This window comes from Streptomyces atratus, from assembly GCF_900119365.1.
Lineage (GTDB): Bacteria > Actinomycetota > Actinomycetes > Streptomycetales > Streptomycetaceae > Streptomyces > Streptomyces atratus_B.
In genome coordinates this window covers 54,992-112,662 of the sequence record NZ_FPJO01000011.1, presented here as the reverse complement: position 1 = coordinate 112,662, position 57,671 = coordinate 54,992, and the positions used below count along the sequence as shown (strand labels likewise).

Here is a 57,671-nt window from a genome sequence, read left to right as displayed (position 1 = left end):
GCCGGGTGACGAAACCGGTGTCCGCGACGGCGTGTGGGACAGGCGGTGCCCCGCCGGTCGACGCGGTGTGGACAGGCGGTACGCCGGGGGAGGGTGGTGTGGTGCGCTGCGCGGACATCGGTGTGTGGGCGAACGGCTGAGGAGCGCGGGCGGCCGGCTGCCGGGTGGCCGGTGCCAAGGGATCGGCGGAGGGGGGCTCCGCCGCGTACGGCTGTGGGATGGACGGCTGCGCGGTGGCCGCTGCCGGGCCGAAGGGCGGTGCGGCGAGCAGCTCTTCGGACGCCGGTCCGGTGGTGGCGGGTGCGGTGGCCGGCAGGGGGGCGGTTCCGGGCTGTCGGGGCAGCCGCGCAGCGACGAGTTCGGCGAGAAGCCGGGGCGTTCCTGTCTCGTCGAACAGCTCTCGCATCGTGATTTTGACGTGGTGCTCCTGTTCGATCTCCCGGAGCACATTGATCATGAGGAGCGAGTCCGCGCCGAGATCGAAGAACGGGGTGTCGGCCGGGACCGAGGTGAGGTCCTCTCCGAAGGTTCTGGAGAGCACACCGAGGATGCTGTCCAGTAGGTGCCTGGTCTCCGTCGCTTCTGCCGTCATGGTGCGTTCCTCTCTCGCCGGGGAAATGGGGCCGCGGGGCCTGGGTGGGGCCCCGATCCAGTGGTGTCGGTGCTGGAAGCGGTAGCCGGGCAGCGGGACGCGCCGCCCTCCGGTGCCGGCCAGGAACGTCTCCCAGCGGACATCCGCTCCCGCGCAGTGCAGAGCCGCCGCGGCGCCGAAGAGTGCTGTGAGTCCGGTGTCCCGGCGCAGGGAGGGAGTCGCCCGCACCGCGGGCAGGGAGCGGCGGGCCAGGCTGCTGAGTGTGGTGTGCGGCCCGATCTCCAGGAGCACGTCGGGCCGTTCACCTGCGACGGCACGCAGCGACGCGTCGTAGCGCACCGGCTCGCGGGCATGGCGGACCAGATGCTCCGGGTCCGGCATCCAGCCCGGTTCACGGGTCCGGCCGTCGAGAGAGCTGATGAAGCGGGTCCGTACCGGTGTGAAGGGGGTCTTCGCCAGTACCGCTGCGAACGCGTCGAGCATCGGCTCCGTAGCAGCGGTATGGAAGGCCCGGTCCACCGCGAGGCGTTCGTACGGGGTGCCCCGGTCATCGAGCGCGGCGCACATCCGGTCCACGTCCGCGACGGGACCGGCCAGCACCTGGGAGCGTTCCCCGTTGGTCACGGCGAGCTCCAGGCCGGGTTGCGAGGCGGCGAGCTCTGCGGCCCACTCCCGCTCCAGTGCTACCGCCACCATGGCGCCCGGCACGCAGTGATCCCGCATCAGACGGCCCCGATGCGTGCTGAGTTCCAGACCGTCCGCGAGCGACAGCGCCCCGGCGGCGAAGAGCGCCGCGTACTCACCGACGCTGTGGCCCGTCACGGCCCAGGGGCTGATGCCCGACTCGTCCCACAGCCGGACCAGAGCGCACTGCAGGGCGAACAGGGCCGGCTGCGCGGTCGCTGTCGACCAGACGGCCCCCGGTGCGCCCGCCCCCTCGGTGAGGAGTCCGGCCAGCATCGGTTCACCGGTGAGACGGCGATGCCACGCCTCGCAGGCGTCGAGGACCTCACGCACGACGGGAAACCGTTCGTACAGGGCCGCCGCCGCTCCGGGGCGGAGGGAACCCTGGCCGGTGAACTGGAACACCACCCGGGTGGGCGCGCCCCCCGGCGGCACGGGGCCCGCGGCGGTCGCGAGCGGTGCGGGGCCGGAGAGCCAGGCGTCGAGAGCATCGGCCAGCGCGGACGGTGTGCTTGCCCGGACCGCGATCCGGTGCCGGCCGTGCGAGCGCCCGAGGGCGGCGGTCGTGACGAGATCCGCCAAGGGCAGAGCAGTCCGCCTGCGGAGCACGTCGCGCAGGGACCGTACGTTGTCGGCGAGGGCTTCCCGGCTCGTCGCGGAGACCAGAAGCACGTCCGGCGGGGCCGCGGTGGCGGAACGCGGCCCGGGTTCGGGGGCTTCCTCAAGGATCAGGTGGACGTTGGTGCCGCCGATCCCGAGCGACGTGACACCCGCCCGCCGGGGGGTGCCGTTCTCGGGCCACGGCTGGAGGACACGGGGTGCGTAGAACGGGCTGTCCTCCAGCCCGAGCAGCGGATTGGAATCGCTGAAGCCCCCGATCGGCGGGATCACACCGTGCTTGAGCACCAGCAGGGCCTTGACGAGACCGGCCAGTCCGGACGCCACGTCGAGGTGCCCGATGTTGGTCTTGACGGCTCCGAGAGCGCAGTAGCCGGTCCGGTCCGTGTCCTGCCGGTACGCCGCGCCTGCCCCTTCCAGCTCGATGGGATCGCCCTTGAGGGTGCCGGTGCCGTGGGTCTCCAGATACCCGATGGTGTCCGCCCCGACGCCCGCGTGGTCCAGCGCCCGGCGTACGGCTTCCTGCTGGCCCCGCGCACTGGGCGCCGCGAACGCCTGCTTGCCGGCGCCGTCGTTGCAGATGCCCCAGCCACGGATGACGCCGTGCACGGTGTCGCCGTCCGCGAGCGCACGGGTCAGCCGTTTCAGTACGACGGCCACGACACCGGTGCCGCCGACGGTCCCGTTCGCGGCCGCGTCGAACGCCCGGAGCCGGCCGGTCCTGGAGAGGATCGAGCCCTTGACGTAGTGGTAGCCGAGGACCTGCGGGACATGGATGGCGCTGGCGCCGGCCAGCGCGATGTCGCATTCGTCCAGCAGCAGGGACTGGGCGGCCAGGTGCACACCCACCAGCGAACTGGAGCAGGCCGTCTGTACGTTGACGGCGGGGCCGGTGAGACCGAGCCGGTAGGCGACCCGGGTCGCGTTGAAGTCCGTGTAGTTGCCCACCAGGACCTGCATGCCGGCCAGCCAGTCGGCGATGTCCTCGTTCGGCAGGACGTTGTTGAGCAGATAGGACTGCATGTTGTACAGGTGGTAGCCGGTGCTGGCATAGACCCCGATCCGCTTTCCGTCCCGCTCGTCGGGGTAGCCGGCGTTCTCCAGGGCGTGCTGCGCGCACTCCAGGAACAGGCGATGCTGGGGGTCGGTCAGGCGGGCCTCGCGGGCGCTCATCCCGAAGTGCCGGGCATCGAACGCGGTGATGTCGTCCAGGACGGCCGAGGCGCCGATGAAGTCGTCGCGCCGGTACAGCTCCTCGGGGACGCCCGCGGCCTTCAGCTCGTCCTTCGTGAAGCGGGTGAAGCGGTCCTCGCCGTTGCGGATGATGCGCCACAGGTCCTCCGGCGTGTCGGCCCCTGGCAGCCGGAAGGACATCCCGACCACGGCGATGCGCGGGTCCTGCCCGCCACCGCCCATCAGCCGCGCCCTTCGTGCAGGGTGTCGCTGCCGGGCTGTCGCACCTGGTCGGGCCCGGCCGGGGAACGGCGCAGCACGAGCAGCGTCAGCAGGGCGAGGCACAGGACGATGGCGAGGCCGTGCAGGGAGGCGACCACCTGGAACGGGGACAGGGACTCCAGCAGCGATCCGCTGATCAGCATTCCCAGTCCGAACCCGGCGTTCTCGGCCGAGGCGGAGAGCCCGAAGAGGCGGCCGCGCTGCTCGTCGGGGACCATCTGGAGCCGTGACACGTAAACGACTTCGGTGACTCCGTCCGCCGCTCCGGCGACGAGTGCCGTGGCGAGCGCCGGTACGGTGGGCAGCCCGCTGAACACGACGATGAACGCTCCTGACATGACGCAGGCGCCGGCCGCGAAGGCCCGCTCGCCCAAGGTGTGCCCGGCCCGGCGGGTGTGCCGGGCCAGCACCTGCTGGGCGATGATGGTGCCGACCGCCCACGTGGCCCAGAACTGGCTGATGAAGGTGGCCGGATGATCTGGGTCCAGCAGGCTGGAGTAGACGGGCAGCGCGACGTTGTGCGAGGAGGATCCCAGCCCGTCGACGGCCCGCACGGCGATCATCGCCATCAGCACCGGCGCGCCGGCCCACAGCAACCGGACGGAACGGTGACCGGGGCTCGGGGTGCCGTTCTCGGCGCCCTTGGGCCCCTCGGACCGGGCCCTCGTGCGGATCGGCAGCACCAGCAGTACCGACGCGGAGACCAGGAACGTGACCGCGTCCAGGACGAACGCCGCCGTGTACCCGAGCTGCGCCACCACCACACCCGCCGAGGCGAAGCCCGCGATCATGGCGAGGGAACGGCCGGTGACCAGCTGACCGTTGGCGCGGGTCCGGTTCTCGGCCCCCACGATCTCCGGGATGCTGCTGCGCAGAGCGACCTGCGAGAGCGTCGAGCAGCCCCCGGTGACCACGGCCAGGCAGTACAGCAAGGAGATCCGGCCGGCCTCCGGGGCCAGGAGCAGCGCCAGGATTGCCAGCGCCTGGCCGAGGTCGGCGCCGACGATCAGACGTTTGCGGTCGTACGCCGAGACGAGGCGCCCGCTCACGAACCCCGCCCCCACGCTCGTCCCCAGCCGTACCGCCATGAAGAGCCCTGCGGCCAGGGCGCTCCCGGTGACGTCGTAGACGAAGACGTTCAGCGCGACCATGTTCAGATAGCTGCCGTACGCAGAAACGCCGTTACCGAGAACGAGCAGCCGGAAATGCTTCATTCACACCCTTTCGGAACCACGAGGGGAGTAGGCGCCGATCGCCCGCCGCCCCAGCCTCATGCGCTGGACCGGTCTCCCAACACCCCATCCCCCTTGCGGAGTTCACTGGGTCGCACATGTACCTGCCAATCCCGTCAAGCCTTGCCCGCCTGTCACGGGCTTCACACCAGGCCGCTGACATTTCCCGGCTCCGATCGATCCGTGGAGGCACGCGCGGGTGATCAGGGCACCGGGGCCGGCGACGTGCACCGCCACGGGTGTCCCGACCGGTTCCGCATCCACGACCGGCGGCACGGCGAGGTCACGAACGACTTGGAGGCGGGTGAGAACCCGGCGGAAGCGAGTGCCGACGTCCGGCATCACTCTCCGGGCCACGCGATGTCCCCAGGCGGAAAGCGTCGAGTCGAGGGGGCTCGCAAGCCGGCTTCGGGGACGGCGCAGCGCGCCGGTTCGGCGAAGCTCGGATGAACCGGCTGGCGCGTTGGTCACGCGAGTGGTCTGCTCACGTCAAAAGTGCAAGTCGGTGGGATAGAGGGAAATCGAGGACGACCGGGGCCGCCACCCCTGGCAGGACTGAGGCATTACGGCCCTCTGACCTGGGGCTTTGTGGCTCTGGTGCAGGTTCTGGACTTCCCGCTGGATCGACCTGCATCCAGGTGTTTCTGTCTTTTCCTGGGCGCTGTTGGTCACGCGTTGGTCATGGGCCGGTCCGGGAGTGGCTGTTCCGTCGGCGGGACAGCCCGTAGGGGGAGACACCTGTGAGCGGCTTCGCGGGCCCCTGCGGGAACGGGCCGACGCATCGCCGCTCGGGGCGCGATCGGCGCCCCGAGCGGTCGCAGGTGCGACGGGATCCCGCCCGGTCAGTAGGCCAGAGCCGGCTGCTCCCTGTCGTCGAGCATGGCGCAGAGCGTCGTGCGGGCTCGTGAGACCCGGGACCTGATGGTGCCCACGGGGCACGAGCTGGTCCGGGCTGCGTCGTCGTACGGCATGTCCAGTACCTGTGTCAGCACGAACGCCTCCCGACGGTCGTCCGGCAGTGATTCCACGAGGGCCATCAGAGCGATTCCCTCGTCGAAGCCGGGCAGGTCCCGCGGCTGACTGCACTCCGCGACGTACTGCCAGTCGGAAGTATCGGCGAGCCGAGGCCGGGAAGCAGCGCGCCGGATGCTGTCGACAACGGTTCGGCGAGCGATGGTCAGCATCCAGGCGCGAGCCGAGCCGCGGCCCTGGAAGAGATGGACCGTGCTCACGGCGCGCAGGAAGGTCTCCTGCACCAGGTCGTCGGCCACCTGGGAGTCGTCGGCCAGAGCGGTGACGTATCGCCGTACGTCGTTGTGGAGCGCGCGGAAGACGCGCTCGAAGGCGTCGGCGTCACCGGCTGCGGCGTCGACGGCCCATGCGGTGACATCGTCCTCCGTCGTCGCAGGATGTCCTTGGGCAGGGAGCATAGGAACTGCGGTTCCTTCCGGGTGTCCGGACAGGGCGCGGCCCACGGGTACGCCCCGTTCCGGGAAGTGGGAGATTTCGCCCGCACACCACGTGCACGAGCTGACGTCGGCGGTCCTGTGCCCGACGTGATCCAGCTGTCAGCGGACAGCGGTCTCCCACGGAGGGCCCCGGGTGACGAGCGTGTGGACGAGCAGCCGGGGGCGCGGACGCCCGCCGGAGCGGTCGACGGCCGGCGACGGGGGCGCGGACGGAAGGGGCCGGAGCGCGTCGAGAAGCGACAGGGGGAGGTGGAAGCGGTCCGCCAGGGCCCGCAGGATCTGGAAGGCCGCGCGCTCGCCGCGGGCCAGCCACAGGCCGCACAGCAACGCCGCCACCGCGTGCGCCGCCAGCATTCCCCAGGAGGCCGTGCCGGTCATCGCCCCCATGTCGTGCACGGGCTGGGCCGCGTGGGCGCCGTGGGAGGCGTGTCCGAGAGCCGCTATAGCGGAGGAGCCGCCTTCGAGGCGGGGCAGCCGCATGCTGTCGGTGAGACCGGCCTGCGCGGCGATGTCATAGGCCCGGGCCGCCGCGGCCGTGTCGCTGTGCGGGCCGCAGAGCAGGGCGTCCGCCCATCTCAGCGCGAGCGCGGAATCGCCCCCCGACGCCGGGGCCGTCTGTTGTGCGGTCTGGACGAGCGTGAAGGCACCGTGGAGCGCTGCCTGAACCGCGACGGTGAGAGCGACGACCGTGGCCTGGCTCCGTTCCCGGCCGGCGACGAGCCAGGCCAGTGCGCCGACTCCTCCTGCACACAGGCCCAGAGCCCACCAGGGGAGCGGATCGTCCGACATGAGGGCGTGGCCGCAGGCAGCGAGTGCCACGCACACGACCGCGAACAGCGCGGACCGTGTGGCGCGAAACCGCCATCCCACCGACATGGCACCCGATCCTGGCATTCTCCCCGCGACACCTCCAGGCCGGGTCCCGTGTGGTGTGTTCCGGGCTCTGTTCCTGCCGCTTCGACGGCCCCGGCCGCCCACCTGCCGGCACATGAGGGGTCGTACGGTGACGACTTCCGGTTCCCGTCGCCCCAGGAGTTTCGGAAGCATCGGGTGCGCGCGGGCGGCCCGCTGTGCTTCCACGCCGGAGGGCAACGGAGCGTGTGGCCCGGAGGCCGTGGGAATCACCTCGGTATTCGGGCCTCGGCTCCCGCCCGGGGGCCAGCGAGCGTGGAGGGCCGGGGCCGGACGGCTTCGGTCGCCCGTCACCACAGTGGTCGCGCGCCGTCTCCGCGCCGCTCCCGGGGTCACCCGGACGGGCGCTGTGACGCTGTTCACTCCCGCGCCGGGGAACTCCGGTCAGGCCGTCTTCGACTTCTGGACTGCCACGAGCCGTTCGACCACGGCTCGCGTCGAGAACGTCGAGGAGCACTCTGTGGAGCAGACGGCAGACCCTGTGCCCGAAGCGAAGACCGCCCGGTTCGTCCCACCGCCCGCGTTGTGGGGATTCCTGTTCCTCCTGGGGGCGCTGTTCGCGGGCGCCTACGCCGTGGGGGCCGCCGTGGGGCCGGTCGCGCCCGGCATGCACGGCCCTGGGATCACCGGCGACGCGCCCGCCGGTGACGGGGGCATGCCCATGGACCACGGGGGCGGGCACTGATGGCATCTGATGCGGCGTCCACGGCAGTGGTGACGGACATCGCCGTCGGTGGCATGACCTGCGCGGCCTGCGTCCGACGGGTCGAGCGCAAGCTGGGAAAGCTGGACGGTGTCACGGCGGAGGTGAACCTCGCCACCGGCCGGGCCCGGGTCAGCCATCCCGCCCGGGTGACCACGGACGAACTGACGTCGGCGGTCGAGGCCGCTGGGTACACGGCACACCTCGTGGTGCCGTCGGCGGAGGGACAACGGCCCGCGCGGACCGAGGACTCCACAGAGGCCGACGCCGAGCAGGAACGTGAGCGGCTGCTCATCACCGCGGCGCTGTCCCTGCCCGTACTCGTCCTGTCGATGGTTCCCGCTCTGCAGTTCGACAACTGGCAGTGGCTGTGCTTCGTGCTCGCCGCACCGGTTGCCGCGTGGGGGGCCTGGCCCTTTCACCAGCGGGCGCTGAGCGGCCTGCGCCACGCCGGCGCGACCATGGACACGCTGGTTTCGCTGGGTGTGGTCGCGTCCTTCTGCTGGTCGGCGTACGCGCTGTTCCTCGGGGGAGCCGGTGAGCCCGGTATGCGCATGCCGTTCAGCCTGGTGCCCTCCTCCTCCGAGGGCATGGCGCACGTCTATCTCGAAGCGGCGGTGGGTGTGCCGCTCTTCGTCCTGGCGGGCCGGTTCCTGGAGGGCCGGGCCCGGCGCGGGACCGGTGCGGCACTGCGTTCGCTCGCACAACTCGCCGCGAAGGAGGTGACTGTACGGCGCCGTGGCTCGGAGGAGCTGCTGCCGATCGAACGGCTGCGGGTCGGTGACGTGTTCGTGGTCCGTCCCGGCGAACGCGTCGCCACCGACGGAGCGGTGACCGAGGGCAGCTCCGCCGTCGACCTCTCCCTCGTCACCGGTGAGTCCGAGCCCGTCGAGGCCGGTCCGGGGACCTCCGTGACCGGCGGCTCCGTCAACGTCGGCGGTCTGCTCCTGGTCCGTGCCACAGCGGTCGGCGCGGACACGCAACTCGCCCGCATCACCAAGCTGGTCACGGATGCCCAGGCGGGCAAGGCGCGTGCCCAGCGCCTGGCCGACACCGTCGCGGGCGTCTTCGTCCCGGTCGTCCTGGCGCTCGCGGCCACGACTCTCGGCTTCTGGCTCGGCGCCGACGCCGACCGACAGGCTGCGATCACCGCCGCCGTCGCGGTCCTCGTCGTCGCCTGTCCGTGTGCGCTGGGGCTCGCGACGCCGACGGCGCTGATGGCGGCCACCGGGCGCGGCGCGCGGCTGGGCGTCCTGGTGAGCGGACCGCAGGCGCTGGAGGGGCTCCAGCACGTCGACACCGTGGTGCTCGACAAGACCGGGACCCTCACTTCAGGACACATGAGCGTCGGGCGGGTCACCGCGGTGCCCGACGGGCTGGACGCGAACGAGGTCATCCGGCTCGCGGGCGCCGTCGAGCAAGGTTCGGAACATCCGCTGGGCCGGGCGATCTCGGCCCATGCGCGCCGCGCGGCCGGGGACAACCCCCTGCCCGCCGTGTTCGGGTTCCGGGCCGCTGCGGGGCACGGTGTGAGCGGACACGTGGACGGACACGAGGTGGAGGTACTGGCGCCCGACGGCACGGAGCTGCCCGCGTCCCTGCGGGCGGCCCGGGAACGGGCGGACGAAGCGGCCCGTACGGCGGTCCTGGTGCGGGTGGACGATGCGGCTGCCGCGATCGTGGAGGTGGCCGATCTCGTACGGCCCGGCAGTTACCGTGCCGTCGACCGGCTGCGCAGGCTCGGCGTGCGCCCCGTACTGGCCACCGGCGACCGGGCCGCCGTCGCGCGGGCGGTCGCCGAGGACCTCGGCATCGCGGAGGTCCACGCCCGCTGCACACCGCAGGACAAGGCCGAGCTCGTGCGCAGGCTGAGGGCCGAGGGCCGACGGGTCGCCGTCGTCGGGGACGGTGTCAACGACGCGGCCGCACTCGCCGGCGCGGACCTGGGCATCGCCATGGGCACCGGGACCGACGTGGCGATCGGCGCCGCCGACGTCACTCTCGTACGCAGCGACATCGAGGCGCTCGCGGACGCGGTCCGGCTGGCCCGTCACACGCTGGGCACCATCCGCGTCAACCTCGTGTGGGCCTTCGGCTACAACGCCGTGACCATGCCGCTGGCCATGGTCGGTCTGCTCAACCCCATGGTCGCCGCCGTCGCGATGTCGCTCAGCTCGGTCCTCGTCGTGGCCAACAGCCTGCGCCTGCGCACCTGGCAGCCGTCGCCGGCTCGGCAGCCTCGTCCCCGTTCGGCCCCGCGGAGCATCCTGTGACACCTCCGCCCACCCCCGCCGCGATCACTGCGGTGAAGCTCATATCCTCTCCCTCTCCTCAGTGGAGCGCGCGCTCATGAAGAACCTCTACCGGGGTCCCGGCCTCCGCCGTGTACGGGAGGCGGTCGGGACCGGCGCGGTGGCGGCAGCCGCCTCCCTCGCCGCTGTCGGCGGCCTGTCCGCCTGGACCACCGCCGGATACGCAGGCAGTCCCGCGCAGATCGAGGTGCGGGAGGCCCGCGTGCTGCTTCCGGTGATTCCCGGAAGGGACACCAACGCCTACTTCCGCATCGTCAACACCGGTGGCACATCGGACCGACTCCGCTCGGTCGCCTCCCCCGTCGTCGGGCGGGGCGTCGAGCTGACCGCACACCGCATGAACGCGATGAACGGGGCCTACCGCGAACGGACGGAGACCGTGGACGTCCCGGCGTACGGCGAGGTGGAGATGTCTCCGTACGGAGCGGCCGTGACCCTTCCCGCCGACGAGATGTGGCGGCCCGGGGACCGCATCACATTCACCCTCGACTTCGTACGGTCCGGCCGTGTCACCGTCGACGCCGTCGTGAGGCCGGTCACCCTGGGGTCCGCATCGTGAGAGCGGCCCGGCGGCCCCGAGAGCCCGCCAGGCTCTCGCACTCCTGATCGGTTTTTCTCGGCCGTGACGGGAACTCAGGCGGAAAGCCGTTCGACTTTTGATACGGAGCGGCCACCGACCTCCCGGGGGCCGCGGCCACAGAGGCGCTGGACGGGACACCTGAGTCCGATCCCCGTTGCAGCAGGGCGGAAAGGAAGTCGTGATGCAGTCGACCGATGAGCAGTTCGCCGCGATACGTGATGAGTTCGGCCCCGACTCGCTCGCGCGGGTGGAGGAGATGATGGCACCGGGAGGACTCCCCAGACATCCGCTGCAGGCGGGCGCGAAGTGGATTCTGCCGGGCATATCGCAGAAGCCCTGGCACGATCCGAGGAGCGACCCGGCCATCGCGTCGCTCGTCGACGCTCTGGAAAGCGCCCACGGCGCGATCAGTGCGGAGCACGAGGGAGCCTGGCGGACGAAGCGCGCGGTCTTCTCGGACTACGAGCACTACCTGACACGCCAGGACGACTGGCAGTCCCTCCACCTCTACCGGGACGGGGAGCTCATGGCGGAGTCCGCCGAGACCGCTCCCACCGCGTTCGACATCATCAAGAACGTCGCCGTCGGCGACGGCCTCATCTGCCCTCTGCTGGAAAGCCACTTCTCGACGCTGTTGCCGGGTTCCCGCATCGCTCCGCACTGCGATCTGTGGAACTTCAGCATCAACCTGCACTTTGCCGTCGACATCCCGGACGACTGCGACATCACCGTCGCCGGTGAGACGCGCGTCTGGGAAGAAGGCCGCTGTCTGCTCTTCGACTACTCCTTCGAACACCACGCGGAGAACCGGGGGAATCGTCCGAGGACCTGCCTTCTGGTCGATCTCTGGCATCCGGAGACAACCGTTCCCGAACGGCGGGCGCTGACCGCCCTGGTGACGGAGGTGCGGAAGCTGCTGGGGGAGATGTGATCCCGCGCCGCGCGCCGGACCGGGGAGAGCCGGAACCAGGCACGCGTCGGCGCCACTGACTTTCCGGCCCCTGCACATCCGGTCGACCCAGTTGCTCGGCAACGGGGTCCCGCACCGTCCACCGTGCCGAAGCGGACACCGGCCGGCCATACCGCGACTTCCTTGCCCCGCCCCTCCGCCGGGGCCGCGTCAGGCATGCCCGGACGCACTTCCTCAAGCCTTCCCGACCCCGCCACCTCATCCATCGAGCTCTTCACTCCGAGAAGGAACGATCATGTCCGCGACCGCAGCCGAACACACGGCAGCACGTCGGCCCCTCGGCCTTCCGGTGGTCGTCCTCGCGCTGGCCCAGCTCGTCATCTCGCTCGATTACAGCATCGTCTACGTGGCACTGCCGGACATCGGCGCCGGACTGGGATTCTCCGACCACGACCTCCAGTGGGTGGTCAGCGCGTACGTCGTCACCACCGGAGGCTTCCTGCTGCTCGGCGGACGCGCGGCGGACCTGCTGGGTCGCCGCAGGATGTTCGTCCTCGCGACGGCGATATACGCGCTCTCGTCACTGATAGGCGGTCTCGCGCAGTCGCCCGGGGTCCTGCTCGCCGTACGCGCGGCCCAGGGGATCGGTGGCTCCCTGCTGTTCCCGGCCACGCTGTCGCTCATCAACACCACCTACGCCGAAGGGCCGGTGCGTAACCGGGCACTCGCGATCTGGGGCGCGGCCGGCGCGGGCGGGCTGTGCTTCGGTTCGATCCTCGGCGGCGTCCTGGTCCACGGGCGCGGCTGGCCCTCGGTGTTCCTGGTCAATGTCCCCGTGGCCCTCGCTCTGGCCGTATTCGGCCGGCTGCTCTTCGCCGCGGACCCGCCCCGGGACCGCACGCGGCGCTTCGACGCGGCGGGAGCACTCGCCGCCACCGCCGGGCTCACGCTGCTCGTCTTCCTGCTGGTGTACGCGCCCGCCGCGGGATGGACGCGCCCCGCGGCCCTGGCTGCCGGAGCCGCCGGGATCCTCTGCCTGGTCCTCTTCGCCGTCATCGAGGTGCGGGCACATGATCCCCTGATGCCCGTCCGCCTCTTCCGCCACCGAGGGCTGGTCGCGGCCACGGGGGTGGCGGCCCTGTTCAGTGCGACGTTCAGTTCGCTCCCGTACTTCCTGACCCTCTACTTCCAGGCCGTGCGCGGCTACGACGCCTTCGTCACGGGGCTCTGCTTCCTCCTCCCTGCGGTCGTCGTCGCGGTCGGCACCCAGGCGGGGGCTCGGGCCGTCGCCCTGTTCGGCATGCGGCGTCTGCTGGTCGGCGGACTGGGAGTCGGTGCCGTCGGCGCGCTCGCCCTGGTGCCGGCCGTGGCGGCGAACGGCTCTTATCCGGCGCTGCTGCCGGGGATCGTGCTCATGAGCGTGGGACAGGGGGCCGCGTGGACGGCCCTGTGGATCGCTGCCGCCTCGGGAGTGGCGCCCGGTGACCAGGGCATCGCCTCCGGGATCGCGTCCACGTTCCTTCAGGTGGGCGGCGCGGTGGGCCTCGCGTTGCTCGTCGCGGCGGCCTCCTGCATCGGCCAGGAGTCGTCCGTCCCGGCTCTGGTCGACGGCATACGGACGGCCCTGCTTCTGACTTCCGGGTCGCTGGCGCTCGGCTCGCTCGCCGCTCTCGTGATCCGCCGGCCGAACACCTCGTGAACACCTCGCCGCCCACCAGAACCCCACCGACACCGCTTCCCAGGAGAACCATGTCCGCGACATCCGCCGGGCGGCCCGAACGCGCCGCCGTCCTGTGCGGCACCGGCGGTTGGCTGCCCCGGCGCAAGGCCGGCAACGACGAGCTGGCGGATCGGCTCGACACCGACGACGCCTGGATCCGCACGCGCACCGGCATCCGCAGCAGGCACTTCGCCGCCCCGGAGGAGGCCACCTCCGACCTCGCCGTCGAAGCGGGCCGCAGGGCGCTCGCCAACGCCGGCGCGGAAACGGCCGACGCCGTCGTCGTGGCCACCACCACGCCCGACCGCACCTGCCCCGCCACCGCGCCGCTGGTGGCCGCACGGCTCGGCCTGACCGGAGCGGCCGCCTTCGACGTCGGCGCGGTGTGCACCGGGTTCGTCTACGCCTTGGCGACCGGAGCGGGACTGATCACCTCTGGGGTCGCGAGCCGCGTCCTGGTGATCGGGGCGGACGTGTACTCCCGCATCGTGGACCCGGAGGACCGCCAGAACGCCGTCGTGTTCGGCGACGGCGCGGGAGCCGTCGTCCTGCGGGGCGGGCACGCCTCGGAACCCGGAGCCATCGGGCCCTTCGACCTCGGCAGCGACGGCGCCCACGAGGACATGATCACGGTCGCGGCCGGCGGCTCCCGGCTGCCGGCCGACCCCGCCCGCACCTCGCGTGCCGAACGGCACTTCGTCATGCGTGGCAAGGAGGTCTACCGCCACGCGGTCGCCCGTATGGCGGGTTCGGCCCGCACCGTGCTGGACCACGCGGGCCTGGGCGTCGAGGACGTCGACCGGTTCGTGCCCCACCAGGCGAACCTGCGCATCCTGCGCACCGTCGCCACTGACCTGGGCCTTCCCTTCGACCGCTGCGCCACCCACGTGGAGACGGCCGGAAACACCGGCGCGGCCTCCATCCCTCTCGCCCTGGCCGACAGCCACGCGAGCCGGGTGCTGCGGCCGGGCGACCGCGTCCTGCTCACCGCTTTCGGAGGGGGCCTCACCTGGGGCTCCTGCCTCCTCACCTGGCCCTCGCTGCCACCGACCCCCGAACCCTCCCACCACGGAGAGGAACCCAACCCATGACCGCCACGTACGAGCAGCTGGTGTCCATCCTCAGCACCCTGCACGACGCACCCGCCGACCACTTCCGGCCCGAGGCGACCTACGCCGACCTCGATGTCGACTCGCTGACCATGGTCGAGATCAGCATCCACATCGAACGCCACCTCGGGGTCACCGTCGAGGACAGCGAGCTCGTCCCCGATCTCACGCTCGGCGCGACCGCCGCGCTGATCCACACCCGCCTGGGCGCCTGACGCGGCAGCAGTCGCACACCTCGTCAACCGAACAGAAGGAGCACCACCATGCGCATCACCGACCACGCCGGCACCTCCATCGGCGCCTCCGTCGCGGACTTCGACCACACCTCGGCCTCGGAGAACGACATCGCGGCCCTCAAGGAGACCGTCTACCGCCGCAAGATCGCCGTCCTGAAGGGCCAGGACCTCTCCCCGCAGGCGCTCCTGGAGCTGGGTCGCCGGCTGGGCCGCCCGGAGACGTACTACGAGCCGATGTACCAGCACCCCGAGGTGTCCGAGGTGTTCGTCTCCTCGAACGTCCCAGAGAACGGCAAGCAGATCGGCGTACCCAAGACCGGCAAGTTCTGGCACGCCGACTACCAGTTCATGCCCGACCCGTTCGGCATCACCCTCATCTACCCGCAGGTCATACCCGCGAAGAACCGCGGCACGTACTTCATCGACATGGGAGCGGCGTACGCGAAGCTGCCCGAGGAGCTCCAGCGGGAGATCGCGGACACTCGGTGCCGGCACTCGGTTCGCAAGTACTTCAAGGTGCGCCCGCACGACGTCTACCGCCCGCTGTCGGAGATCATCGACGAGGTGGAGCGGAAGACGCCCGCCGTCCTCCAGCCCACGGTCTTCACCCACCCCATGACCGGCGAGACGGTGCTTTACCTCAGCGAGGGCTTCACGGTCGGCATCGAGGACGCACAGGGCAAGCCGCTCGACGACTCCCTGCTCAAGCGGCTCTTCGAGGCGACCGGACAGCTCGACCGGACCTTCGGGCACGAGAACATCCATCTCCAGAGCTTCGAGAAGGGCGACCTGCTCGTCTGGGACAACCGCAGCCTCATCCACTGCGCCCGGCACACCACCACGCCCGAGCCCACGGTCTCCTACCGGGTCACCGTCCACGACGGGCGCAAGCTGCACGCCGGTCTGGAAGCGGCATGACCCGCGCCACCGCCGACAGCACGGACATCCGGTCCGCGCAGACCTTCGCCACGGACGAGGACCTGCTGCCCCGGGTGCTCGCACCGTACAAGGAGCACTGCCGCTACCTGCTCACCGCCGAGGTCTCCGGGCTGCCCGGCGGGCTGTCCCGGGTCCGGGCGACGTTCGCGATCCCGGAGTCCTGCTACATCGACGACACCGGCCACCTGAACGCGGTGGAGGTGAACATCGCCTACAACCAGATGATGTATTACCTCGTCGCCAAGTCGGTGAAGGAACGGCTGCTGACCGGCTTCGAAAGCTGGACGCTGGAGGACTTCTGGCGCCACCAGCTGCCGGACATCCTCATCGCCCGGTTCGCCTCGCGCTTCCGACGGCCGGTCGACCCGAGGGACTTCCTCGGCGAGATGGAGTTCCGCTCCGTCGATCTGCGCTCGCCCGGCGGCCGCCCGCTCCTCACGGCCACCACCGCCTACCGCTACTGGGACACCGAGGGCGGCCGGTGCGACGGCGACGCCACCCTCGCCTTCGTCGACATCACCTGACCCGAAGCCCGCTCAGCGCGGGCCGGCACCGGACGGACACCACGTATGCGCACCCCTGACGCCCCGCAGCCGGGCACCCGGCTGCACCACCAGCTCACCACCCTCGTCGACACCGCCCGCTTCCACGCCGAACGGCAGCCGGACACCCCGGCCGTCATCTGCAACGGCACCACGCTCACCTACGCGGAACTGCACCGGGAGAGCAGCCGCGCCGCGCAGGCCCTGCGCGCCGCCGGCCTCACCGCCGGAGACCGGGTCGCCTACCTCGGCAAGGAGTCGGAGCGGTACTACGAGATCCTCTTCGCCTGCGCCAAGACCGGCACCGTCCTCGTCCCGGTCAACTGGCGGCTGACGTCACCCGAGGTCGGCCACATACTCCAGGACTCCGGCACCCGGCTCCTCTTCGTCGAGGAAGAGTTCCGGCCCGTCGTCGACGGCATGCCGGCCCCGCCGCCCGAACACGTCGTCGTGCTCGACGCGGCAGAGGGCTACTCCGCCTGGAAAGCCCCGAACGCCGGAGCCGACGAAGCGTACACGGCGACGCGCGACACCCCGGTGGCCCAGCTCTACACCAGCGGCACCACCGGTCTGCCGAAGGGCGTCGTACTGGCCCACCGCAGCTTCTTCGCGATAGCGGACGCCATGGCCGAAGCGGGCGTCGACTGGATCGACTGGCGGGCCGGCGACGTCGCGCTGATCGGCATCCCCGGCTTCCACATCGGTGGCCTGTGGTGGGCCACGCAGAACTTCAACGCCGGGACCACGGTCGTGGCGATGCCCGCCTTCGACGCGGCCGGGGCCGTCGACCTCATCCACCGGCTCGGCATCACCACCGCCTGCGTGGTCCCCGCCATGCTGCGGATGATGCTGACCCGGCCCGGCGTCGCACCAGCCGACTTCGCGACCCTCCGCAAGATCGTCTACGGCGGATCGCCGATCTCCGAGACCCTGCTGGAACAGAGCCTGGCGGTGTTCCGCTGCGAATTCGCCCAGATCTACGGACTCACGGAGACCGGCAACACGGCCGTCTGCCTGCCGCCGGCCGTCCACGAACCGGGATCGCCCCTCATGCAGGCGGCCGGCCGCCCCTACCCCGGCGTCCGGGTCCAGGTGATCGACGATCAGGGCACCCCGCTGCCGCCCGGCGCCGTGGGCGAGGTCTGCCTGGCCACACCGGCACACATGGTGGAGTACTGGAACCTCCCCGACAAGACCGCCGAGACGCTCGTCGACGGCTGGATCCGCACCGGAGACGCCGGCTTCGTCGGCGAGGACGGCTACGTCTTCATCCGCGACCGCATCAAGGACGCGATCCTCGTGGCCGGCGAGAACGTCTACCCGGCCGAGATCGAGAACGTGCTGGAGCACCACCCCGGCGTCGCCGAAGCCGTGGTCGTCGGCGCGCCGGACGACCGCTGGGGCGAGTACGTCCACGCCTTCGTCGTCGCCGCCGACCGGGGCGGCGAGGCCCTGCGCGCCCGGGACCTGCACACCTTCCTCACCCCGCGGCTGGCCGCGTTCAAGCTGCCCGCGAAGTACGAGTTCATCGACCACGTGCCCCGTAACCCCAGCGGGAAGATCCTGCGCCGCGAACTGCGGAACCGGTTCTGGGACGGCTCGGACCGCAAGGTCAACTGACCGCCGCCGCACGCCGCGCGCAGAGAAAGGACCACCATGCCCGCTGCCCTCACCGCCCAGCAGTTCCGCGCCGATCTCGCCGAACTCCTCTACCAGGAGCCCGAGGAAGTCGACCTCGACGACAACCCCGTCGGCGCCGGACTCGACTCCCTCCGCCTCGTCACGCTGGTGGAGCGCTGGCAGGAGTACGGCATCGACGTCTCCTTCATCGATCTGGCCGAACTGCCCTCCTTCCAGCACTGGTGGCGGCTTCTGGACGAACGACAGGAAGAAGGACGCCATGACGACGCCTGACAGCGACCGTTCCCACCACCCGCTGCTCGGGGCACAGGAAGGGATCTGGACCGGCCACCAGCTCGACACCTCCAGCCCCGCCTACAACACCGCCGAGTACGTGGTGATCGAGGGCCCGGTCGACGTGGACCTCTTCGAGGCCGCTCTGCGCCGGGCGGTCGAGGAGACCGAGGCCCTGCACTGCGTGTTCGCCGCCGACGACGAGGGCCGCCCCCAGCAGGTCGACACTCCCGTCCCCGAATGGCGCCTCCACACCGCCGACGTCTCCGAGGCACCCGACCCGCACGCAGCCGCGCTCCGCTGGATCGGGGCCGACATCGCCCGCCCCGTCGACCTCGCCCGCGGCCCGCTGTTCGGGCACGCCCTGTTCCGCCTCGCCGCCGACCGCTGCCTCTGGTACCACCGCGTCCACCACATCGCGCTGGACGGCTTCGGCCTCTCCCTGGTCGCACGCCGCGTCGCCGACGTCTACACCTCGCTCGCCGCGAACACGGCGGCCGGCCCGAGCGGCTTCGGAACGCTCGCCTCGGTACGCGAGGAGGAGGCCGCCTACCGTACGTCCGAGCAGTTCGCCCGCGACCGGGACCACTGGACGCGCCGTTACGCAGACCGGCCGGAGGTGGCCACTCCGGCGGGCCGGTCCGCGCTGCCCGCCGCCTCCTTCCACCGTGACGCGGCAGACCTCGACGCCGGAACCACAGCGGCGCTGCGGGCCACGGCCCGCGCCCTGTCGGTGTCCTGGTCGGAGGTGCTGCTCGCCGTCACCGCCGCTCATCTCCACCGCGCCACCGGAGCGCCGGAGACCGTGCTGAGCGTCCCGGCGATGGGCCGCTTCGGCTCGGTGTCCCTGCGCGTGCCCGCTATGGTCCGCAACGTCCTGCCGCTGCGGCTGACCGTCGGCGCGGACGACAGCCTGCGGACGCTGGTCGCCGCGGTCTCCCGCGAGGTGCGCTCGGCACTGCCGCACCAGCGTTACCGCTACGAGCAGATCCGCCGCGACCTGCGACTGGTGGGCGGAGGACGACGGCTCTCCGGCCCGGGCGTCAACATCATGCCGTTCGCCTACGACCTGCGGTTCGCCGGACACCGCAGCACGGTGCACAATGTCTCGGCCGGTCCCGTCGACGACCTCGCGTTCAACGTGTACGACCGCTCCGAAGGCACCACTCTGCGCTTCGCCGTGGACGCCAACCCCGACCTGTACACCGCCGCCGAAGTGGCCGGCCACCGGCGTGCCCTGTTCGACCTGCTGACGGAAGCCGTCGCCGAGCCCGACCAGCCCCTCGGCTCTCTGCCCTCCGCCTCGGCGGCGGCACACGCCACGCCGGTCCGCGTGCTGGAGGGAGACCCGCTCCCCGCGCCACCTCTCCCCGTGCTCTCCCTCATCGCCGACCACGCGGCCCGGCGCGGCAGCGCGGTGGCCGTCGAGGAGGGCGACCGGAGCATCGGCTACGCCGAACTCTTCGGCGAGGCGCACCGGACCGCCCAACTGCTCGCCGGCCGCGGAGTACGCCGTGGCGACCTGGTGGCCGTCGCGCTGCCCCGCGGCATCGAGGCGGTCACCGTCCTGCTCGGCATCATGGTCGCGGGCGCGGTCTACTGCCCTCTCGACCCCACCGCCCCGGCGGACCGGAGCGCCGCGCTGCTCAGCTCCGCCGCTCCGGACCTGGTCATCACCACAAAGCCGTACGCCCACCTCTTCCCGGACCGCGCGGTGCTGTTGCTCGACGGCCGGCCGGACACCGCGCCGGAACATCCGCCGCTGTCCGCCCCCGGAGCCGGGGAGATCGCCTACGTCCTCCACACGTCCGGTTCCACCGGGCAGCCCAAGGGCGTCGAGATCGGGCACGGCGCACTGGCCCACTTCGTCGCGGGAGCCCGTCTCCGCTACGGCGTGAACCGCACCGACCGCGTCCTGCAGTTCGCCCCGCTGCACTTCGACACCAGCATCGAGGAGATCTTCCTGACTCTGTGCTCCGGCGCCACGCTGGTGATCAGGCCGCAGGACATGACGGACTCGGTTCCGCGCTTCCTGTCGGAGTGCGAGCGCCTGGGCATCAGCGTGCTCGACCTGCCGACCGCGTACTGGCACGAGTTGGCCTATGCCCTGGCCACCGGAGCCGGCGCGCTGCCGGGCACGGTGCACACCGTCGTCATCGGCGGTGAGGCGGCACTTCCCGAAAGGGCCGCCCGCTGGCGTAAGGCGGTCGGCTCGTCCGTCCGGCTCCTCAACACCTACGGGCCGACCGAGGGAACGGTTGTCGCCACCGTCGCCGATCTCCACGACGCGGCTCTCGCCGCCGACGACACCCCGGTGGGCCGGCCCCTGCCCGGTAGCCGGGTCGCCGTCGTCGACGGTGAGCTCTACCTGCTGGGCCCTGCCCTCGCCGACGGCTACCGCAACCGGCCGGAGGAGACCGCGGGGCGCTTCGTCCCGTTGGAGTGCCTGCCCGGCTCTCCGCGGGCCTACCGCACCGGTGACCTGGTGGAGCTCGGCGAGGACGGCCTCCTGCGCTATTTCGGCCGCGCGGACGACGAGTTCAAGATCAGCGGTCACCGTGTCCAGCCGGCGGAAGTGGAGAGCGCCCTGCTCTCCCACCCCGGTATCGGCGACGCCGCTGTGGTCGGCCAGGTACTGCCCGGCGGCACGCGCAGGCTCACTGCCCACCTCGTCCCCGCCGGACCCAGGCCCCAAGTGTCAGCGGTTCGCGATCATCTCCGGGCCCGGCTGCCCGCACCGATGATCCCCACCTCCCTCACCTTCCTGACCCGCCTGCCGCGCACCGCGTCGGGCAAGACGGACCGGGCCGCACTGCTCGCCCGGCTTCCCTCTCTCACGGGCGGCACCGGCAGGACCGGGAGAGGTCTCACGTCGGAGGCCGCCGTCACCGGCGTCTGGCGTCAGGTGCTCGCGTCCGGCGAACTCACGGCGCACGACGATGTCTTCGAACGCGGAGCCCAGTCCTTGCAGGCCATCCAGGCCGCCAACCGCCTGGCCTCGGAGCTGGGCAGGGAGGTGAAGGTGGCCTGGCTCTTCCAGTACGCCACCCCCGCCGCCCTCGCCGCCTTCCTCGACACCGAGGCGCCCGTGCCCGACAGCCCGGCCGGCTCCGTACTGCCGCCCTCACTGGCGGCCGACACCGAGCTCGCCCCGGAGATCCACCCCGGAGCCGGAACGGCTTCCTGGCCACCCCGACGGGTACTGCTCACCGGAGCCACGGGATTCGTGGGCACTCACCTCCTCGCGCAACTCCTTCGCTGCACGGACGCAGAGGTGGTCTGCGCCGTCAGGGCCGAGAGCCCCGAGAAGGCTCTGGCGCGCGTCCACTCCGCTCCGGAAGCGTTCGGCCTCGCGCTGCCACCGAACGAGCACCATCGTGTCACCGCTCTCCCGGCGGACCTGTCCCTGCCACGGCTGGGCATGACCGAGGACCAGCTGAGCGAACTCGAGTCCACCGTCGATGCCATCATCCACAACGGTGCGGCGGTCAGCGTCGTCCGCGACTACACCACCCTCCGCCCGGCCAACACCGACTCCACCCGCTGCCTGCTGCGTCTGGCGGCCCCGCGCGGCATCCCGGTGCACTACGTCTCCACGCTCTCGGTCGGCCCGCCACGCGCGCTGCGCGAGGAGTTCGACGAGACGTTCATCCCCGCACATGAGGGACTGCGCTACGGCTACCAGCAGACGAAGTGGGCGTCCGAACGCCTCCTCCAACAGGCCGCCGAGCGCGGACTGCCCGTCACCGTGCACCGGCTCGGCCGCGTCGTCGGCCCGATCGCGGCAGGCACGGTGAACCGCCAGGACTTCCTGTGGACCGTCCTGCGCGCCGGAGTACCGGCGGGCATCGTGCCCGACCTCTTTGCACAGGAGTCCTGGACCCCGGCCGACCGGGTCGCGGCCGAGATCGTGGCGACCGGACCCGGCACACGCCGCCCCCATGCAGTGGTCCACCACCACGCCGGAACTCCGGTGCGCCAGGAAAACCTGCACCGCTGGCTGCGAGAGTACGGCTACGAGGTCGAGACCCTTCCACTGGACGCCTGGCGAGAGCGGATCCCCCCGGACACGGAGGACGCCGCAGCGGTCCTCGCCTTCTTCGACTCCCTGCCGCAGGGCCCGGACGGGGACCTCGGGCTCGCGACCGTACGGGCGGACAACGTACGGGAGAGCCTGGCGGCGGCCGGTGGCCCGCTGCCGTCCGTCCATCCGGCCATCGACAGGGCCGCCTTCTTCCGGCAGCTGGACCACTGCGTTGCCATCGGAGCACTGCCCGCTCCGTCGGCCCGCTCGACAGCCGTGTCCACGGATTCCCCGTGACACCCGGGAACTCGCGCCGGGCACGGCCCGACTTCTGATACGAACCCCGGCCGAGGGCCGGCCTCATGCTAGGAGCACACATGTCCACCAAGCGGCTCGCCGCCCTCGGAGTGACAGCCGTCGTCGGCCTCGCGACCGCCGGATGCGGGGACTCGTCGGACGGGAGGACGACGGAGGCCGGGCAGCCCGCCGCCTCCGCCGCCGCCGGCTACCCGGTGACGCTGGCGAACTGCGGGGTGAAGCAGACGTTCACCAAGGCCCCCAGCAGAGTGGTCGTCATGAACGGCGCTTCCGTCGCCGAGGTCTCCACGCTGCTGGCCCTGGGACTTGAGGACCGTATCGTCGTCAACCAGCAGAGCTACGGCATGTCCGAAGTACCCGGCCGCGCCGACGCGATCAAGGCCCTGCCCAAGGGCGGCATCAAGCTCAACGACGCCTTCGACATCCCACGCGAAGCGATGCTCGGCCAGCGCCCCGACCTGGTCCTGTCCACCACCGCGTACGGCTTCGACGCCAAGAACGGCTTCGCCACCCGGGACCAGCTCAAGGACGTGGGCGCCAACACCTACATCTCACCGCAGGGCTGCGACCAGGACACGTCCAGGATGACGATCGCGGACAGCCGGACCCTGCTCCGCGACATGGGCAAGATCTTCGGCGTCGGCGACCGCGCCGAGAAGCTGATCGCCGAGTCGGACAAGCGCATCGCGGAGATCTCGAAGAAGGTCAAGGGCCAGGAGAAACCCAACGTCATGGTCCTCTTCTCCAACATGACGATGGGCGGCAACGACTTCAGCTCCGTCGTCGCCAAGGGCATCTACAACGACATCCTCACCAAGGCAGGCGGCACCAACGCCTTCGAGTCGGCCTCCAAGACCTCCTTCGCGGACCTGAGCAAGGAGAAGGTCGCCGCCGCCGACGTGGACGCCCTCGTCGTCATCGGCTACAACGACCCCGATCCGACGGCCTACGCCAAGAAGCTGCTCAAGGAGTTCCCCCAGTGGTCGGCGGCCAAGAACGACGCGTACGTGGTGCTGTCCGACTCGATCTACCTCGGCCCCAGCAACGACGTGGCCGTGGAGAAGATCGCCAAGACGCTCCACCCCGACGCGCTCTGACCGGGCTGCGGCTCTCCCTGGGCGTCGCCGTCCTGCTCGCCGCGCTGATCGCCGCCATGATCACGGCGATCAGCATCGGCGCGGTCACCGTGCCGGTCGCGGACGTCTGGAGCATCGTGGCCCACCACCTGACGGGCCGCGGTGCCACCGCCGATCCGGCGCTGGACCAGATCGTCTGGAGCTTCCGCACTCCCCGGGTCCTCCTCGCGGCCCTCGCGGGCGCCGGCCTCGCGGTGGCCGGCGCCGTCCTCCAGACCCTGGTCGCCAACCCCCTGGCCGATCCCACCGTGCTCGGCTTCTCCTACGGGGCCTCCTTCGGGGCGGTCCTGGTCATCACGCTGGGCGGGATCGGCATCGGCGGAGTCGGGGTGGCGGGAGCCGCGTTCCTCGGCGCTCTCGCCACCGGAGCGGTGGTCTTCGCCCTGGGCCGGCGACGCGGACGCCTGGCCCCCACCCGTCTCGTCCTCGCGGGCGTAGCGGTCGGCTACGTCCTGCTCTCCGCGACCAGCTTCGTACAGCTCTGGGCGACTCCCACCGAACTGCGCACGGTGATGTTCTGGATGCTGGGCAGCGTCGCCGGAGCCCAGTGGGACCAACTGCCCGTGGTCGCGACGATCGTCCTGACCTGCACCACCCTGCTCGGACTGTTCGGGCGGCAGCTCAACGCCGTCCTGGCAGGCGACGAATCCGCCACCGCACTCGGCGTGGACGTCAACCGCCTGCGGGCCGTCCTGCTGGTCATCACCGCGCTGCTCACCGGTTCGGTCATCGCGGTGGCCGGCGGCATCGGCTTCGTCGGACTGATGATCCCGCACCTCGTACGCCTCACCGTCGGGGCCGACCACCGGCGGCTCCTCCCGCTCACCGCACTGCTCGGAGCCGTCTACCTCGTCCTCGTCGACCTCCTCTCCCGCACCCTCATCCGCCCGAACGAACTGCCGCTCGGCATCCTCACCGCCCTGCTCGGCGCCCCGTTCTTCGTCTGGCTGCTGCGCCGCAACAAGGGCTTGGACACCGTATGAAGCTCACCGTCGACCAGGTACACGTCGAACTGGACGGGACGCCTGTCCTGCACGGGGTCGACCTGGAAGTCGGCCCCGGTGAGGTCGTCGGCCTCGTCGGCCCCAACGGCAGCGGCAAGTCCACCCTGCTCCGCGCGGTCTACCGGTCGCTGCGCCCCACCCGGGGGGCGGTCAGGGTGGGAGAGGACGACGTCTGGCGCCTCGCGCCGCGTACCGCCGCCCGCCGAACCGCCGCCGTCCTCCAAGACCCGGCGGGCAGCACAGGGGGCCTGTCGGTGACGGAGATCGTGGCGCTGGGCCGCACCCCTCACCACGGGCTGATCGGCCGCGAGGGGCCGGACGACCGCCGCGCCGTCGCCCACGCGATCGACCGCTGCGGGATCCGCCACTTCGCCGACCGCGAGTACGCCTCCCTCTCCGGAGGCGAACGCCAACGCGTCCTGCTCGCCCGAGCTCTTGCGCAGGAGCCGCGCCTGCTGGTCCTGGACGAACTGACCAACCACCTCGACATCCGCGCCCGCTTCGAACTCCTCGACCTGATCCGCTCGACCGGCGTGAGCACCCTGGCCGTCCTGCACGACCTCGACCTCGCCGCCCGCCTCTGCGACCTGATCGTCGTGCTCGACCACGGGAGAGCGGTGGCCGCCGGCCCGGTACTCGACGTCCTCACCCCGGACGTGATGCGCGAGGTCTTCGGCGTCGAAGCCTCCACGGCCCGGCATGACGACGGCGTCGTACGGATCGCCTACGCGGCCCGCCCCCTCGCGAACGCCGAAGGTTCCATGAGCCTTGAGGCTTCGGGCAAAGGGAACTGACGAACGCCGAGCCGGGGGGCCGGAGCGGGACGGCGCAGCGTGTCACCTTGGGTGATCTGGCGGCTGCGTTGGTCACGCGTTGGTCATGCAGACGCCCCGCGACCTGCATATTGCCTGGTCAGAGGGGCAAAATGGGACGACGACCGGGGCCGCCACCCCCCACAGGAGAGGCCCCGGTCGTCTTCCGCGGGGCCGTAGGACGACCCCGTACTCCACTCAGCGCCGTCGCTGCGCTTTCTGTCACACCGACAGGCGTCCGAGGAATGTTGCGGGTTGTACAAGACGTGGACGCGACCCCCGCCGAGGACGTAGCGTGCAGAGTCGCGCAGGGTGGCGCGGCAGTGATGACCAGCTGCGATTCGGGACAGCAGGGCAGGTTGAGGGAGTGCTGGGGGACGACGCGGAGCTGACCGCCGCGGTGCTTGCGGCACAGGACGGGGACGAGGACGCCTTCCGTACTGTGTACCGCGCTGTGCAGCCGCGACTGCTGGGCTACATAAGGACACTGGTGGGGGAGCCGGACGCCGAGGACGTGGCGTCCGAGTCCTGGCTGCAGATAGCGCGTGACCTCGACCGGTTCAGCGGCGACGCCGACCGCTTCCGCGGCTGGGCGGCGCGCATAGCCCGCAACCGTGCGCTGGACCATCTGCGGATGCGCGGCAGGCGCCCCGCGATCGGTGGCGACGAGTCCGAACTGTCCGAGCGGCCGGCCGAGTCCGACACCGCGGGCGAGGCGATGGAGGCCCTGGCCACCGGCCGCACGATGTCGCTCATCGCCCAGCTGCCGCAGGACCAGGCCGAGGCCGTGGTGCTGCGGGTGGTCGTGGGCCTGGACGCGAAGAGCGCCGCGCAGACCCTGGGCAAGCGCCCGGGGGCGGTACGCACCGCGGCGCACCGGGGCCTGAAACGGCTGGCCGAGCTGTTGCGTACGGACACCGGCAGCACCGACGCCGACCCTGGCGGAACGGACGCCGACGGCTCCGACGCAGCCGCCGCGGGGGATCCGGCGGATCCGTCCGCCGCGCACCGGAGCGCGGCGAACCGGACGGCGGAACTCGACGCAGTGCCCGCCCAGCGCCCCGCCCGCAACGGCCTGGCGGCGCCGGCCGGTGTGACGCATTCGCGTCCGTGGACGCAGAAGGACATGTGATGGCCGACGAGCGGTACGAATGGCTTGACAAGGACGCGGCGGAGAGATTGCTCCGCGGCGAGCCGGTCGATCCCGTCGGAGGCCAGTCGTGTACGGACGCCGAGAGGCTCGTGGCCGCGCTGGACGCCGCCGCACGGGCCGCCCGCCCGGCCGCCGGTGAACTGCCCGGCGAGGCCGCGGCGCTGGCCGCCTTCCGCACCGCCACCCACTCGGCGCGTACGAGGACCCGGGCGGACGCGCAGGTGAAGGGCGGCGCGGAGAAGGCGGGCCGGCCCGCCGGTGCCGAGCTGCTCGAACCGGTGCGCATCGGGGCCGCCTCCGTCGGCTCCGCGCCGTCCGCGGGCTCCGGCCGTATCCGCTCCTCGCGCTGGAGCCGGCCCGTCCGCTTCGGCCTGGTCGCTTCCCTCGCGGGCTGTGCGCTCGGCGGGGTGGCCGTGGCGGCGGGGACCGGAATGCTTCCCGGGCCGTTCGGCGGGCACGCCCCCCTGCCGGCGAGCTCGGTCTCGGCCGCGCCGACGCCCGAGGAGCTCGGTTCGGGGCTCACCGAGGAGGAGACCCCGGAGTCGGCGCCGCCCGCCTCCCCGAGGACGGGCACCTCCGCGCCTGCCGCGGACCCCTCCGCCCCGGCCGGTGACCCGGCCCCCGGCGGATCGGGCCGGGCGGAGAAGGACGACGGCGGCGACGAGCGCAAGCCCGGCGGTGCCGCGACCGGCTCCACGGGCAGAGCCGAGAACGGCAGGAAGCCCGAGAACTCCGGGAACACCGGCTCCGGCGACTGGTACGCGAAGGCGCTCAAGGCCTGTCGCGACTACCGCGACGGCAAGCTGAGCGACAACCAGCGACGCAGGCTCGAAGCGCTGGCGAAGGGGGCCCACAACCTGGACCTGTTCTGCGACCGCGTGATCGAGAGACCCGCCAAGGGCCAGAACGGTCACAACAACCAGGGCGAGGACAGCGGCGAGGACGAGAAGGGCGACGACGCCTCGAACGCGAACAGCGGCTCCGGCACCGGCACGTCCTCCTCGGTCCGGTTCGCCAACAGTGTGCGGCTGCCCTCGACCCCGGTCTCCCTGACGCCTTCGGCCCGGAACTCAGGCTGAGCGGAGCCGTACGCGACAGGCTTTTTTCAGCCTTCCACCGCCAGGTGTGACGTTTTTCGAGGCCGTGACGCAGTACTGAGTGAGCCGACTGGTCATCGGCAGCGCACAGAGCCGGGGTTCCCCCCGTACCTACGGCTCAGCGCACATGGCGCGGGCGGGACACGTTCCCCCGGTCCCGTCCGCGCCCCTTCTCCTTCCCCCCCCCGGGACAGCCCTCAGCCGTGGACCACGACCTTGTCCCCGGTCTTCACCTGGGCGAAGAGCGAGGCGATCTTCCCCTCGTCCCGGACATTGACGCAGCCGTGCGAGGCGCCGTTGTAGCCGCGGGCCGCGAAGTCCGCCGAGTAGTGCACCGCCTGGCCGCCGCTGAAGAACATCGCGTACGGCATGGCCGTGTGGTAGATCGTCGACACGTGGTGGCGGGACTTCCAGTAGACCGAGAAGGTGCCTTCGCGCGTCGGCGTGTACTGGGAGCCGAAGCGGACGTCCATCGACGACATGACGTGGCCGTCGATCATCCAGGACAGCGTCCGGCTGTTCTTGCTGATGCAGAGGACCCGGCCGGTCATGCAGCGCTTGTCCGGCTTGGCGACCGTCCGCGTGGTCGGCGGATTCAGCTCGGCTGCCGTCGGCTCGTGCGTCATGCCGAGCAGCTTCTGCCAGGTGAGGGTGTCCGTTCTCCCCGTACGGGAGAGGCCGCGCTTGCCCTGGAAGGACTGGACGGCCGCGACCGTGACGGTGCCGTAGTAGCCGGTGGGGGAGCGGTCGAAGTGGCCGATCTGCCGCAGCCGGGCCTGTAGCTCGCGTACCTGCTTGCCCTCCGAACCGCTCGCCATCAGGGTCGTGCCCTGCGGGTCCGGCTTCGGCGTGGGCGACGCGGTGGCTGCCGGCGACGAGGCGGCGGGCGACGACACGGCGGGCGACGGCGGCGTGGGCGCGGGCTTGCCGTCGTCGGTGGCCGTGGCCCTCGGCGGGGCCGACGGGGCCTTCGGTGCGCTGCCGGTGGCCTGCGCCTTGCAGCCGGCCGTCGCGGCGGCGAGGGTGAGGACGGCGAGCACCGCCGCGGTCCCCGCCCTGCCCCGCCCGCCGGTCCCCGCCGAGCCCCGTGTCCCGGCGCGCGATGTGCTCCTGGTGGTGCTGTCCATCATCTCGGCCCCCTGTGTGTCCGGTGTCTCTTGGACGGATTCCCGCTCTGCCCGGTCGCCAAAGCCCGCGCATGATGGGGAGGAGCGGAGACGGGGGCCGTGGGCAGGAGCTGTGAGCAAGGTCCCAGCCCCCGCCCCTCCAACGGTCTCGCGCCCGCCGCTGCAGTCCGTCGCGGGAACCGTGGTTACCAGCAAGTAGCTTTACTGAGCAGCTTCAGCGGGAGGCACAGCAGATGACGCGCGAGTCGGAGTCGGGACTGCCCATCGAACCGGTCTACGGGCCGGACGCACTCGACGGCTGGAACCCCGGCGAAAAACTGGGAGAGCCGGGCGCCTACCCCTTCACGCGCGGTGTCTACCCCACGATGTATACCGGCCGGCCGTGGACGATGCGCCAGTACGCGGGTTTCGGTACGGCGACGGAGTCCAACGCCCGCTACCAGCAGCTGATCGCCAACGGGACGACCGGCCTGTCCGTCGCCTTCGACCTGCCCACCCAGATGGGCCACGACTCCGACGCCCCGATCGCGTCCGGCGAGGTCGGCAAGGTCGGCGTCGCGATCGACTCGATCGACGACATGCGGGTCCTGTTCGACGGGATCCCGCTGGACAAGGTCTCCACGTCCATGACGATCAACGCCCCGGCGGCGCTGCTCCTGCTGCTGTACCAACTGGTCGGCGAGGAGCAGGGGGTCCCGGCGGAGAAGCTCACCGGCACCATCCAGAACGACGTGCTCAAGGAGTACATCGCGCGCGGCACGTACATCTTCCCGCCGGGGCCCTCGCTGCGGCTGATCGCCGACATCTTCAAGTACTGCCGGGCCGAGATCCCGAAGTGGAACACCATCTCGATCTCCGGCTACCACATGGCCGAGGCCGGGGCCTCGCCCGCGCAGGAGATCGCGTTCACCCTCGCCGACGGCATCGAGTACGTCCGTACCGCCGTCGCGGCCGGCATGGACGTCGACGACTTCGCACCCCGGCTCTCCTTCTTCTTCGTCGCCCGTACGACGATCCTCGAAGAGGTCGCCAAGTTCCGTGCGGCCCGCCGGATCTGGGCCCGGGTGATGAAGGAGGAGTTCGGCGCGGAGAACCCCAAGTCGCTGATGCTGCGTTTCCACACCCAGACCGCGGGCGTCCAGCTCACCGCCCAGCAGCCCGAGGTCAACCTGGTGCGCGTCGCCGTGCAGGGCCTGGCCGCGGTCCTCGGCGGTACGCAGTCGCTGCACACCAACTCCTTCGACGAGGCGATCGCCCTCCCCACCGACAAGTCCGCCCGGCTGGCCCTGCGTACCCAGCAGGTCCTGGCGTACGAGACGGACGTCACCGCGACGGTCGACCCGTTCGCCGGGTCGTACGTCGTCGAGAAGATGACCGACGATGTCGAGGCGGCCGTCCTGGAGCTGATGGCCAGGGTCGAGGAGATGGGCGGCGCGGTCAGCGCGATCGAGCGCGGCTTCCAGAAGAGCGAGATCGAGCGCTCCGCGTACCGCATCGCCCTGGAGACCGACAGCGCGGAGCGCGTCGTGGTCGGCGTGAACCGCTTCCAGCTCGACGAGGAGGAGCCGTACGAGCCGCTCCGCGTCGACCCCGCGATCGAGGCCGAGCAGGCGGCCCGCCTGGCGGAGCTCCGCGCCGGACGCGACCAGGACGCGGTGGACACCGCGCTGGCCCGGCTGCGGAAGGCGGCCGAGGGCACGGACAACGTCCTGTATCCGATGAAGGACGCGCTCAGGGCGCGGGCGACGGTGGGCGAGGTGTGCGACGCGCTGCGCGAGGTGTGGGGGAGGTATGTGCCGTCGGACGCGTTCTGAGGGGGCGGGTACCCGCACGGGTGATCTCTCGCTGAATGTCCGCGACCGTGGATAAGCTCATGAACAGTGGTCCCCGAAAGGAGGATGCCGTGGCCGTAATACAGCACGAGGAGCAGGTGCACGTGCAGGAACAGCCGGAGCTGACGCTCGGCGAGGCAGCCGACCAGCTCGCACACTCGCTGCCTGGGCATCGCGTGGAGATTCTCCAGGGGAGGCTCACTGTGACACCACCGGCGGACGTATCGCACGCTCTGGCTCTGTCCTGGCTGGGCGAGGAGTTCGGTGCGCGGGCGCGCACCGTGGGGCTCAGACTCGTCCAGGGGGTCGGGCTGTGGTTGCCCTCCGGGCCGGAGGACTACGCGATTCCCGACCTGTCGGTCGTCGAGGCCGACATCAAGGACGCCCATGTCATGAAGAACTGCTACGCCGCCCACGTCTTCCGCATGGTCGTGGAGGTGACGTCGACCAACTGGGCGGACGACCTCGGCCCCAAGGTCGAGGACTACGCCCAGGCGGGCATTCCGGTCTACGTGGTGGCCGATCGCAAGCACGACCAGGTGCTGCTCTGCACCGACCCCCGGGGCGGCGAGTACAAGAACAAGGCGCACCACAAGCGCGGGACCTCGTTCACCGTGCCGGACGTGGTCGGCGTCGAGATGGAGCTCTCCGTCGACCGCCTCCTCGACGGCGACGAGGACTGACCCCGCGCCTTCCCGAACCCCCTGGACGGAGTGTCGTACCCGCGTGCGACACTCCGTTTCATGCTGGGTGTCACCGATCTTCCGACCTATCTCGCCGGCCTGGTGCTGATCGTCCTGCTGCCGGGACCGAATTCGCTGTACGTGCTCTCCGTCGCCGCCCGGCGCGGGGTGCGGACCGGGTATGTGGCGGCGGCCGGGGTATGGACCGGGGACACCGTCCTGATGACGCTGTCCGCGCTCGGGGCCTCGTCGCTGCTGCAGACGACGCCGGTGCTCTTCGCCGTCGTCAAGTTCGCCGGTGCGGGCTATCTGACCTGGCTGGCGATCGGCATGCTGCGGGCCGCGGTGACCATGTGGCGCGAGCGGCACCGGCGGATGGCCGAGCTGACCGAGGAGGACGCCGGGCCCGCGGCCGCGGCGGCGATGGAGCGACCGTACCGGCGGGCGCTGGTGGTCAGCCTCTTCAACCCGAAGGCGATCCTGTTCCTGATCTCGTTCTTCGTTCAGTTCGTCGATCCGGGCTACGCCTATCCGGCGCTGTCGTTCCTGGTGCTGGGCACCCTGCTGCAGATCGCCAGCTTCCTCTATCTGTCGATGCTGATATTCGGCGGCACCCGGCTGTCCGCCGCGTTCCGCCGCCGCAAGCGGCTGTCGGCGGGGGCCACTTCGGCGGCCGGGCTGCTCTTCCTCGGCTTCGCGGCGAAGCTCTCGCTCAGCAGCGTGTGACGTTCCGGCTCAGGAGGCTGTGACCGGGGAGAGTCCGAACCGGGCCAGGTACCGCGCCAGGCCCGAGACGTCCTCGCCCGCCCGGCCGACATAGCCGTCCGGGCGGACCAGGAACAGGCCCTTCCCGTACGCCTCGCGGGCATCGAGGCACGGTACGGGGGGCGCTGACCAGCGCGCGTACCTGCGGGGTCGGTGCGCAGTTTCCGGTACCGAAAGGGCGAGTTCATCCGGTGGCCGCTCAGGTTTCTTAGCGTGTCGCGGAACCGATCACGCGCGCCGGGCATCCGCCCCTCGACGGAGCGGGGCTCCGTGCGCGCCCGGTGACCGCACATCCGGACACGCCCCCTCCCCTACGGGCACCAGACGCTTGGAGCGCCATGAGAGAAGCCCGCACCCGTTGGCCGCGGCAGCGTGACGCGGCTCCGCCCGGGAGTGCCGCGTCGCAGCTCGCCTCCGTCACCCCGACCGACGTGGACGTGTGCCTGCGGGCCTGCGCCGCGCACAGCACCAAACTGGTGGCGGGGCTCGACCGGCGGCGTACGGCACTTGGCGAGGCGCTGCGGCATCTGCTGGCCGTGTACGCCGCGACGCAGCCCGTCGGCCCCCCGGCCGCCGAGTCCTCGATCCCGCTGATGCGGCGCGCGGGCAAGGCGGGCGCGGCCTCCGCCGCGGCTCTCGCCGACGAAATGCTCGACCCGCTGCTCGCGGTCGGCAACAAGGCGCTGGACTGCGGCTACGAGGACGAGCTGAAGCTCGCGGTGCTCATCGGGGACACCGTGCTGACCCAGCGCAAGGGCTCGCGGGCCGGCTGGCGGCTGCGGGCCAGGACGCTGGAGGCGATGGGCGCGGAGACCGCGGCCATCGAGGCGTACGAGCGCTACCTCTCGTACACCGAGGACGACGGCTTCGGCGTCGCGGCCAAGGTCGTCGGGCTGCGGGCGGGCGCGCGGCTCCAGGACGAGCTGCTGCGCGGCCTGGAGCGCGACTGCCCCGCCGCCGCCGAGTACGCCGCCCGCCCCGTCACCGAGACCTGGGCCGAGGGCCTCGCCCTCCAGGCGCGCGGTGACTGGGGCCGGGCGGAGCCCCGGCTGATCGGCGCCCTGCTCGCCCAGGAGCGCACCGGAGTCCCGGTGACGGAGCTCCAGGAAGCCACCTCGCAGTACCTCGGACTGGCCATGGAAGCGGCCGGAACGGACCCCGGCGCCGTGGCCGGGCTCACCGGGATCGTCGGCCTCTACGCCGAACAGCGCCGGAGCCGGATGCGCGGCCCGGTCGCGGACCCCACCTTCGGCGGCGTCGAGTGGACCACGGTCGGCGAGTTCCGTAACCGGATCGCGGGCAGGTCGATCTGCCTCATCGCCAACTCCCAGCGCGTCGGCGGCAGTTCGATGGGCTCCGAGATCGACGGCTACGACCTGGTCGTGCGCTTCAACTCGTACCGGATCGACCCGGCGGCGACCGGACGGCGCACCGACATCCACGCCACCATCCACAAGCACGGGTTCAACTGGGACCAGAAGGTGCACACCCGGCTGGTCTTCGGCGGGGTCTCCGGCGACTGGAAGCACTCCCTGCGCAACCGCCTCGTCCCCGGCGCCCAGCAGTACCTGGGCGACGAGTCGCTGCGCTGGCCGCTGCGCGACATCGGGCGCGTCGGCGCCGACGTCTGGCCGGCCATCCCCACCACGGGCTTCAACATGCTGTGGCTCCTGGACCACCTGGACGTCAGCAGCCGGATCGACCTGATCGGCTTCGACTTCTACGAGAGCGGCGCCTACCGCCTGCCCGGCGCGATGCGGATGCCCATCACCTCCGTGCACGAGTACACCAGCGAAAAGGCGTGGGTCATGGAACGCGCCCAGAGCGCCACCGACATGAGGATCCGGCTGCGATGACGACGACCGTTACGACCCCTTCCGCGACGGCCCTCCCCGCCTCGCCCGCACCCGCCAACCCGCTCACCGGCAAGCGCCGGGTCGCCTTCGCGAGCTTCGTCGACGAGAACTACCTGCCCGGCTTCCTCGCCCTGCTGCGCAGCCTGGCCCTGTCCAACCCGAACGTCTGCGAGGACTTCCTCGTCCTGCACGACGGTCTGCGCCCCTCCTCCGTCGCACAGATCCGGGCCCTGCACCCGCGCGTCGACTTCCGCCGGGTCGACGCCGGGCACTACGACTCGTACGCCAAGGGCGACCAGGACAACTACCTGGTCCGCAAGGCCTACTTCATCCTCGACGTCTTCCGGGTCCGCGACTACGACACCGTGATCACCCTGGACACCGACATGGTCGTCCTCGGCGATCTCGGTGAACTGCTGACCCTGCGCGACGGACTGGCCGCCGTACCGCAGTTCTTCTACGGGCAGCACAAGCTCAACAGCGGACTGCTGGTCATCCAGCGCGAGTATCTGAGCGACGCGTTCTGCGCGCGGCTCGACGAGGTCGGCCGGGCCGGCACGTACGAGCTCGACAAGCACGACCAGGGCATCCTCAACGCCGTGCTCGACGGCGACTTCGTCCAGCTCGACGCCCGCTACAACTTCGTCAAGCGGCGGCTCTCCGGCGACCTCCCGGTCCCCGACTCCACCGCGATCCTGCACTTCACCGGGCGGCACAAGCCCTGGCAGGGAGGCGAGGCCGGGTACCGCGAGGCGGAGAACCGCTGGCACGAATTCGAGCTGTCCGACGCCGAGTTCCACTCCGCGTACCTGGAGCTGCCCGGCGCCAAGCATCACGACCTGCTGGTCCACTACGGCACCCCGCACGTGGAGCGCACCGGCTCCCCGGAGGCCGCCCGCAAGGTCGCCGCCGCCCACATCACGGCGGGCGAGTACCGGGAGGCGGCCGATCTGCTGGGCCGGGTCCGGATCCCCGTCGACGAGTCCTGGCCGCACGAGGTGCTCGGCCATGCCCTGATGAGCGTCTCCCGCTACGAGGAGGCCCGCGCCCGGCTGCTGCTCGCCACCGCCTCGCCCAACCGGGCCGCGACCGCCTTCGCCCGCCTCGCCCAGATCGCCTGGATCCACGGCGACGACGGCGCGGCGGTCGAGTACGCACTGAAGGGCCTCGCGGTCGACCCCACCCACCGCGCCAACCGGCTGATGTACAAGCGCACCACGGAGCTGACGCCGCCCGTGGAGGGCCCCGCCTCCGGCCAACTGGCCCATGTCGCCTTCTACATGGAGCGCCAGGGCAACGCCGGTGACAAGCTGCTGCCGGAGAGCGTACGGCTGGCCTTCGGCCGGGACACCGGCCCGCAGCGGTGGCACTCGATCCACGCCCACCGGCTCTTCGACGAGGCCGCGCTGGAGCGGGTCAACGAGCGCCGGGGCCTGGTCATCGGCGGCGGCGGCCTCTTCATCCCGGACACCGCGCCCAACGGCAACAGCGGCTGGCAGTGGAACGTCCCGGACGAGCTGCTCGACCGGATCGACGTACCCGTCATGGTGTACGCGGTCGGCTTCAACGCCTTCGACGGCCAGGCGTACGGGCACGGGCGGGAGAGGTTCCTCTCCAGCCTGCGGAGGCTCGTCGAGCGGGCCTCGTTCTTCGGGCTGCGCAACCACGGCTCCATCGAGAAGGTCCGCGAACTGCTGCCCGCCTCGCTCCACGACAAGGTGCGCTTCCAGCCCTGCCCGACCACGGTCACCAGGCAGCTGGTGGACGGCTGGACGGACCCGGAGCGGCGCGAGGACACCGTGCTGATCAATGCCGCGTACGACCGCTCCGGGCTCCGCTTCGGGCACGACTACGGGCACTTCCTGGGCGAGATGGCGACCGCGGTGCGGGAGCTCGGCAAGCGGGCCGAGGTCCGGTGTGTCGCCCACTCGCTGGACGACGAGCGGATCGCCTTCGACCTGCGGCGCGAGCACGGGATCGCGCTGCCGGTGATCCCGATGTACGACTTCGGCAACGACGCGATCCGGGACACCTACGCCCGGACCAAGCTGGTCATCGGGATGCGCGGGCACGCCGGGATGATCCCGTTCGGCTGCGGCACGCCGATCATCAGCCTGATCTCGCACCCGAAGATGGCGTACTTCCTCGCCGACATCGACCGTCCGGAGTGGGGCATCTCGGTCCACGACCGGCACCTGGGGGCCCGGCTCACCGAGCGGGCGGCCGGGCTGCTCGACGACCATGCGGCGACGGTCGCCGATGTGCACGGCAGGCAGCGGGAACTCTGGAAGGTCACCGAGGCCAACGCGGCGGACCTGAGGGTGATCCAGGGCGGCGTGCCCGTCTGACGGCGCCGGGAACGGGGCGGGGCGGGTGCCGGATCCGGCACCCGCCCCGCCCCGTTCCCGCTGCGTGTCCGCCCCTACTGCCGCACCACCCGGCGCCGCACCGACCGCGCCACCCGGCGCACCACCGCGTTGCGCGGCAGGAACGCGAGCTGCGCCGGCACCGCCCCCGGCAGCGCCAGCGAGGTCAGCCGCTTCCGCTTGAAGTAGCGCCAGGTGGTGGTGGACAGATGCGCGGCCAGATACCGCTCGGCGGCCGGGCGCAGCCCCGGGTAGATCCTCGGCTGCATCGCGAATCCGACCGCGGTGACCAGCCCGGTCAGCTCCGCCGGAGCCATCGGCTCGGCGCCCCGCGCCGTCCCCGCCCGTTCCACGGCCGCCCGGTCCGTCACCTCCGGCACCAGCGCGTCCACGAGCGTGACCGGGACGCGGTTGCTGTTCTCGTACGGGGTGAGCCGGTCCAGCAGCATCTCGGTGCCCACCCGGGCCACCGGCAGCCCGTAGAACGCGGAGGCGGTGAGCAGCGCCGTCGAGAAGCAGCCGACGACCAGCGCGGGCCGCATCCGCTGGTAGAGGACCTCGGCGAGGACCGGGGCGGTGAGCACCCCGTCGTCCAGCACCGTCAGCTCGGCGCCGAGCTTCCCGGCCTCCTCGCCCAAGGCCTTCGACCACTGTGCCGGGGCCGTGGGATGCGGCTTGAAGACGATACGGGTGTGGCCGAGCGCGACCGCGCCGCGCATCATCCGCAGATGCAGCTCCTCCTCCTCGGCCGCGCCGATCAGCCCGAGCGCCGAGAGGTACTGGCCGAGCAGCAGTGCGGGCGCCTCCACGGCCGGAACGCAGTCCTGGGCCCCGGGCGCGTCCGCCAGCTCACCGAGCACCTTGAGGAACACCTCGGTCGGCACGATCTGCGGCGCCACCCCGAACTCCGTGAGCAGCAGCGGCTTCAGCCCCGGGACCAGGTCCAGGTGGAGCAGCCGGCGCACCCGCGTACCGACCAGCGGATCGATCTTGTTGCGGGTGGGGCCGTAACTCATCAGCCCGTCCGCGTACACGTCGACCGGCGCGCCGGTGAAGATCTGTGCGACGGCCAGCGCGGGGTTGACCTGGATCGACTCGACCGCGAGCTCGATGTCGTCGTCGCCGAGCCCCCAGGCCAGGCGCAGATGCCGCTCCCACAGGGGTACGTCGTCGGGGCGCGGCGCCCAGCCGCCCGGGTGGAAGGGGGCGATCGTCGTGTTCCACGACACCACGTCGTCGAACCGGCCGCGCAGCGCGTCGAACCCGGGCATCGCGTCGAGGGAGGCCTTCGTCTCCGGCACGGCCGCGTTGTTCGAGACGAGCAGGATGCGGCGGTCCGCGTCGGGGAAGCAGCCCGCGTCGAGCGCGGCGGCGAGCGTGGCGGTGCCGTAGAGCGTGGAGGTGAGGAAGATCTGCGTGGTGCGGGACCGGGCGGTGCTCACGCGGCCGTCACCTCCTTGGCGCCCGTTGCGACCGGGCGGCGGCGCAGCCGGCGCAGCAGGGTGGCGCGCTGCACGTCCATCGAGTCCAGGGCGTCGTCGAGAACCTGCTGCGGCATTCGCTTGAGCGCGGCTCCACTCATGGACTTCAGGGTGCGGGCCACGGCGGGTTCGAACCTTTCGATCGAGCTCATGTGGTGGGAAATGATCGCGCAATAGGTACGGACCGCTTTCGGCAGCAGTACCTCCGCGTCACGGTCTTCCGCCGTTTCCCGAATGACCTGGTCGAACGAGCGAATGAAATCGAGCTGGCGTACGTCGCCGATCTGCGTGAGCGAAGAGGCGACCCCGCGCCGGTAGAAAATTCCCAGAAGTCCCAGCACCGCGAAGGAATCGGCCTCGCGATGCAGCCGCCAGATCCACGGACGGTCCTCCGCGGTACGCAGCCCGTCCGTGAAATGCAGCAGCCCGCGCTCCAGCAGCCGCCGGTGGTACAGCCCGGCCCAGGCGTACGGATAGTCGACCGGGGTGGACCGCTCGGCGGGCAGGATCGCGTCCCGCGGGTCCATCACCTCGCCGCGCCTGCCGTGCGGCACCCGGTGCACCGTGCGGTTCCTGTGCTCGACCTGGACATGGTCGGTACGGACGAAGTCGCAGCCCAACTCCTCGGTACGGGCCAGGAGTTCGGCGTAGAACCCGGGCGCGAGCCAGTCGTCCCCGTCGAGGAAGGCGAGGTACTCGCCGCGCGCGGCGTCCAGGCCGGTGTTGCGGGCGGTGGCCAGTCCGCCGTTCTGCTTGTGTCTGCGTACGACCACCCCCGGAATCTCGTCCTCGGCGCGGCGCAGTATGTCCGCGGTCCCGTCGGTCGAACAGTCGTCGACGAGGATGAATTCGAAGTCCTCGCGGGCGTTGGCCCGCAGGCTTCTCAAGGTGTCGGGGGCGTATGTCTGCACGTTGTAGAACGGCACGATGACCGAGAGCTTAACCACCCGTCTCACGCTAGGCGTGAGCCCGTCATTTGCCTTGGCGCCGGGAGGGACGGCGGGTGAACGGCAAATGTCGGAATGATGAACCGGGCTGAATCGGGGGCGATTGCGTCCCCTTTGTGAAGGCGATTCGCCAAGCGTCGGCGGGCTGTTAACCAGCTGTTGCCGTCACGTTGGGCCGCGAATCGGAATGCCTTCCTAAGTTCTGGGACGTGCCCCCACGTACCGAAAAGACGACCGCCCTCCGGGTAGCCGTACTCGCCGACTCCGACACCCGGTGGAAATGGGGCGCGCTCACCGCGCGCCGCCTCACCGCCGGTGCGTCCCGGACGTCGGCGCAGCGCGTCGAGATCAGCGGACTGCTGCTGCGCGGCCGGGCCACCCCGACCCCGCGCCAGCTCGCCGAGGTCGGCGACGTCGGTATCGAGGCCGGCCGGGTCCGCGAGGTGACGGCCGTCGAATTCCTGCACGGCGTGCGGGACGAGGGGTACGACGTCGTCGTCCTCGCCCTCGTCGGCGGGGCCGTCCAGGCGATGCTGCACGGACTCGCCGCACTGCGGCTGCCCGCCCGGCCCGTCGTCGTCACCGGCTATGTCGGCGTCGTCTACGAGAAGCTCGCCGACGGACTGCTGCTGCGGCACGGCGCGGACGTCGTCCTCGCCAACTCCCGCCACGACGCGGAGCGTTTCCGCGCGGTGTACGAGGGAGTGGGCGCCGACTCCTCGGCCGTCACCGAGGCCGCCCTGCCGTTCCTCGGCGGCGAGCCGCACCGCCCGCAGGAGGGCCGCGACACCGTCGTCTTCGCCGCCCAGCCCTCCGTACCGGCCTCCCGCGACGACCGGATGTACCTGCTGCGCAGGCTCGTCGAGCACGCCAGGCTGCACCCGGAGCGCGAGGTGCTGCTGAAGCTGCGCTCCAAGCCCGGCGAGCACACCACGCACATCGAGGAACTTCCGTACCAGCGGCTCGCCGAGAGGCTGCCCGGCGGCCTGCCGCCCAACTTCCGCCTGGTGTACGGGCACATGGGCGAGGTCCTGGACCGCACCGACCTGCTGGTCACGGTCTCCTCGACCGCCGCGCTGGAGTCCCTGCACCGGCGCGTCCCGACCGCGGTCCTCACCGACCTCGGCGTCCGCGAGGCACTGGGCAACCACCACTTCATCGGCTCCGGCCTGCTCACCTCCTGGGACCACCTGGACGGCGGCCACCGCCCGGAACCCGCCCCGCAGTGGCTGGCCGGCCAGGGCGTCGCCGCCGACGGCACGTACGCCACGGCCTACGACCACGCCCGCGCCCGCGTCGACGCCCTGCTCGCCGCCGCCCGGCTGCCCGACCTCGCCCCCTACTACACGCCCGCCACCGCCCCCGGCTACCTCCCCGGCATCCTCGCCCGCCACCACCTCGCCCCCGACGGCCACCCGCTGCCGGGCGCCGAACGGCCGCGCGAGAGAGGCGGGGTGCGCGGCGCGGTCCGCGAAGCGGTCCGGGAGGCGGCGCGCGGCGCGTACCGGCAGGGCGTCCAGCGGGTCGCCCCGGTGATCCGACGGATGGGCGAGCTGTGAACACCACTTCAGGAGCAGAGATGACCCCGACCCCCACCGTGCTCGCCGTGATCCCCGCCCGCGGCGGATCCAAGGGCGTACCGGCCAAGAACCTCGCCCAGGTCGGAGGCGTACCGCTGATCGCCCGCGCCGTACGAGCCTGCCTGGCCTCCCGCGAGGTCACCGACGTCGTCGTGACGACCGACGACGCGGCCATCGCCGACGCGGCCCGCGCCACGGGCGACATGCTCGGCGCCCCCGAGCGGCTGCACATCGTCCAGCGCCCCGCGGCCATCGCCGGGGACAAGTCCAGCAGCGAGGACGCGGTGCTGCACGCCCTGGACGCCTACGAGGCGATGCGCGAGCGGACCGCCGACGTGGTGCTGCTGGTCCAGTGCACCAGCCCCTTCGTGCTGCGGGAGGACATCGACGGCGTCGCCGCCGCGGTCGCCCGCGACGGCGCCGACACGGCGGTCACGGTCGCCCCCTTCCACGGCTTCCTCTGGCGTGACGGCAACGCGATCGAGGAGGACAACTACGGCGTCAACCACGACAAGTCCGTACGGCAGATGCGCCAGGACCGCCCCGAGGACCTCCTCGAAACGGGCACCGCGTACGCCATGGACGCGGCGGGCTTCCGCACCCACCGCCACCGCTTCTTCGGCCGCACCGCCCTGGTGCGCACCGACGCCGCGCGGGTCCTGGAGATCGACGACCCGCACGACCTGGCCCGCGCCCGCGCCCTCGCGCCGCTGCTCGACCCCGCGCCGCTGCCCACCCTCGACGACATCGACGCGGTCGTCCTCGACTTCGACGGCACGCAGACCGACGACCGGGTCCTCATCGACGCCGACGGACGCGAGATCGTCGCCGTCCACCGCGGCGACGGACTGGGCATCGCCGCCCTGCGCAAGGCCGGACTGCCGCTGCTGATCCTCTCCAGCGAGCAGAACCCGGTCGTCGCCGCCCGTGCCCACAAGCTCCGCATCCCGGTCCTGCACGGCATCGACCGCAAGGACCGGGCGCTCAAGCAGTGGTGCGACGAACAGTCCATCGCTCCCGAACGTGTCCTCTACGTCGGCAACGACGTCAACGACCTGCCGTGCTTCGCACTCGCCGGCTGGCCCGTCGCCGTCGCGAGCGCCCACGACTCGGTACGGGCGGCCGCACGCGCCGTCACGACCACCCCCGGCGGCTTCGGCGCCATCCGCGAGATCGCGGCCTGGCTGCTCGGCCCCACCCTCACGACTCCCACTGCCCAGTCCCCCAAGTAACCCCCGGGTCCCCCAAACCCGATCGAGCTAAGGAAACACACCTCATGAGCACCTCCCGTCTGCGCACCCTCGGCACCCGCACCGCCGGCCCCGGCCAGTCCGTCTACATCACCGGCGAGATCGGCATCAACCACAACGGCGACCTCGACAACGCACTCGCCCTGATCGATGTCGCCGCCGAAGCCGGCTGCGACGCCGTCAAGTTCCAGAAGCGCACCCCGGAGATCTGCACCCCGCGCGACCAGTGGGACATCGAGCGCGACACCCCCTGGGGCCGGATGACGTACATCGACTACCGCCACCGCGTCGAGTTCGGCGAGGCCGAGTACCAGGCCATCTCCGAGCACTGCGCCAAGCGCGGCATCGACTGGTTCGCCTCCCCGTGGGACACCGAGGCCGTCGCCTTCCTGGAGAAGTTCGACGTCCCCGCCCACAAGGTGGCCTCCGCCTCCCTCACCGACGACGAGCTGCTGCGCGCGCTGCGCGCCACCGGCCGCACGGTCATCCTCTCCACCGGCATGTCCACCCCGAAGCAGATCCGCCACGCGGTCGAGGTCCTCGGCTCGGACAACATCCTTCTCTGCCACGCCACTTCGACGTACCCGGCCAAGGCCGAGGAGCTGAACCTGCGGGTCATCAACACCCTCCAGCAGGAGTACCCCAACGTCCCGATCGGCTACAGCGGCCACGAGACCGGCCTCCAGACGACGCTGGCCGCCGTCGCCCTCGGCGCCGCGTTCGTCGAGCGCCACATCACCCTCGACCGTGCCATGTGGGGCTCCGACCAGGCCGCCTCCGTCGAGCCGCAGGGCCTCACCCGCCTCGTCCGTGACATCCGCACCATCGAGGCCTCGCTCGGCGACGGCGTCAAGAAGGTGTACGAGTCCGAGCTCGGCCCGATGAAGAAGCTCCGCCGGGTCGCGGGCGTCGTCGCCGAGAGCACCGAGGCGGCTCCGGCCGCCGAGCCGGTCGCGGTCTGACGGGCCGACCGGTGAACCTCGCCTTCGTCGAGAGCCCGGTCCAGCTCCTGAACGTCCTGGAGTGGGCCTACACAGAGGGAGGCGGCGACCGGGTCCTCACGGACATCACGGTCGTCGTCCTCCCCCCGGTCGACCCGATGTCGCGCGGTCAGCTGCGCCGGATGGCGGAGCTGGCCCGCGACGAGGGCGTCAACGTCCGCTGGCAGGAGGCGCGCGGCGGCGCGGGCGCCCCCCTGAAGAGCCTGCGCGACCTGTCCGGACTGGTCCGCAGGGCGCAGCACGTCGTCATCGGCGACCCGTTCTCCCGGTACGTACAACTCCTGCTCACCATGGTCCGGGCCCGCCGCCTCACCGTGGTCGACGACGGCACGGCCACCATGGAGTTCGTCGCCCAGCTCGCGCGCGGCGAACGCCTGGTGCGCTGGCACCGCAAGGGCAGCTCGGGCCCGCGCGAACTGGTCCTGGCCCCGGTCACGGCCCGCGCCCGCAGCCGCTTCACCCCGTCCGCCAACCGCACGGTCGAGGTCTTCACGGCCATGCCGGTCGAGGCTCCGCCCGGCGTGAGAGTCACCCCCAACACCTTCGCCTGGACCCGCGCCCGCTTCGGCCCGCCGCTGCTCACCAAGGGCGCGGACCTGGTCGGCACCTCCCTGGTCGAGACGGGCGTGGTCGACCGGGACCAGTACCTGGAGGCCGTCGCGTCCCTGGCCCGCACCCACGGGGCGACCCGCTACTTCGCCCACCGCCGCGAGTCCACCGACAAGCTCCACGCCCTGGAGGCCGCCACCGGCCTGGAGATCGTCCGCCCCGACCTCCCCCTGGAACTCATCGCCCGCCGCGGCCCCATCGGCCGCACGGTCCTCAGCTTCCCCTCCACCGTCGTCCACACCCTCCCCCTCGCCCTGGCCGGCACCGAGGTGAAGGTCGCGGTCTGCGACATCGCCCCGGAATGGCTCCGCGAGACGGCCTCCCCGCGCGCCCAGGGTTTCCTGAGCGGCGTCACGGAGACCGCCCGCGACGTCCAGCGCCTGGCGCCGTGGCGGGCGACGGCGGTGACGGAGGCGTAGGACGCAACAGGCGGACACCCCTCGGCCCCGCCCACCCGCCGGACCCCGCCCGGAACGCGGAAAAGCCCGTGGGTGGGATCGGTCATATCTCTGTGACAGCGCTTATAGGTGGCGTTACACTGCGATTTTACGCAAGGGGTGATCCGTGATCATCGTTTTCATCATTTCCGCAATTCTCATTGTGGGCAGCATCGCCTACATCGCCAGCCTCTTCAAGCGCGACGATGAGATCCGGTCGCACGGACGGGATATCCGGGCCCTGGTGGAGGACGTTCGCTACATCAGCTCGAACGACGGCGGAAGCGTCAACATAAAATACCGGCTCTCCTGGCAGGAGGGCGGTGTGACCAGGAGCGTGGAAGGGCGCGACACCATTTCCTCCTTCCGCTCGTCGAGGGTGCAGAAAGGCTGCGAGGTCGATATCAAGTACCTGGACGACGACCACATCATGTTTGTTTTCGACGAATAGGTGGCGCGGGGCCGGCTGTCAGGGTGCACGCTCCGTATGAATCGCGCTGATCGCGCAGAGCGAGGGTCGATGCTCCGATGTCTGTGATTCGTCAGACCGACCCCGACTTCCGCGTGTGTCGGATCAGTTTTGATGCACTGCTCGAAATCCAGCTGGAGGCGGAGGGGCGAGGCTGGGCCACTCGGTGGACCTCGGCTGATGCGCTCCGCAGCCAGGTCAAGGAAGGAAGTGTCGTCCTTCAGTCGCTGATGCGCGAAGAGAGAGGGGGAGTCGTGCAGGCCTATCGATGCCTGCTCCTGTTCTCGACCGTGGACGACGGAGATGTTGGCGGGGTTGCCACAATCGATCTTGATCCCGCGAGGTATGAATTGTTGGATCGGCTGGATCGAGACCCGGATGTCCGCAAGGCTCTGGCCCGGATGTTCTCCCTTGCAATGGGTGGGATTTCGATGATCTCGAAGAAATAGCGGCCTCTCCTGATCTTCAGGAATATTCACGGAAAGAGACGCCCTGCTCCGGCGCGTTTCGATGCGGCCGATGCCGTGACCGCTCGCCCGCACGCCGTGTCCGAGCCACCACAGGACGACACGTGTGTCGAGCAGCAGCTTCATCAGCGCACTCCGAATGCCTCGGCCAGGTCGTCCGGCAGGTCGTCGAAGTCGTCCTCGATACGGATCTGCCCACTGAGCGAGCCGCGCCCGGTTTGCCTTGCACGAGGATGGAGCGGCACCGTCATGGCCACCGGTCCCCCCGCTTTGGAGATCACCACTTCCTCGCCTGTGGCCACCTGCTCCAGGATGCGCGAGAGGTGGGTCCTTGCCGCGTGGACGTTGTACTGACCAGCTGCTTCCACGGCTGCCTCACAGGGACGGATCAGAAGGTGGACTGACCACACCGGACTATGACTACCCCGCGCGGCCGGGTCACGCCGGGACGGCGTCGTCACGGGGCGGCCCGCGATGTCCTCGCCTCGCGGCCCATGCCACCGCTGGCGCCCCCCTCGGCTTTGTGAGGGTGATTGTGGTGGAGCATTTGCCGATCCGCCAGTGGTTCGGAGCGCATGCGGGGTGTCTCGACGGGGTGTTGGCCGAGGGCTTCAGCGTTGAGCTCCACTTGATGCAGGGCGGACGCTCCGCCGACGTCATGGATCACCCTGACCCGTAAGTGTCCTGCTCTCAGGGTAGGTTGAGGGTGAGCCCCGATAGCGGGCAGGGTCGGCCGGGCACGAGCATCAACGCATGACAGTGACGCGCACGGCGACGGAGCGACAGAGCGAGACGGCCGGTACAGCCGGTACGGGCCGGGTGCCGGTCGGAACGGCCCTTCTTGCGGGGCCGGTTCTGATGGCCGGGTACGGGGCGGTGCGGCTGGTCGGGCGGGCCGTCGGCGATTACGGGCCCGGGGTGTGGTGGACGGTCGCGCATCTGCTGTTCCTGGCCGGGGTGCTCGCCTTCGTGCCGGTCTTCCTGGGGCTGCGGAGGCTCGCCGGGGAGCGCGGGGGCAGGCGGGTCGCAGGCGAAGTGGCCGCCTGGACCGGGCTGTTCGGTGCGGTGGCGGTGGTGGTGCAGGCGGTGATCGACCTGGGGGTCGCGTTCGTCTCGGCGGACAAAGAAGCCATGAGCGAGATGTTCGACCGGGTGCAGGGCGTGCCCGGTGTGATGCCGTTGGTCTACACCGCGGTGCCGATGCTGTTCTGGCTCGGGCTGCTGGCCCTCGTCACCCTGCTCGCATTCCTCCGCCGTGACCTGGTCCGGGCGTGGGCCCCGGTGCTGGTGCTGGCGGGGACGGTGGTGATGGCCGTGAGCCTGGATCTGCTGCCGGTCGGAGCCCTGTGCCTCGGGGTGGCCCTGCTGCCGGTGCGCAGGGGGCTGTCCGGCTGACGGAGCCCGATGGCCGACCCGGCGGGCGGAGCGGTCGGTCACGGCGCAAAAGGGGGCAAGTGTACCCACCTCGCCGTCCCCTCACACGCCGCAGCGCAGTCATTTATTCGTCTATGTGGCTGAACTTTTCTTGTTTCATGGCCAGTTGAAGGGGGAACGGCCTTACCCTTCACCAGGTGAACCAGTTGATGTCCCGTGATTCCGATGCCCAGCTGCCCGGCGAAGAAGCCCTCCCCGGCACCCTGCCCGAGGACCTGCGTGCCGAGCTGATCGCCTTCCGGCGCGACCTCCACATGCACCCCGAGCTGGGCAACCAGGAGTTCCGTACCACCGCGGCCATCAAGGCCCGGCTGGAGAAGGCGGGACTGGAACCCCGGGTGCTCGACACGGGGACGGGGCTCATCTGTGACGTGGGCACGCGGGACGACTCCACCGCGCCGATGCTCGCCCTGCGCGCGGACATCGACGCACTGCCCATCCCGGACACCAAGACCGGCGTCCCGTACCGCTCCACCGTCCCCGACCGGGCGCACGCGTGCGGGCACGACATCCACACCACCTCGGTCCTCGGCGCCGGCCTCGTGCTCGCCGAACTGGACCGGCGGGGGCTGCTCCCGAACCCGGTGCGGCTGATCTTCCAGCCGGCCGAGGAGGTGCTGCCCGGCGGGGCGCCCGACACGATCCTGTCCGGGGCGCTGGAGGGCGTCGGGCGGATCATCGGGGTGCACTGCGACCCGAAGGTGGACGTGGGGCGGATCGGGCTGCGGGTCGGGGCGATCACCTCGGCCTGCGACCGGCTGGAGGTGTCGCTCGACGGGCCGGGCGGCCACACCGCCCGGCCGCACCTGACCACCGACCTGGTCACCGCCGCCGCCAAGGTCGCCACCGAGGTGCCCGCGCTGCTGGCCCGCCGGGTCGACGCGCGCGCCGGGCTCGCCGTCACCTGGGGACGGCTGGAGGCCGGGCATGCCTGCAACGTGATCCCGCAGCACGCCGAACTGTCCGGCACCGTCCGCTGCCTGGAGCTGGCCGCCTGGCGGGAGGCCCCCGACCTGGTGCACGCCGCGATCGACGAGGTGGCCGGGATGCACGGCGCCAAGACGGTGATCAACTACGTGCGGGGCGTCCCGCCGGTCGTCAACGACGCCGCCGCCATCGATCTGCTCGCCACGGCGATGACCGCGCGCCGCGGAGCGCATGCGATCGAGGACACCGAACAGAGCCTGGGCGGCGAGGACTTCTCCTGGTACCTGGAACACGTCCCCGGCGCCATGGCCCGGCTGGGGGTCCGCACGCCCGGCGACAGTGCCCGTCTCGACCTGCATCGCGGCGATTTCGACGCCGACGAGGAGGCCATCACGGTCGCCGTCGAGCTGTTCACCGCGGCCGCGTTGCTTGAAAAGACTCGGACCTCATTCTGAATTGATCAGTTGGACCCACCGGTGGCTTTGTCGGTGGTGAGGCGTTGGGTGCGGTGTGCCAAGGCCTGGACAGGTGAAGTCGTCGGGTGGGCGGATGTCGGACCGGATTTCGCTGTGGGTATGTTGACGCGCGTGTCCCCGCCCGTGGTGGTCGACGAGGTGGTCGCTGGGTGCGGTGATGGTCTATTTCGTGCTCGCGACGTGTCTGTTCTCCGGGCAGGGTATGAGGAGGTGGCCCGGCTGCTCACGCAGGGGCTGGAGCGGTTCCGCTGGTGGGAGAAGCCGTGACGGGTGCCGACGACAGCGGCGATCGGCCGGGCCCGCCGACGACTGGGGCTGGAGCCGCTGAAGGTGTTGTTCGCGCGGGTGAGTCGGCCGCTGGCGGGCGAGGACACTGCTGGTGCCTGGGTATCGGCGGCGGCGTCTGGTTGTGGTGTCCGGCACCGTCTTCGATCTGCCGGACACCGAGGCGAACGGCGGTTTCTTCGCCGCCTCCCTCTGCTGCTTCAGACGACTTCTTCGCCTCACCACATAGGACACGGTTTTGGTGAGTGAGATCGTGCAGGGGCGCCGTCCCGCCTGGTGTGGATCGGACGGCGCCCTCAGCTGTCGTCAGATGCGGTAGACGTTTGCTCCCACCTTGTACACACCGACGTTGGGGTTGTCCGAGCACTTTGCGCTGGACGTTTCTCCGTTGCCCTTACCCCGGCCGTAGACGACCCACTGGCTCCCGCGAGGGTCGATGCAGATGACCTTTACCTGCTGACGCTCAACAATGGGCAGCATCCCCGTGCATTTTGAGTAGCCGGTCCACGGGGCCTTGTTGGACTTCCATACCTCGCATTCGGCCTTTTTGATTCCTACTTCGCTTGCCGTGGCGCTTGGCGCCACCAGCAAAGATCCAGCCACTGCAGTGAAAGCGAGCACTGAAGTGATCGAACGCCTTTTCATCCCTGCCCCTTTTTGTAATTCTGGCACCAAGTACCCCGTCGATGGGGACTCTTTGGCTGCGTGAGCAAGATGAAGAGTCACCGACTTGGTGATCTCCTCAGTGATCGAAAGCAAAACCGACTTTTAGGACGCCGACATTTGGATTATCCGAGCACTTCGCGGTGGAGGTCTCGGTGTTCTTCTTCCAAGGGCCGTAGGCGATCCACTGCGATCCGCGTGGGTCAATGCAGGTGACCTTCACTCGGAACTCGTCGCCCCATGCCATGCCGCTGCAGTAAGCAGAGCCGGTCCACGGTGCCCTGTTCGACTTCCAGGTGTTGCAGTCGCCGACTCGCACCCCTGCCGATGCGCCGGGGGCTAGCGCGAGCGTTCCGGCGGTGAGTGTGAGCGCGATTCCCGTAACAACGGAGACCTTCTTCTTCACGGTTCCCCTTCCGTGTCGCAAGAACCAGGCCGGGTGGCAAATTCGGCATCCAGTTCTTGGGCAGCGTAAACTATTCCCGGTCAAGGTGCAGAACTTTTTGAGTGGCACGCACTGACGGGGGTTGAGTGGTCGGTCAATTCCTATCAGTGAACGAACGGGTTTGGCAATGAGATGGTCAATTATGCAGGCGGGGGGCATGGAGTGGGGAATTCCGCTTTTCCTTCCTTGGGAGGAGGGCGCGCTTTTTCACCCAATGTGTTCCCTTTCGATGCCGATCAATGTTGGTCACGCAGCGTGGCTGCATCGCTACTCGCCTGCCCCGGTGGTCGGCCTCGCGGTGGGTTCGCGACGATCCGATAACGACTCGTGAACGGGTGCTTAACTGACATCTACGCGCGTTACGATCGCCGCGAAACCAGCGCCGGAAGAGGCGCTTCGGTCAGGTTTGAAGGAGCCTTCCCTTGCGCCGGGTATCCAAGATCACCGCTGCGTGTGCTGTCACCGCGGCCCTCGCGCTCACCGCCACCGCGTGTGGCGAGTCGTCCACCGAGAGCTCCGGCTCCGACAAGGGCAAGATGAAGATCGGCATGGCCTACGACGTGGGCGGCCGTGGCGACAACTCGTTCAACGACTCCGCCGCGCGTGGTCTGGACAAGGCCAAGTCCGAGTTCGGCGCCGAGACGAAGGAGCTCACCGCCAAGAGCGGTGAGGCCCCTGCCGACCGTGAGCAGCGCCTCCAGTCGCTCGCCGAGGGCGGCTACAACCCGGTCATCGGGGTCGGCTTCGCGTACAAGGCCGCGATCGACAAGATCGCCCCCAAGTATCCGAAGGTCGACTTCGGCCTGGTCGACTCGGTCTCCGACGTGAAGAACGTCGACAGCATCGTCTTCACCGAGGAGCAGGGCTCCTACCTCGCCGGTGTCGCCGCCGCGCTGAAGTCGAAGGACGGCCGGGTCGGCTTCATCGGCGGTGTGGACCTTCCGCTGATCAAGAAGTTCGCCGCGGGCTTCCAGCAGGGTGTCCTGGACACCAACCCGAAGGCCAAGGTGCAGATCCAGTACCTGTCGACCGGTTCGGACCTGTCCGGCTTCGGCAGCCCCGACAAGGGCTCGTACGCCGCCAAGGGCATGCTCGACAAGGGCGCCGACGTCATCTTCGCCGCCGCGGGCGGCTCGGGTGCCGGTTCGATCGAGGCCGTCGCGGGCAAGAAGGGCGCCTGGTCCATCGGCGTCGACTCCGACCAGGCCCTCGACCCGTCCCTGTCGAAGTACAAGGACACGATCATGACCTCCGTGGTCAAGAACGTCGACGGCGGCGTCTACGACCTGATCAAGTCCGTCAAGGACGGCAAGCCGCTGACCGGCACGCAGACCTACTCCCTGGCCAAGGGCGGCGTCAGCCTGACCACCACGGGTGACCATCTCAAGGACATCCAGGCCCAGCTCGACGAGGCGAAGAAGAAGATCGTCGACGGCACCATCAAGGTCAAGGCCACGACCTGATCCATCGTCGATCGGGGCCCGGGTGAGCCGCTTCGGCTTCACTCGGGCCCCGATTTCACGTACGGGCCCGGCCGACTTGCCGTAGTCGTACGCACACGGTCCGCCACCTGTCATCAGGTGGCCAACGATTCGGTGGTGCTACGCGCGTAGCATCCGCCGGGCGCGGTACGTTTCACGACGCTCCCGTCACCTCCGTCCCACCGCCTCCGCCCTCCGCTCCTGCCAAGGAGAGTGCGCCATCAACGCGTCCAGCAGTCCCCATGCCGTGGAGCTCCGCGGCATCACCAAGCGGTTCCCCGGAGTCGTGGCCAACCACGACATCGACATCACCGTGCGCCGTGGCACCGTCCACGCTCTCGTCGGCGAGAACGGCGCCGGCAAGTCCACTCTGATGAAGATCCTTTACGGCATGCAGAAGCCGGACGAGGGCACCATCGCGGTGGACGGCGAGCAGGTCTCGTTCCACAACCCCGGTGATGCCATCGCGCGCGGCATCGGCATGGTGCACCAGCACTTCATGCTCGCCGACTACCTGACCGTCCTGGAGAACGTCGTCCTCGGCTCGGAGAAGCTGCACGGGATCGGCGACCGGGCCCGCGCCAGGATCAAGGAGATCTCGGACTCCTACGGTCTCGGGGTCCGCCCGGACGCCATGGTCGAGGACCTCGGGGTCGCCGACCGGCAGCGCGTGGAGATCCTCAAGGTCCTCTACCGCGGCGCCCGCACCCTGATCCTCGACGAGCCCACCGCCGTCCTCGTACCGCAGGAGGTCGACGCGCTCTTCGACAACCTGCGCGAGCTCAAGGCCGAGGGCCTGACCGTCATCTTCATCTCGCACAAGCTGGGCGAGGTCCTGTCGGTCGCCGACGAGATCACCGTCATCCGACGCGGTACGACGGTGGGCACCGCCGACCCGAAGCGCACCACGACCAAGCAGCTCGCCGAGCTGATGGTCGGCAGCGAACTCCCGTCGCCCGAGACCCGCGAGTCGACCGTCACCGACGTGCCGATGCTGACCGTCGACGGGCTGCGGCTGAGCGCCACCGACCCGGACGGCGTGGTGCGTTCGGTCCTCGACGGCATCGGCTTCACCATCCACAAGGGCGAGGTCCTCGGGATCGCGGGCGTCGAGGGCAACGGCCAGTCCGAACTGGTCGACGCCATCATGGGCATGCGCCACCTCGACGCCGGAGTGCTCACCCTCGACGGCGACGACATCTCCCGCACGCCGACCCGCAAGCGCCGCGAGGGCGGCATGGGCGTCATCCCCGAGGACCGCCACCGGCACGGACTGCTGCTGGAGGCCCCCCTCTGGGAGAACCGCATCCTCGGCCACGTCACCGAACGCCCCAACAGCAAGGGCGCGTTCCTCGACCTCAAGGGCGCCCGCGCCGACACCGAGCGGATCGTGCGCGAGTACGACGTCCGCACCCCCGGCATCGACGTCACCGCCGCCTCGCTCTCCGGCGGCAACCAGCAGAAGCTGATCGTCGGCCGCGAGATGAGCCACGCCCCCAAGCTCCTGATCGCCGCGCACCCGACCCGGGGCGTGGACGTCGGCGCACAGGCGCAGATCTGGGACCAGATCCGCGAGGCGCGCCGCGAAGGCCTCGCGGTGCTGCTGATCTCCGCCGACCTGGACGAGCTGATCGGGCTCTCCGACACCCTGCGTGTCATGTACCGCGGCCGGCTGGTCGCGGACGCCGACCCGGCGACGATCACCCCGGAGGAGCTCGGCTCGGCGATGACGGGCGCGGCCACCGGCCACCTGGAAGCACCGGACGAGTCACCGGCACCCAAGGACACGGCCCCCGAGAGCGCCGAGAGCACCGACACCGACCCCCGGAACGGGGGAGAGGACCGATGAAGAAGATCGACAAGGAGCGGCTGCTCCTGGGGATCGCGGCCCCCGTACTCGCGATTGTGGTCGCCTTCCTGGTGACCGCACTCGTGCTGGCCGCCACTGGCAAGGAGCCGTTCAGCGCCTTCGGCATCATGTTCGACTACGGGCTGAAGTCGGACAGCCAGGTCTACATCCTCAACAAGGCGACGACGTACTACCTCGCGGGTCTCGCGGTGGCCGTCGGCTTCCGGATGAACCTCTTCAACATCGGCGTCGACGGCCAGTACCGCCTCGCCGCCTTCTTCGCCGCCGCGGTCGGCGGCGCGCTGACGCTGCCCGGCGCCCTGCAGATCCCGCTGATCATCCTCACCGCGGTGATCGTCGGCGCGATGTGGGCCGGCATCGCCGGTGTCCTCAAGGTCACCCGGGGCGTCAGCGAGGTCGTCTCGACGATCATGCTGAACGCCATCGCGACCGCGATCATCGGCTACCTCCTCCAGCAGGGCCGCCTCGGCCACCTGGACGAGGCCGGCACGAAGATCTCCACCAAGCCGATCCCGGAGTCCTCGCACTTCTTCGAGTTCCCGACCACCCCGTCGCCCGTCTGGGGCTTCATCGTGGTCGCGGTCGTCGCGGGCGTCGCCTACTGGTTCACGCTCTCGCGCACCCGCTTCGGCTTCGACCTGCGCACCGTTGGCCAGTCCGGCTCCGCGGCCGAGGCCAGCGGTGTCGACGTCAAGAAGATGGTCATCACCTCAATGCTGATCTCCGGCGCCGTGGCCGGTCTGATCGGCATGCCGACCCTCCTCAACGACAGCTACGAGTACAGCGGCGACTTCCCGGTCGGCATCGGCTTCACCGGCATCGCCATCGCCCTCCTCGGCCGCAACCACCCCATCGGCATCGCGCTCGGCGCGCTGCTCTGGGGCTTCCTGGAGCGCGGCACCGGCAAGCTCGAGTTCGAGGGCTACGACAAGGAGATCGTCGGCGTGATCCAGGGCGTCATCGTCCTGTGCGTCGTCATCGCCTACGAAGTCGTCCGCCGCTACGGACTCAAGCGTCAGCAGAGCAAGGTCGGCGCGGAACTCGCCGCACAGGCCGCCCGTAACAACGACCAGCAGGAGGTGTCGGCGTGAGCGCCACGGCGACTTCCACCCCGCCCCCCGTGGCCCCCAAGGTCTCCGGCGGCAAGGGCGGCCACACCCTCTCCTTCCCCGTCGTCCTGCTGATCATCGCGGGCGTGCTGCTCGTGCTGTCCGCCGTGCGCGCCATCACCGGCGCGGAGGACGTCACATCGGCGGGACAGATCAGCGCGGCGCTCGCGATGGCCGTGCCGATCGGACTCGCCGGTCTCGGCGGCCTCTGGGCCGAGCGGGCCGGTGTGGTCAACATCGGCCTCGAAGGCATGATGATCCTGGGTACCTTTTTCGGCGCCTGGGCCGGCTGGCAGACCAACCCTTGGCTCGGCGTGCTGGCCGGTGTCATTGGCGGCATGCTCGGCGGGCTGCTGCACGCGGTCGCGACCGTCACCTTCGGCGTCGACCACATCATCTCCGGCATCGCCATCAACATCCTGGCGCTCGGCTTCACCACCTACTTCGCCAAGCTCTGGTTCAACTCGGGCGAGGCGGCGGCCAAGGGCGGCAGCCCGAAGCAGTCCCCGCCGGCCGACGACATCACCTCGGTGACGATCCCGGGCCTCTCCGACTGGCTGCACTCCATCGAGAAGCACCACTGGTTCTTCGTCTCCGACCTGGCCGGTGTCATCGGCGGCCTGGTCACCAATGTGTCGCTGCTGACGATCCTGGCCATCATCCTGTTCGTCCTCACGTTCTTCGTGCTGTGGAAGACCTCGTTCGGGCTGCGGCTGCGCTCCTGCGGCGAGAACCCGGTCGCCGCCGAGTCGCTCGGCGTGAACGTCTACACGTACAAGTACATCGCGGTGATCGTCTCCGGCGGCATGGCCGGCCTCGGCGGTGCCTTCCTCTCGCTGGTCACCTCGCACATCTATAACGAGGGCCAGACCGGCGGCCGCGGCTACATCGGTCTCGCCGCGATGATCTTCGGCAACTGGCGGCCCGGCGGACTCGCCATGGGCGCCGGCCTGTTCGGCTTCGCCGACGCGCTCCAGCTGCGCAACGGCGGCGAGTCCGTCCACGCGCTGCTCCTGCTGCTCGTGGTCGTGCTGGCCGTGCTCGCCGCCTGGAAGCTCTACCGCAAGAGCTTCGTCCAGGGCGTGGTCAGCGCGGTCATCGCCGCCGCGGTGCTGGTCTGGTACCTCGGTACGGACACGGTGCCCACCGAGTTCGTGAGCGCCACCCCGTACATCGTCACGCTGCTCGTCCTCTCGCTCTCCGCCCAGCGGCTGCGGATGCCGAAGGCGGACGGCATGCGCTACCGCAAGGGCCAGGGCAAGTGACGGCCGCCGCGGAGGTCGACTGGGCGGCGCTGCGGAGCGCCGCACGGTCCGTGATGACACGCGCGTACGTCCCGTACTCGCACTACCCGGTCGGCGCCGCGGCGCTCGTCGACGACGGCCGTACGGTCTCCGGCTGCAACGTCGAGAACGCCTCGTACGGCATCGGGCTGTGCGCCGAGTGCGGCCTGGTCTCCCAGTTGCACGCCACCGGGGGCGGCCGGCTCACCCACTTCACCTGTGTGGACGGGGCCGGCGAGATCCTGGTGCCGTGCGGCCGGTGTAGGCAGCTGCTGTACGAGTTCGGCGGCCCCGAGCTGGTCCTGGAGACGCCCGACGGACTGCGCACGCTCGACGAGATGCTGCCGCAGGCTTTCGGCCCGGGCCATCTGAAGTAGCGGGCGCCCGCAGCGCGTCCACCGTGGCCCTCCCGCCCGCCGGGAGGGCCACCCCCATCTCCACCCTCTATGCGCGTAGAGTCATTCGGGACTCTTGCGTACCGTACGTACCGGCCGGAAGGACTCCCAGGACATGGACGCCATCTCCGTCATCCGCACCAAGCGGGACCGAGGCGAGCTGACCCCCGAGCAGATCGACTGGGTCATCGACGCGTACACGCGCGGTGAGGTCGCCGACGAGCAGATGTCCGCGCTGGCCATGGCGATCCTGCTGAACGGCATGAACCGCACCGAGATCGCCCGCTGGACCGCCGCGATGATCGCCTCCGGCGAGCGGATGGACTTCGCGTCGCTCTCCCGGCCCACCACCGACAAGCACTCCACGGGCGGCGTCGGCGACAAGATCACCCTGCCGCTCGCCCCGCTGGTCGCCGCCTGCGGCGCCGCCGTGCCGCAGCTCAGCGGCCGGGGCCTCGGCCACACCGGCGGCACCCTCGACAAGCTGGAGTCCATCCCCGGCTGGCGCGCCCACCTCTCCAACGAGGAGATGCTGAACGTCCTGGACACCACCGGCGCGGTGATCTGCGCCGCCGGTGACGGGCTCGCCCCCGCCGACAAGAAGCTGTACGCGCTCCGCGACGTCACCGGCACCGTCGAGGCCATTCCGCTCATCGCCAGCTCCATCATGTCCAAGAAGATCGCCGAGGGCACCGGCGCGCTCGTCCTGGACGTCAAGGTCGGCTCCGGCGCCTTCATGAAGACCATCGAGGACGCTCGCGAACTGGCCTCCACCATGGTCGCGCTGGGCACCGACAGCGGCGTGCGCACGGTCGCCCTGCTCACCGACATGGCCACCCCGCTCGGCCTGACCGCGGGCAACGCCCTGGAGGTACGCGAATCGGTCGAGGTCCTGGCCGGCGGCGGCCCGAAGGACGTCGTCGACCTCACCCTCGCCCTGGCCCGTGAAATGCTCGACGCGGCCGGGCTCAAGGACGCCGACCCCGAGAAGGCCCTCGCCGACGGCTCCGCGATGGACGTCTGGCGCCGCATGATCTCCGCCCAGGGCGGCGACGTGGACGCCCCGCTCCCGGTCGCCCGCGAGCAGCACGTGGTCACGGCCCCGTCCACCGGCGTACTGACCCGCCTGGACGCCTACGACATCGGCGTCGCCGCCTGGCGCCTCGGCGCGGGCCGCGCCCGCAAGGAGGACGCGGTCCAGGCCGGCGCGGGCGTCGAACTGCACGCCAAGCCGGGCGACGAGGTGACGGCCGGCCAGCCGCTGCTGACGCTGCACACCGACACCCCCGAGAAGTTCGACTACGCCCTGAAGGCCCTGCCCGACGCGTACGACATCGCCCCGTCCGGCACGGCGTTCACCGCCACCCCGGTGGTGCGGGAACGTATCGCCTGACCTGCGGCTTTCCCATTCGGGTGAACGGGACCGGTGGACCGCCGCCGGTCCCGTTCGGCATGCTGGACTCGGTGACGCACCGATAGGAGGAGACCGCCATGAGCGCACTCACCGTCGATCCCGCCCCCGGCCAGGAGTGGGACGACCTCGTCCGGATCTGGGAGGAGACGGACGCACCCGAGGGCTGCAAGGTGGAGATCATCGAGGGGATCGTCACCGTGTCGCCACCGCCGTCCAAGGACCACAACACCACCGCGGAACTGCTGCAGCGCAGGCTCTACGGCGTCATCCCCGAGGACTGGGGGATTTACCAGACACTCGGCGTCTCGGTACCGGGGCGGGCCGGGCTCTACATCCCCGATCTCGTCGTCGTTCCGCGCGCCGTGGCGACCGGCCCGGGCAATCGCGTCCCGGCCGAAGAGGCCCGGCTCGTCGTCGAGATCACCTCGCAGGCCAACGCCAACCACGACCGCGTCGGCAAGGTGCACGGCTACGCGAAGGCCGGTGTCGAGCTGTTCCTGCTGCTCGACCCGTGGCACTCGGGCCGCCCCACCGCCACGCTCTACGGGGAGCCCGACGGCGGCACCTACCGGGTGCTGGACACGGTCGAGTACGGGGAGAAGCTGACGCTGCCCGAGCCGTTCGGGCTGGACCTGGACACCGGGATCTTCCCGGTCGGCTGAGCGACGTCGCGGCGCCGGTCCTCCCGGTGCGGTCCGGAGACGCGAGCGGCCCGCCGGGGCGGAGGAATCCGTCCTGGCGGGCCGCTGTCATGCGGTCGGGTCGGCTACGCGCTCACTTGCCGAAGTAAGCGTTGTAGATCGACACCGACGACTTGTTGCCCTTCTTGTCCGTGACATCGGCCCGGTAGGAGATGGACTTCCCCTTGGCCGGGTTCTTCACGGAGATCTTGCCCGCCTTGACCGTGGACTTCTTCCAGGTCTTACCGGCGTCGTAACTGACGTACACCGTCAGCGACTTGAGGTTCTTCCCGGCGGCCGCGCCCTGCACCGTCACCGGCACGGAAGCGGTCCGGCCGGCCGTGACCCTGCTGTCCGCGGCGACGTTGGGCGTGAACCGCGCCACGGAGACCGGCAGCATGGCCGGGCCCGAGGTCCGCTTGGAGCGGAAGGTCCAGCTCGCGTCGATCCGGGTGGAGACCGGGGACAGTGCGGTGCTGCGCCGCATCGAGGTCGTCAGCCGGTAGTCGGCGGCGGCGGACGGCACGGCGATGGGGGCCAGGCCCGTCAGCGGGTCCTCGTTCTGAGCGAGCTTCTTGCCGTTGCGGTACAGGACCGTCTTGGCCGAACTGTAGGCGGAATCACCCATGTTGCCGTGTCCGTCGGCCACCAGCGGCAGCTTGCCGACGATGTTGTCGCCATCGCGGAGGATGCCGTACTCGGAGCTGACCGCGGGGCCGAACACCGCGGTGTTGGCCTTCTTCGTGTAGGACTTGCCCGCCTTGAAGGACTGCGGGTTGCCGAGGGAGTACTGCGCCTCGGTCACCGGGTAGCCGTCCTCGTCGACTCCTCCGTCCTGGGCGAAGTCGAAGCTCCACTTCGCCTTGTC

Annotated in this window: 48 protein-coding genes (2 of these 48 running past the window's edge); 37 read left to right on the top strand and 11 right to left on the bottom strand. The window is 70.6% G+C overall.

The features are described 5' to 3' along the window. The 4 genes from BT364_RS20120 to BT364_RS20105 form a co-directional block, all read right to left on the bottom strand. On the bottom strand, window positions 1-3,310 hold the 5' portion of the coding sequence (locus tag BT364_RS20120) for a type I polyketide synthase (protein WP_072486587.1). The gene continues 137 nt to the left of window position 1, outside the view; 3,310 of the gene's 3,447 nt are visible here — the first part of the coding sequence; its start codon is at window positions 3,308-3,310; the stop codon falls past the left edge of the window. Further along, on the bottom strand, window positions 3,310-4,563 hold the full coding sequence (locus BT364_RS20115) for an MFS transporter (protein WP_072486586.1): 1,254 nt from the start codon (window positions 4,561-4,563) through the stop codon (window positions 3,310-3,312). The genes BT364_RS20120 and BT364_RS20115 overlap by 1 nt, the downstream gene beginning before the upstream one ends. An 860-nt stretch (window positions 4,564-5,423) precedes the next feature. Then, window positions 5,424-6,011: a sigma-70 family RNA polymerase sigma factor gene (locus BT364_RS20110; RefSeq protein ID WP_072486585.1), complete on the bottom strand. Its 588-nt coding sequence runs from the start codon at window positions 6,009-6,011 to the stop codon at window positions 5,424-5,426. 138 nt (window positions 6,012-6,149) lie between these two features. After that, window positions 6,150-6,869 carry a hypothetical protein gene (locus tag BT364_RS20105; RefSeq protein ID WP_371268627.1) on the bottom strand — a complete coding sequence of 240 codons (720 nt, stop codon included), beginning with the start codon at window positions 6,867-6,869 and terminating at the stop codon, window positions 6,150-6,152. Between the two features lie 442 nt (window positions 6,870-7,311). Between BT364_RS20105 and BT364_RS20100 the strand changes: the two genes are divergently transcribed. The 17 genes from BT364_RS20100 to BT364_RS20020 all read left to right on the top strand — a co-directional run bounded on the left by BT364_RS20100 (window position 7,312) and on the right by BT364_RS20020 (window position 27,453). After that, window positions 7,312-7,647: a hypothetical protein gene (locus tag BT364_RS20100; RefSeq protein WP_371268626.1), complete on the top strand. Its 336-nt coding sequence runs from the start codon at window positions 7,312-7,314 to the stop codon at window positions 7,645-7,647. Next, the gene (locus BT364_RS20095; RefSeq protein ID WP_072486583.1) at window positions 7,647-9,938 is read left to right on the top strand and encodes a heavy metal translocating P-type ATPase; all 2,292 of its coding nucleotides are present in this window, start codon (window positions 7,647-7,649) and stop codon (window positions 9,936-9,938) included. Before BT364_RS20100 ends, BT364_RS20095 begins: the two co-directional genes overlap by 1 nt. Before the next feature lie 76 nt (window positions 9,939-10,014). Further along, complete coding sequence (locus BT364_RS20090; protein ID WP_072486582.1) at window positions 10,015-10,536, top strand: copper chaperone PCu(A)C; 522 nt, start codon at window positions 10,015-10,017, stop codon at window positions 10,534-10,536. A 202-nt stretch (window positions 10,537-10,738) separates the two neighbouring features. Then, window positions 10,739-11,488 (top strand): aspartyl/asparaginyl beta-hydroxylase domain-containing protein, encoded by a 750-nt coding sequence (locus BT364_RS20085; protein WP_079179552.1) that lies wholly within the window; start codon window positions 10,739-10,741, stop codon window positions 11,486-11,488. 274 nt (window positions 11,489-11,762) lie between these two features. Further along, window positions 11,763-13,166, top strand: coding sequence for an MFS transporter (locus BT364_RS20080; RefSeq protein ID WP_072486580.1), 1,404 nt, complete (start codon window positions 11,763-11,765; stop codon window positions 13,164-13,166). A 50-nt stretch (window positions 13,167-13,216) separates the two neighbouring features. Further along, on the top strand, window positions 13,217-14,278 hold the full coding sequence (locus BT364_RS20075) for a beta-ketoacyl-ACP synthase III (RefSeq protein ID WP_072486579.1): 1,062 nt from the start codon (window positions 13,217-13,219) through the stop codon (window positions 14,276-14,278). Continuing rightward, the gene (locus tag BT364_RS20070; RefSeq protein WP_072486578.1) at window positions 14,275-14,511 is read left to right on the top strand and encodes an acyl carrier protein; all 237 of its coding nucleotides are present in this window, start codon (window positions 14,275-14,277) and stop codon (window positions 14,509-14,511) included. The genes BT364_RS20075 and BT364_RS20070 overlap by 4 nt, the downstream gene beginning before the upstream one ends. A gap of 48 nt (window positions 14,512-14,559) precedes the next feature. After that, entirely contained in the window at window positions 14,560-15,450 is an 891-nt protein-coding gene (scoE, locus tag BT364_RS20065; protein WP_079179551.1) for a (3R)-3-[(carboxymethyl)amino]fatty acid oxygenase/decarboxylase, read from the top strand. Further along, a complete protein-coding gene (gene scoD, locus BT364_RS20060; protein ID WP_072486577.1) occupies window positions 15,447-15,995 on the top strand; it encodes a (2E)-enoyl-ACP glycyltransferase in 549 nt (182 codons plus the stop codon). The genes scoE and scoD overlap by 4 nt, the downstream gene beginning before the upstream one ends. A 45-nt stretch (window positions 15,996-16,040) precedes the next feature. Then, entirely contained in the window at window positions 16,041-17,633 is a 1,593-nt protein-coding gene (locus BT364_RS20055; protein WP_072486576.1) for a long-chain-fatty-acid--CoA ligase, read from the top strand. 36 nt (window positions 17,634-17,669) lie between these two features. Next, complete coding sequence (locus BT364_RS20050) at window positions 17,670-17,927, top strand: phosphopantetheine-binding protein (protein WP_072486575.1); 258 nt, start codon at window positions 17,670-17,672, stop codon at window positions 17,925-17,927. Then, on the top strand, window positions 17,914-22,248 hold the full coding sequence (locus BT364_RS20045) for a non-ribosomal peptide synthetase (protein WP_072486574.1): 4,335 nt from the start codon (window positions 17,914-17,916) through the stop codon (window positions 22,246-22,248). The genes BT364_RS20050 and BT364_RS20045 overlap by 14 nt, the downstream gene beginning before the upstream one ends. 80 nt (window positions 22,249-22,328) lie before the next feature. Beyond that, complete coding sequence (locus tag BT364_RS20040; protein ID WP_072486573.1) at window positions 22,329-23,366, top strand: ABC transporter substrate-binding protein; 1,038 nt, start codon at window positions 22,329-22,331, stop codon at window positions 23,364-23,366. A gap of 56 nt (window positions 23,367-23,422) precedes the next feature. After that, window positions 23,423-24,388: a FecCD family ABC transporter permease gene (locus tag BT364_RS20035; RefSeq protein ID WP_072486572.1), complete on the top strand. Its 966-nt coding sequence runs from the start codon at window positions 23,423-23,425 to the stop codon at window positions 24,386-24,388. Further along, entirely contained in the window at window positions 24,385-25,203 is an 819-nt protein-coding gene (locus tag BT364_RS20030) for an ABC transporter ATP-binding protein (protein ID WP_072486571.1), read from the top strand. Before BT364_RS20035 ends, BT364_RS20030 begins: the two co-directional genes overlap by 4 nt. Before the next feature lie 385 nt (window positions 25,204-25,588). Continuing rightward, window positions 25,589-26,353 carry an RNA polymerase sigma factor gene (locus BT364_RS20025; RefSeq protein WP_072486570.1) on the top strand — a complete coding sequence of 255 codons (765 nt, stop codon included), beginning with the start codon at window positions 25,589-25,591 and terminating at the stop codon, window positions 26,351-26,353. After that, window positions 26,353-27,453: a hypothetical protein gene (locus BT364_RS20020; protein ID WP_072486569.1), complete on the top strand. Its 1,101-nt coding sequence runs from the start codon at window positions 26,353-26,355 to the stop codon at window positions 27,451-27,453. Before BT364_RS20025 ends, BT364_RS20020 begins: the two co-directional genes overlap by 1 nt. A gap of 215 nt (window positions 27,454-27,668) precedes the next feature. On the opposite strand, the gene BT364_RS20015 is transcribed toward BT364_RS20020, so the two are convergent. Beyond that, window positions 27,669-28,601, bottom strand: a complete 933-nt coding sequence (locus BT364_RS20015) for a L,D-transpeptidase family protein (RefSeq protein WP_371268625.1) — start codon at window positions 28,599-28,601, stop codon at window positions 27,669-27,671. Window positions 28,602-28,831: 230 nt separating this feature from the next. Here BT364_RS20015 and BT364_RS20010 point away from each other — a divergent pair, with 230 nt between their 5' ends. The 5 genes from BT364_RS20010 to BT364_RS19990 all read left to right on the top strand — a co-directional run bounded on the left by BT364_RS20010 (window position 28,832) and on the right by BT364_RS19990 (window position 36,082). Then, complete coding sequence (locus tag BT364_RS20010; RefSeq protein ID WP_072486568.1) at window positions 28,832-30,412, top strand: acyl-CoA mutase large subunit family protein; 1,581 nt, start codon at window positions 28,832-28,834, stop codon at window positions 30,410-30,412. Window positions 30,413-30,501: 89 nt separating this feature from the next. Next, window positions 30,502-31,113, top strand: a complete 612-nt coding sequence (locus BT364_RS20005) for a Uma2 family endonuclease (RefSeq protein ID WP_072486567.1) — start codon at window positions 30,502-30,504, stop codon at window positions 31,111-31,113. A 60-nt stretch (window positions 31,114-31,173) separates the two neighbouring features. Continuing rightward, window positions 31,174-31,839: a leucine efflux protein LeuE gene (leuE, locus tag BT364_RS20000; protein WP_072486566.1), complete on the top strand. Its 666-nt coding sequence runs from the start codon at window positions 31,174-31,176 to the stop codon at window positions 31,837-31,839. Window positions 31,840-32,216: 377 nt separating this feature from the next. Beyond that, a complete protein-coding gene (locus BT364_RS19995) occupies window positions 32,217-33,734 on the top strand; it encodes a glycosyltransferase family 29 protein (RefSeq protein ID WP_072486565.1) in 1,518 nt (505 codons plus the stop codon). Next, window positions 33,731-36,082: a glycosyltransferase gene (locus BT364_RS19990; protein WP_072486564.1), complete on the top strand. Its 2,352-nt coding sequence runs from the start codon at window positions 33,731-33,733 to the stop codon at window positions 36,080-36,082. The genes BT364_RS19995 and BT364_RS19990 overlap by 4 nt, the downstream gene beginning before the upstream one ends. Before the next feature lie 74 nt (window positions 36,083-36,156). Here BT364_RS19990 and BT364_RS19985 read toward each other — a convergent pair whose 3' ends face one another. Both BT364_RS19985 and BT364_RS19980 read right to left on the bottom strand, forming a co-directional pair. Then, complete coding sequence (locus BT364_RS19985; protein WP_072486563.1) at window positions 36,157-37,542, bottom strand: polysialyltransferase family glycosyltransferase; 1,386 nt, start codon at window positions 37,540-37,542, stop codon at window positions 36,157-36,159. Beyond that, window positions 37,539-38,528 (bottom strand): glycosyltransferase family 2 protein, encoded by a 990-nt coding sequence (locus BT364_RS19980; protein WP_072486562.1) that lies wholly within the window; start codon window positions 38,526-38,528, stop codon window positions 37,539-37,541. The genes BT364_RS19985 and BT364_RS19980 overlap by 4 nt, the downstream gene beginning before the upstream one ends. Before the next feature lie 209 nt (window positions 38,529-38,737). On the opposite strand from BT364_RS19980, the gene BT364_RS19975 reads away from it, so the two are divergent. The 6 genes from BT364_RS19975 to BT364_RS19950 all read left to right on the top strand — a co-directional run bounded on the left by BT364_RS19975 (window position 38,738) and on the right by BT364_RS19950 (window position 44,323). After that, a complete protein-coding gene (locus BT364_RS19975) occupies window positions 38,738-40,087 on the top strand; it encodes a DUF6716 putative glycosyltransferase (protein ID WP_072486561.1) in 1,350 nt (449 codons plus the stop codon). A 20-nt stretch (window positions 40,088-40,107) separates the two neighbouring features. Continuing rightward, window positions 40,108-41,340, top strand: a complete 1,233-nt coding sequence (locus BT364_RS19970) for an acylneuraminate cytidylyltransferase (RefSeq protein WP_072486560.1) — start codon at window positions 40,108-40,110, stop codon at window positions 41,338-41,340. A gap of 44 nt (window positions 41,341-41,384) precedes the next feature. Beyond that, window positions 41,385-42,320, top strand: a complete 936-nt coding sequence (locus tag BT364_RS19965; RefSeq protein ID WP_072486559.1) for an N-acetylneuraminate synthase family protein — start codon at window positions 41,385-41,387, stop codon at window positions 42,318-42,320. 11 nt (window positions 42,321-42,331) lie between these two features. Next, window positions 42,332-43,387 (top strand): hypothetical protein, encoded by a 1,056-nt coding sequence (locus BT364_RS19960; protein ID WP_072486558.1) that lies wholly within the window; start codon window positions 42,332-42,334, stop codon window positions 43,385-43,387. 145 nt (window positions 43,388-43,532) lie between these two features. Further along, complete coding sequence (locus BT364_RS19955; protein ID WP_072486557.1) at window positions 43,533-43,856, top strand: hypothetical protein; 324 nt, start codon at window positions 43,533-43,535, stop codon at window positions 43,854-43,856. Window positions 43,857-43,933: 77 nt separating this feature from the next. Next, window positions 43,934-44,323, top strand: coding sequence for a hypothetical protein (locus tag BT364_RS19950; protein ID WP_072486556.1), 390 nt, complete (start codon window positions 43,934-43,936; stop codon window positions 44,321-44,323). A 143-nt stretch (window positions 44,324-44,466) separates the two neighbouring features. Here BT364_RS19950 and BT364_RS19945 read toward each other — a convergent pair whose 3' ends face one another. Continuing rightward, the gene (locus BT364_RS19945) at window positions 44,467-44,709 is read right to left on the bottom strand and encodes a type II toxin-antitoxin system Phd/YefM family antitoxin (protein ID WP_072486555.1); all 243 of its coding nucleotides are present in this window, start codon (window positions 44,707-44,709) and stop codon (window positions 44,467-44,469) included. Window positions 44,710-45,094: 385 nt separating this feature from the next. Here BT364_RS19945 and BT364_RS19940 point away from each other — a divergent pair, with 385 nt between their 5' ends. Together BT364_RS19940 and BT364_RS19935 are read left to right on the top strand one after the other, a co-directional pair. After that, window positions 45,095-45,736: a hypothetical protein gene (locus BT364_RS19940; protein ID WP_143166521.1), complete on the top strand. Its 642-nt coding sequence runs from the start codon at window positions 45,095-45,097 to the stop codon at window positions 45,734-45,736. A gap of 188 nt (window positions 45,737-45,924) precedes the next feature. Then, window positions 45,925-47,157 (top strand): amidohydrolase, encoded by a 1,233-nt coding sequence (locus BT364_RS19935; protein ID WP_072486553.1) that lies wholly within the window; start codon window positions 45,925-45,927, stop codon window positions 47,155-47,157. Between the two features lie 612 nt (window positions 47,158-47,769). Here the strand turns inward: BT364_RS19935 and BT364_RS41005 are convergent. Together BT364_RS41005 and BT364_RS41000 are read right to left on the bottom strand one after the other, a co-directional pair. Then, entirely contained in the window at window positions 47,770-48,222 is a 453-nt protein-coding gene (locus tag BT364_RS41005) for a hypothetical protein (protein WP_143166520.1), read from the bottom strand. Further along, on the bottom strand, window positions 48,206-48,532 hold the full coding sequence (locus tag BT364_RS41000) for a hypothetical protein (RefSeq protein ID WP_143166519.1): 327 nt from the start codon (window positions 48,530-48,532) through the stop codon (window positions 48,206-48,208). The genes BT364_RS41005 and BT364_RS41000 overlap by 17 nt, the downstream gene beginning before the upstream one ends. 461 nt (window positions 48,533-48,993) lie before the next feature. Here BT364_RS41000 and BT364_RS19930 point away from each other — a divergent pair, with 461 nt between their 5' ends. From BT364_RS19930 to BT364_RS19900, 7 genes are all read left to right on the top strand, one after another. Further along, window positions 48,994-50,034: a BMP family lipoprotein gene (locus BT364_RS19930; protein WP_072486552.1), complete on the top strand. Its 1,041-nt coding sequence runs from the start codon at window positions 48,994-48,996 to the stop codon at window positions 50,032-50,034. A gap of 265 nt (window positions 50,035-50,299) precedes the next feature. Further along, window positions 50,300-51,901 carry an ABC transporter ATP-binding protein gene (locus tag BT364_RS19925; RefSeq protein WP_072486551.1) on the top strand — a complete coding sequence of 534 codons (1,602 nt, stop codon included), beginning with the start codon at window positions 50,300-50,302 and terminating at the stop codon, window positions 51,899-51,901. Then, window positions 51,898-53,013, top strand: coding sequence for an ABC transporter permease (locus tag BT364_RS19920; protein ID WP_072486550.1), 1,116 nt, complete (start codon window positions 51,898-51,900; stop codon window positions 53,011-53,013). Before BT364_RS19925 ends, BT364_RS19920 begins: the two co-directional genes overlap by 4 nt. Next, window positions 53,010-54,296, top strand: a complete 1,287-nt coding sequence (locus BT364_RS19915) for an ABC transporter permease (protein ID WP_072486549.1) — start codon at window positions 53,010-53,012, stop codon at window positions 54,294-54,296. The genes BT364_RS19920 and BT364_RS19915 overlap by 4 nt, the downstream gene beginning before the upstream one ends. Then, window positions 54,293-54,691 (top strand): cytidine deaminase, encoded by a 399-nt coding sequence (locus BT364_RS19910; RefSeq protein WP_072486548.1) that lies wholly within the window; start codon window positions 54,293-54,295, stop codon window positions 54,689-54,691. The genes BT364_RS19915 and BT364_RS19910 overlap by 4 nt, the downstream gene beginning before the upstream one ends. 133 nt (window positions 54,692-54,824) lie before the next feature. Then, window positions 54,825-56,102 (top strand): thymidine phosphorylase, encoded by a 1,278-nt coding sequence (locus BT364_RS19905; protein ID WP_072486547.1) that lies wholly within the window; start codon window positions 54,825-54,827, stop codon window positions 56,100-56,102. Between the two features lie 98 nt (window positions 56,103-56,200). Further along, window positions 56,201-56,785: a Uma2 family endonuclease gene (locus BT364_RS19900; protein WP_072486546.1), complete on the top strand. Its 585-nt coding sequence runs from the start codon at window positions 56,201-56,203 to the stop codon at window positions 56,783-56,785. 112 nt (window positions 56,786-56,897) lie between these two features. Here the strand turns inward: BT364_RS19900 and BT364_RS19895 are convergent, their stop codons facing one another. Then, window positions 56,898-57,671, bottom strand: partial view of a S8 family peptidase gene (locus BT364_RS19895; RefSeq protein WP_442759022.1) — the 3' end only. 2,577 nt of this gene lie beyond the right edge of the window; 774 of the gene's 3,351 nt are visible here — the last part of the coding sequence; its start codon lies off the right edge, out of view; the stop codon is at window positions 56,898-56,900.

What these genes read in the sequence shown, in the direction of transcription:
- BT364_RS20115 (WP_072486586.1), bottom strand. Translation starts at nt 4,563, where the DNA reads ATGAAGCATTTCCGGCTGCTCGTTCTCGGTAACGGCGTTTCTGCGTAC.
- BT364_RS20110 (WP_072486585.1), bottom strand. Translation starts at nt 6,011, where the DNA reads ATGCTCCCTGCCCAAGGACATCCTGCGACGACGGAGGACGATGTCACC.
- BT364_RS20095 (WP_072486583.1), top strand. Translation starts at nt 7,647, where the DNA reads ATGGCATCTGATGCGGCGTCCACGGCAGTGGTGACGGACATCGCCGTC.
- BT364_RS20090 (WP_072486582.1), top strand. Translation starts at nt 10,015, where the DNA reads ATGAAGAACCTCTACCGGGGTCCCGGCCTCCGCCGTGTACGGGAGGCG.
- BT364_RS20085 (WP_079179552.1), top strand. Translation starts at nt 10,739, where the DNA reads ATGCAGTCGACCGATGAGCAGTTCGCCGCGATACGTGATGAGTTCGGC.
- BT364_RS20080 (WP_072486580.1), top strand. Translation starts at nt 11,763, where the DNA reads ATGTCCGCGACCGCAGCCGAACACACGGCAGCACGTCGGCCCCTCGGC.
- BT364_RS20075 (WP_072486579.1), top strand. Translation starts at nt 13,217, where the DNA reads ATGTCCGCGACATCCGCCGGGCGGCCCGAACGCGCCGCCGTCCTGTGC.
- BT364_RS20070 (WP_072486578.1), top strand. Translation starts at nt 14,275, where the DNA reads ATGACCGCCACGTACGAGCAGCTGGTGTCCATCCTCAGCACCCTGCAC.
- scoE (WP_079179551.1), top strand. Translation starts at nt 14,560, where the DNA reads ATGCGCATCACCGACCACGCCGGCACCTCCATCGGCGCCTCCGTCGCG.
- scoD (WP_072486577.1), top strand. Translation starts at nt 15,447, where the DNA reads ATGACCCGCGCCACCGCCGACAGCACGGACATCCGGTCCGCGCAGACC.
- BT364_RS20055 (WP_072486576.1), top strand. Translation starts at nt 16,041, where the DNA reads ATGCGCACCCCTGACGCCCCGCAGCCGGGCACCCGGCTGCACCACCAG.
- BT364_RS20050 (WP_072486575.1), top strand. Translation starts at nt 17,670, where the DNA reads ATGCCCGCTGCCCTCACCGCCCAGCAGTTCCGCGCCGATCTCGCCGAA.
- BT364_RS20045 (WP_072486574.1), top strand. Translation starts at nt 17,914, where the DNA reads ATGACGACGCCTGACAGCGACCGTTCCCACCACCCGCTGCTCGGGGCA.
- BT364_RS20040 (WP_072486573.1), top strand. Translation starts at nt 22,329, where the DNA reads ATGTCCACCAAGCGGCTCGCCGCCCTCGGAGTGACAGCCGTCGTCGGC.
- BT364_RS20035 (WP_072486572.1), top strand. Translation starts at nt 23,423, where the DNA reads ATGATCACGGCGATCAGCATCGGCGCGGTCACCGTGCCGGTCGCGGAC.
- BT364_RS20030 (WP_072486571.1), top strand. Translation starts at nt 24,385, where the DNA reads ATGAAGCTCACCGTCGACCAGGTACACGTCGAACTGGACGGGACGCCT.
- BT364_RS20020 (WP_072486569.1), top strand. Translation starts at nt 26,353, where the DNA reads ATGGCCGACGAGCGGTACGAATGGCTTGACAAGGACGCGGCGGAGAGA.
- BT364_RS20015 (WP_371268625.1), bottom strand. Translation starts at nt 28,601, where the DNA reads ATGATGGACAGCACCACCAGGAGCACATCGCGCGCCGGGACACGGGGC.
- BT364_RS20010 (WP_072486568.1), top strand. Translation starts at nt 28,832, where the DNA reads ATGACGCGCGAGTCGGAGTCGGGACTGCCCATCGAACCGGTCTACGGG.
- leuE (WP_072486566.1), top strand. Translation starts at nt 31,174, where the DNA reads ATGCTGGGTGTCACCGATCTTCCGACCTATCTCGCCGGCCTGGTGCTG.
- BT364_RS19995 (WP_072486565.1), top strand. Translation starts at nt 32,217, where the DNA reads ATGAGAGAAGCCCGCACCCGTTGGCCGCGGCAGCGTGACGCGGCTCCG.
- BT364_RS19990 (WP_072486564.1), top strand. Translation starts at nt 33,731, where the DNA reads ATGACGACGACCGTTACGACCCCTTCCGCGACGGCCCTCCCCGCCTCG.
- BT364_RS19970 (WP_072486560.1), top strand. Translation starts at nt 40,108, where the DNA reads ATGACCCCGACCCCCACCGTGCTCGCCGTGATCCCCGCCCGCGGCGGA.
- BT364_RS19965 (WP_072486559.1), top strand. Translation starts at nt 41,385, where the DNA reads ATGAGCACCTCCCGTCTGCGCACCCTCGGCACCCGCACCGCCGGCCCC.
- BT364_RS19950 (WP_072486556.1), top strand. Translation starts at nt 43,934, where the DNA reads ATGTCTGTGATTCGTCAGACCGACCCCGACTTCCGCGTGTGTCGGATC.
- BT364_RS19940 (WP_143166521.1), top strand. Translation starts at nt 45,095, where the DNA reads ATGACAGTGACGCGCACGGCGACGGAGCGACAGAGCGAGACGGCCGGT.
- BT364_RS19935 (WP_072486553.1), top strand. Translation starts at nt 45,925, where the DNA reads ATGTCCCGTGATTCCGATGCCCAGCTGCCCGGCGAAGAAGCCCTCCCC.
- BT364_RS19920 (WP_072486550.1), top strand. Translation starts at nt 51,898, where the DNA reads ATGAAGAAGATCGACAAGGAGCGGCTGCTCCTGGGGATCGCGGCCCCC.
- BT364_RS19905 (WP_072486547.1), top strand. Translation starts at nt 54,825, where the DNA reads ATGGACGCCATCTCCGTCATCCGCACCAAGCGGGACCGAGGCGAGCTG.
- BT364_RS19900 (WP_072486546.1), top strand. Translation starts at nt 56,201, where the DNA reads ATGAGCGCACTCACCGTCGATCCCGCCCCCGGCCAGGAGTGGGACGAC.